Source organism: Tateyamaria omphalii, assembly GCF_001969365.1.
GTDB classification, from domain to species: Bacteria; Pseudomonadota; Alphaproteobacteria; order Rhodobacterales; family Rhodobacteraceae; genus Tateyamaria; species Tateyamaria omphalii_A.
In genome coordinates this window covers 1,188,569-1,246,239 of sequence record NZ_CP019312.1, presented here as the reverse complement: position 1 = coordinate 1,246,239, position 57,671 = coordinate 1,188,569, and the positions used below count along the sequence as shown (strand labels likewise).

Genomic DNA, 57,671 nt, shown 5'->3' with positions numbered 1-57,671 from the left:
GGCGCCCGCGTCCCGTTCGGCCTGTGCCGGGGAAAACACGCGGCGTTCCTGGCTTTGCACGGTCGCAGAAAGCGCCTCATCATCAACCCGGCGGTTCCCCTCGAAAGAAATGCGGTTGATCGTCGGGAACTCAGTGACCGTGATCAGCAATGTGCTGCCCTGAGCCGCGACGGACACGGTTTCGAACAATCCGCTGTTTTCGAGGTTCTGCCGTGCGGCGTTGACCTGGCCGGCGGTCAGGGTTTGTCCCGGTGCGATTCCTGCACGTGCAAGGACCGCGGCGTCGCCGACCCGCTGGTTTCCGTCCACGACAATGCGCGAAAACTGAAAGCTCTGCGCTTGTGCCGGGATCATGGTTCCGACCCAAGACATTGACACCAGTGCGAAAATTGCTGCTCTAAAAAACGCCTTGCGCCCGCACGTCCGTGCTTGCGCGATTACGCCCCTCAACCCCAGTCCCATGGTTTTGCCCCACGTGTTCAGACATACAATATCAACGTGAGTAACGGCATTGCGAGGGCTTGTCAAAAGCGCAAAACCCCGTGGATCAACACGAGGCGGGTAGCACATCTTGTGGATAAATACCGGAGCCTAGAGACTGCCCACCCAGGCACCAGCAGCCAGCGCACCGGCCAAAGTCGCGCAATAAAGCGCGCGATCCCAGTTCAGCATCATCAACAGGCTCAAGCCCCTGTATCCGCTTTGAAGTGTCTGCATCAATCCATCCTCTGACACGCGCGGAGATACAAAGCGATTGCGGCAGCAGATGGGACCGAATGTGGCCGAATTGGGGCAAAGGCCCCGAACGCGTTAAGGGCAGAACAGGTCGTTGCCGACCGCAAAGATCATCAAACTGAGCACCAGCGTCAGGCCGAACGCCATCAGGACACGCAGCGCACCATCGCTGGGTGGCTTGCCGGTCACAGCCTCGTAGGCATAAAACACGAGGTGCCCCCCATCGAGCGCGGGAATGGGAAAGAGGTTCAACAGGCCTACAGCCGTGGAGAGGACCGCAATGAACCATACGAAACTTTGCGCGCCTTGGCTGGCCATTGTGCCGGAGACCTGCGCGATGCCGATGGGCCCGGACAGGTTGCAGGTGCTGATCGCACCCGTGATCATGTGACCAAGGCCCGAGATAGAGCCCGTGATGATGCGCCAGGTCTGTTCGACGCCGCCGGTGACGGCGTCCACGACGCCCGGCGCTTCGCTTGCCGGGTCGAAAGCGTTGCCGCTCGCCACGCCGATCCGCCATTGCGTCGCAAAGCCGCCGCCGTCCTGCGGCTCGTCCACGCGCTTTGGGGCGAGGCTTTTTTCCAGCGTTTCCCCGCCCCGCCAGACGCCGAGTTCAAGCGTGGCGCCATCAGACCCTTCGACCGCACTCACCAGTTGGCGAAAGGCAAAGACGGGCTCGCCATTTATGGATGTGATGACATCGCCCTGCTCCAGGCCTGCGGCGAGCGCCGCACTGCGGGGTGTCACCGACCGCACCAAAGGCGGGCGCAGGTATGGGCCCTGCACCACCATGCGTTCGCCATCACGCTCAACCGTATACTCAAGCTGCGGCGCGATAGTCAGGTTGGCGATGAGATCCGCGTAGGCCGGGTCCGACAGGCTGGGCACCGGCGTGCCGTCGATTTCAAGCACGACATCGCCCGGTTGCAGGTCCTGCGCCCCTGTCGGCAGAGTGTAGAGTTCGCCAACCGTCAGCGGGTCACGCGGAACGCCGTTGCTGTAACCGACGATGGCAAAGACCATGATCGACAGCACGAAGTTGAAAGCAGGGCCAGCCGCCACCGTTGCAGCGCGCGCCCAGAGTGGCGCGCCGTGCATGGTGCGGCGCAAGGCGGCGGGGTCCGTGGACACGGCCTCCATCGCTGCTTCGTCCTTGCCCGATGCTGCATTGGCGTCGCCCGCGAACTTCACGTAGCCGCCAAAAGGCAGTGCCGCGATCTGCCATTTGGTGCCGCGCTTGTCCACGCGGCTGTAAATCACGGGGCCGAACCCGATCGAGAACACATCGGCATGGATGCCCGACCACCGGCCGACGATGTAGTGGCCATATTCGTGGATCGCGACAATCACGCTGAGCGCGACGATGAAAAAGAAGATGGTCCAGGCAAAGCCGCCAAAGGCGGGAATCAGGGCCGAAATGTCCAAGGGTTTTATCCTGCTCTCTGCTCGATCACGCTGCGTGCCGCTTGTCGTGCCATTTGGTCCGCAGCGTACACGTTATCAAGGGTCATTGGGGCATCAATATGGCCCGGGTCTGTGTCATTCAGCACCTGATCGACCACCTGTGCCATGGTCTGGAAGCCGATCCGGCCTGCGATAAACCCATCAAGCGCCGTTTCCTTGGCGGCGTTGAAGACGGCGCCCGAGAGGCCGCCCCGCTCCATCACGTCGCGTGAGAGGCGGAGGGCGGGCCAGCGTTTTTCGTCCGGGGGGCGGAAGGTCAGCGCGCCAATTTGCGCCAGATCGAGCCGTTCCACGGGCAAGGCGCGGCGGTCGGGCCAGTGCAAAGCGTAGCCGATGGCGTGGCGCATGTCGGCTGGACCCACATGCGCCATCAGCGCCCCGTCGGTGAAACCGACCATGGCGTGGATCATGGATTCGGGGTGCACCAGCACTTCGATCTGATCGGGGTGAACGCCGAAATATTCACGTGTTTCAATGAGTTCCAGCGCCTTGTTGAACATCGACGCGCTGTCGATTGTGATGCGTTGGCCCATGTCCCAGTTGGGATGCGATGAAGCCTCGGCCAAGGTTGCGGTGGCCAATTTTTCAAGCGGCCAGTCGCGGAAGGCGCCGCCGCTGGCGGTGATGATGATCCGTTCGACGGCGTCCATGTCTTCGCCCACGAGCGCCTGAAAGACAGCGGAATGTTCGCTGTCGACGGGCAAAAGGCGGGCGTTGTGTTTTTTGGCGGTGGAGAGGATGAGTTGGCCGGCGCAGACCAGCGATTCCTTGTTGGCCAGAGCCAGTGTCGCCCCCTGTTCAAGCGCGCAGAGACCGGGCGCAAGGCCCGCGGCACCGACGATGGCCGACATGACCCAGTCGGCGGGCCGGCATCCGGCTTCGGTCAGGGCTGTCTGTCCTGCCGCGGCTTCAACGCCGCTGCCCTGAAGAGCGGTGCGCAAATCCTCCAGCCGGGTGTCATCCGCGGTGATCGCGATGTCGGCGTGCAGGCGGATGGCGTCAGCGGCCAATTGGTCGATATTTGCAGCCCCGGTCAGGGCGACCACGTCATACGCCCCGGGATCGCGCGCGATCAGGTCGATGGTGTTCTGGCCGATAGAGCCCGTCGCGCCAAAGATCGACACCTTGCGCGTCACAGCACACCGCCCGGAAAGCCCGCAACCTGGCCCAGCATCAGAAGGAACACGGACGCGCCCAGCATGCCGTCGAAGCGGTCCAATACGCCGCCGTGGCCGGGGATGAGGGACGAGCTGTCCTTGACCCCCATGCGCCGTTTCATGGCGCTTTCGCCGATGTCGCCCATCTGGCTGGCCATCGACAGAGCCACGGACACGCCGATCAGTTGCAATGTGGCCTCGGTATTGATGGCAAAGACGGCGCCGACGGCCCCTGCCCCGATCCAGCCCGCAACCGTCCCGGACCATGTTTTCTTGGGGCTAACACGGGGCCAGAATTTAGGGCCGCCAAAGGCGCGGCCCGCGAAGTAGCCGACCACGTCTGTGACCACGACCACCATGACCAGCCAGGTCATCCAGCCAAAGCCAAGGTCATCGCGCACCTGCATGATGCCGAAACCGGCCATCAGCACGAGCACGGTAAAGATCATATACGTCGAACGGTTCTGCGCCAGTTGTCCCAGCCCGACCATGCAAGGGGCCAGCAGGATTGGCAGGGCAAAGCCTATTGGAAGGTAGATCGCCAGCAACACCGCAACGCCCGACACCGCGCCGAGCTGGAGCGCGAGGCTGGCTTGGGTCGGAGACACGATACGCACCAGTTCCCAGACCATCAGGCCGCAGACGAGAGCCACCAGGACATGAAATACGTCTCCACCCATCCAGATACCCCAGATGCCGACCAGCACCATGAGCAGGCCCGAGCCCATGCGGGCGGCAAGGTCGGACCACTTCTCGGTCATTTTTTAACACCGCCGAACCGGCGATCACGCATCCCGTAAGAGGCGCAGAGGCGGGTGAACTCCTCGCGACTGAAATCGGGCCAGAGCGTGTCGATAAATTCGTATTCGGAATAGGCCGACTGCCAGAGCAGGAAGTTCGAAATCCGCGCCTCGCCACTGGTGCGGATCACCAGATCGGGATCGGGCAGCACGTAGGTGTCGAGGTATTTGGGCAGCGTTTCCTCGTCCACGGTGTCGGGGTGGAGTTTGCCGTCGGCCACGTCGCGCGCAAGGCGCTGCGTGGCGCGCGCCACCTCGTCGCGGCCGCCGTAGTTCAGGGCGATGGTCAGGTTGACGCTGGTGTTGCCCGCCGTCAGCGTCTCAAGCTCATCCATCAGGGCAATCAGCTTTGCATCGAGCCGCACGCGGTCTCCGATGAACCGCACGCGGGCGCCGAATTGGTTCAGTGACCGCGCTTCTTTCGAGATATAGCGCCGAAACAGGCTCATCAGCCCGGCCACCTCGACCTGAGTGCGTTTCCAGTTTTCGGTCGAGAAAGCAAAGATCGTCAGGTATTCGACGCCGATGTCGGGGCAGGTTTCCACCACCTCGCGCACACGGCGGGCGCCTGCGTGGTGGCCGAACAGCCGCGGACGGCCCCTTTGGGTGGCCCAGCGTCCATTGCCGTCCATGATGATGGCGACGTGGCGGGGGCCGGTATGAGAGGCATCTGCGATGGTGTTTTCCTTGGAATATCGGCGCAATGTCCGTGAACTGGGGGCCGCCCTGTTGGTGTCTTGGGCTCCACCCTTTGATGTCCCGGGCTCTGCCCTTTGACAACCCAAACGCTCCCCCGGAGCGTTTACCGGGCCAAAGGCCCGGTGCGGTTGTCAAACCTGCATGATCTCCGCTTGCTTGGTTTCAAGCGCTGCATCAATGGACTTGATGTACTTGTCCGTCATCTCCTGCACTTCGTCCTGCCAAAGCTTTTCATCGTCCTCAGACATGCCGTCAGCCTTGGCTTTCTTGATCTGGTCCATGCCGTCGCGGCGCAGGTTGCGGATGCTGACGCGGGCGTTTTCGGCGTAGCTGCCCGCGACCTTGCCCAACTCGCGGCGGCGTTCCTCGTTCAGTTCGGGGATGGGCAACATGATGATCGTGCCGTTGAGCTGTGGGTTGATGCCGAGCCCGCTCTCGCGAATGGCTTTCTCGACCTTGCCCACAAGCCCCTTGTCCCAAACGTTGACGGTCACCATCCGCGGCTCGGGCACATTCACGGTACCGACCTGGTTGATGGGCGTCATCGACCCGTAAGCGTCGACCATCACCGGCTCCAGCATCGAGGCCGAGGCGCGGCCCGTGCGCAGTGATGCAAATTCAGTCCTGAGGTTTGCCATGGCGCCGTCCATCCGGCGCTCAAGGTCGTCTGTGTCCAGCATGAAATCGTCAGACATGGTATTCCCCGTATTTCTTTTGTTCGCCTAAAAGGGCGTTTCATACGCATATAAATCAAGCCGCGCGCATATGACCAGCGTCAGTTGTGCCGCTAGCCCTGTACGCGCGTGAATGTGCCCTTGCCTTCGAGGATTTCCTTGAACCCGCCGGGTGTATCCAGCGGAAAGACGATCAGCGGCAGGTTGTTGTCACGGGCCAGCGCAATGGCCGAGGCATCCATGACGCCCAGACGTTTTTGCAGGACCTCGTCATAGGTGACGACATCGTAGCGTTTGGCGTCGTCGTGTTTCTTCGGGTCCTTGTCATAGACACCATCGACGCCGTTCTTGCCCATGAAGATGGCCTCGCACGACATTTCGTTCGCGCGCAGGGTGGCTGCGGTATCGGTGGTGAAATACGGGTTGCCCGTTCCAGCGGCAAAGATGCAGACCCGCTTTTTCTCAAGGTGGCGCACGGCGCGGCGGCGGATATAAGGCTCTGCCACCTCGTTCATTGTGATCGCAGAGATGACACGGGTGAACACCCCCGCCCCTCAAGGGCCGATTGCATGGCGAGCGCGTTCATCACTGTGGCGAGCATCCCCATGTAGTCAGCGGTTGTTCGTTCCATCCCCTGGGCGGACCCTTGCAAGCCACGGAACACGTTGCCGCCGCCGATGACCATGCAGATCTCGACGCCCATGTCGTGAACGGCCTTCACTTCGCCTGCGATCCGTTCGACGGTTGGCGGGTGCAACCCAAAGCCCTGATCGCCCATCAGCGCCTCGCCCGAGATCTTCAGCATGACCCGTTTGAAAGCTGCCTGTGTTTCGGTGTCGGTCATGGTGCGCCCCCGCTCTTTGAATTTGCGCGCAACCTGTCCTAAATGCGGGCAGGTTTCAATGGACGACACGACATGATCCGCGACCTGATCGCCAAATTACCCAAGGACCTGCCGGTTCTGATCGCGGGGCCCACTGCGTCGGGCAAGTCGGCGCTGGCGTTGGCCATTGCTAAGGCGCAGGGCGGGGTCATCGTGAATGCCGATGCGAGCCAGGTCTATGACTGTTGGCGGGTGCTGACGGCGCGCCCTTCGGCCGAGGAGGAAGCGCGCGCACCGCACCGTCTTTATGGTCATTTGCCCTATGACGCGCCCTACTCAACCGGGCATTGGCTGCGTGAGGTCACGCCGCTTTTGGACGGGGCACGACCGATCATTGTAGGGGGCACCGGACTTTACTTCAGCGCGCTGACCGAGGGGCTGGCCGATATTCCGGACACGCCGCCCGAGGTTCGTGCGCATGCCGATACGCTGGATCTGAACCAGATGCTGGCCGCTCTGGACCCCGAAACCACAGGACGGATCGACACAGAAAACCGCGCCCGCGTACAGCGCGCGTGGGAAGTTCAGCGCGCCACCGGGCAGCCCCTCGCCCATTGGCAGGATCAGACGCGCGACCCTGTTCTGGGCGCGGGTGCCTTTTCCGGTGTCGTCATGGATAGTCCCAAAGAGTGGTTGACCCCGCGTATCGCGGCACGGTTCAACCAGATGCTGAACGGCGGCGCGCTTGAAGAAGCCCGAGCGATGCTGGGCAGATACGATCCCTCCCTGCCCTCGTGCCGTGCTATTGGTGTGGCAGAGACCATGGAAGTGGTGCGGGGCGAGTTGGATCACACGGCGGCAATCGAGCGGGCAACGATTGCAACCCGCCAATATGCCAAGCGGCAGCGCACATGGTTTCGCGGCCGGATGGCGGAATGGCACTGGATTTCCGCACCCGCCCTGGTTGAGCCTTGACATAATTAAAGCGGGAGCGGCCAATGCGGCAAAGAATCGCCCGATTTACTTGTCCAAAACGGACCATCGCCCATGTCTCTGCCCCCGGTCGAGATCAAACCGCTTAGCCAGCTGACGCTCGGTCAGGACTGGCGCATTGCACTGGCTCATGACCGCCCGGAACACCTTGTCATATGGATCACCCGCGGTCAGGGGCGGCTGTTGCTGAACGGCACGAGACGCGGCGTTGGCACGCACAATGCGCTGACCATTCCGCCCCGCACGCTTTTTTCGCTGGAGCTTGGACGGCAGGGGATCGCCATGGTGGCCCTGATCCCCGATGGCACCGATGTCCGCCTGCCGGTCGGGCCGCGGCAGTTGCGGGTGCGAGAGGTTGATGCCATCGGGGAGTTGACCGGTATATTCGAGGCGGCGCACCGCGAAATGACCCAGGGCCGTGCGCTGGCCCAGGATGCGATTGATGCGCAGATGGCGCTGATGTCGGTGTGGCTGCGGCGCCAGATTGCGCTGCCCGAGCACCTGCCCGTCGCCATGAATGCCGCCGCACGGTTGAGCGCACGGTTTTGCGAGCGGGTGGCCCGCGACCACGCCGATGGGCTGTCGATGGCAGAGCATGCGGCGGAACTGGGCGTCACCGCCACCCACCTGACACGCGCCTGCAAGGCCGCGACCGGGCGCACCGCCGCCGATTTGCTGACCGAGCGGATATTGTATGCGTCGCGCATGGCGCTGATAGAAACCACCGTTCCGATCCAGGACATTGCCCGGCATCTGGGCTTTGGATCAGCGGCCTATTTCACCCGATTCATGCAGCAGCACACCGGACAGACGCCCACGGCGCTGCGTAAAGCGGCGCGGTAACCCTTTGGGTCGAATTTTGCATGCGGGATCGGCGATGTCGCAAACAGGATATGCAAATGTCGCAAATGTGTTCCGATTTTTGCAACCTCCCCGTTGACCTGTGTGCATATCTGTTGCCTCATACGGCCAGGGAACAACAAAGACCGCAGATGTGCACGAATTTGTCCGGGCCAAACCGGATGATCGCACGTAGAGCCACCACATCGGCTCACTTCGGTCACTGGGGGCGTCAGTGTAGGCATATTCAACACCCACTCCATTATTTGGCTCACATGAGCCATGCCAGAGACGTCGCATAAAGAACGTCCGGCAGACAAAACGCGGCGGACCCTACCCGCCCGAAGCCACCCAACAGGGGCGATATATGGGACTTTTTATACTCAGACGACTGGGCGTGATGCTGCTGACGGCGCTGTGCCTGACGTTCATCGTGTTCTTTCTGACCAATCTCTATCCAAATCTGGAAAAGCTGGCCAAGACCCAGGGCAACTTCCGCATGACGGACGAGGCCGTGGCAAGCTGGCTGGATGATCGCGGATATCTCGACAACACTTTTGTGAAATATGGCCGCTGGCTTGGCGTCGCGCCCGGCTGGGTGACGGAAAAGGACGACGGCACCGTCACCGGCCAGTGTTTCCGCGAAAACGCGCCGGTCGAGGAACGGTCCACTTTCTGCGGGGTGTTGCAGGGCGATTGGGGCTTTTCACTGGTGTTCAAGGATGAGGTCAGCAGCATCGTCGCCACCAGGTTGGGTGCAACGGGCAAGCTGATGGGATTTGTCCTTCTGGTTATGGTGCCCATGTCGCTGATCGTGGGTGTTTTGGCAGGCATGCGTGAGGGGTCGGGACTGGACCGATCACTCTCGACGTTCTCCATCGCGACGACGGCGACGCCGGAATATGTGTCTGGTGTGATCTTTATCGCGGTTTTTGCCTCGTCTGCATTTGGGCTCAAATGGTTCAAGGGATCGGCCACGCAGGCCATTGAAAACGCCACCTTCGAAAACTTCACCCTGCCGGTCCTGACCATCGCGCTGTATGGCATGGGCTATATCGCGCGGATGACGCGGGCCAGCATGACCGAGGTGATGACGGCGCAGTATATCCGAACGGCGCGATTGAAAGGCGTGAGTTTCGGCAACATCGTTCTGAAGCACGCTCTTCGCAATGCGCTCATCGCGCCCTTCACGGTGATCATGCTGCAGATTCCGTGGCTCTTGAACGGTGTGGTGATTGTCGAGACGCTGTTCAACTACAAGGGCTTTGGCTGGCTCTTGGTGCAGGCGGCAGGCAACAACGACATCGAACTGCTCTTGGCCGTGTCGGTCGTATCCGTTGTCGTGGTGCTGATCACGCAGCTGATTTCGGACATCGGCTACGTATTCCTCAACCCGCGCATTCGCATTTCCTAAGGAGGCTTACCCATGGACCCTTTGACATGGACCGGCCCGCTTGGGCAATTTTTGGACCCGGTGTTTTATGCGCTGGCTGCCGTCTTTCTGATCGCCGTGGTGATCCAGATCGTGATGAGCATCGCCGCGGGCGGCACGCGCGTCGTCACGAACCCGGACGGCACGCTGAGCACGGCGGGCGGCGCCTATGACCTGTCGGCCAGCGCGACCCGCTGGTCCGGATTGGCGCTGTTGCTTGTCGTTCTTGCGTATATCGTGCTGGGCGTTTTTGGCGGACCGGGGGCAACAGGTATCGTCGGCGGGATGAGCCAGCAATTGATCCCGGTCTGGATCGCGCTGATCGCCACCTTTGCCCTGTCGATCACCTTCAAGCGCAAGCTGGGCCTTTATGGCAAGCTGTTCGACTCGACCGTCGGCATGATCGGCTTCGCGCTTGTGATGTTCTGGGTCTATGCGGGCGCCATGGCGGGCCTCTTCGACTGGATTACCACCCACGAGAGCCTCAGCCAAGTGTCCGGCATGAAGAACAAGGTGCCCGGTACACCGATGCGCGGTGCTGAAGAAGGCGAATATGCCTGGTATCTGCTGGGCGGCGACAACCTGGCGCGCGATGTGTTCAGCCGTCTTTTCAAAGGGGCCTGGGTGGTGGTGCAAATTGCACCGCTTGCGACGCTCTTTGCCTTTATGGTGGGCATCACGCTGGGCCTGCCCGCGGGCTATTATGGCGGGCGTCTGGACACGTTCCTGTCGTTTCTGGCCAACCTGATCCTCGCCTTCCCGGTGATCTTGCTGTTCTATCTGCTGGTGACGCCGGAAATCGTGGCAACGGGCATTCCGAACTACATGGCGACGGTCCTGTTCGTCTTTCCGCTGATTTTTGTCGGTGTCCTGCTGAACTCGCGTTACTACACACAGCCGAGTTTTCGCACGCCCTTGCTGATCGTGGTGCTGGGCCTGATGGGCTGGATCTATCTGTCGCTGATTTCGGACGGCGGATCGAAAGTGGCGGTCCTGCCCGAATTCCTCGACCTGTTCGACATCGACCCCGGCATCCTCGTGGTGTTCGTGTCGGTCGTCTTCGTCAACGCCCCCACCGTGTTCCGGATCGTCCGGGGCCTCGCGCTCGACATCAAGACGCGGGACTATGTGGCAGCGGCGCAAACGCGCGGCGAAGGGCCCTGGTACATCATGCTGTGGGAGATCCTGCCGAACGCACGCGGGCCGCTGATCGTCGATTTCTGCCTGCGCATCGGCTACACCACGATCCTTCTGGGCACACTTGGTTTCTTTGGTCTGGGTCTGGAAAGCGAGAGCCCGGATTGGGGCACCACCATCAACGCCGGTCGGCGGTTGTTGTCGGTGTACCCGCATGCAGCCATTGCGCCTGCGGTCTCATTGCTGACGCTGGTTCTGGGGTTGAACTTGTTGGCCGACGGGCTTCGTGAAGAGAGCCTCAAGGACTGATTGAAGGGTGGGACGGGGGCCAGCCCCCGGACCCCCGTGGTATTTTTAGTCAGAAGAAACGCGAAAAAGCGGCTGATCTGACGGGGAGACACTGAATGACGAAACTGGACTATGATGGCCCGATCCTTGAGATCGACAAACTGAGCATTTCCTTCTTCACGCGGCTGCGGGAAATCCCAGCCGTGATGGATTTCTCGGTGACCGTGCAACCCGGCGAGGCCGTTGGCCTCGTGGGCGAATCCGGATGCGGCAAGTCCACCGTGGCCCTGGGCGTCATGCAGGACCTGGGCAAGAACGGGCGCGTTGTCGGCGGGTCGATCAAGTTCAAGGGCCGTGATCTGGGCGAGATGAGCACGGAAGAGTTGCGCGACATCCGCGGGTCCGAGATTGCCATGATCTATCAGGAGCCGATGGCATCGCTGAACCCGGCCATGAAGATCGGCAAGCAGTTGATGGAAGTGCCGATGATCCATCAGGGCATGAACGAAAAAGGCGCATATGAGCGCGCGCTCCAGGTGGTCACGGATGTGAAACTGCCCGACCCCAAACGCATCCTGAACAGCTTTCCCCACCAATTGTCGGGCGGCCAACAACAGCGCATCGTGATCGCCATGGCGCTGATGTCGGAGCCGTCCCTGCTGATCCTGGACGAGCCGACCACAGCGCTGGACGTCACGGTCGAGGCGGCCGTGGTCGAACTGGTCAAGGATCTGGGCAAGAAATACGGCACCTCAATGCTGTTTATCTCGCACAATCTCGGGCTGGTGCTGGAGACTTGCGACCGGATCTGCGTGATGTATTCGGGTGAAGCGGTGGAGCGCGGCAGCATCAAGCAGGTCTTCGACGAGATGCAGCACCCCTATACGCAGGCGCTGTTCCGCTCGATCCCCTTGCCCGGTGCGGACAAGAACGCGCGGCCTCTTGTGGCCATCCCCGGCAACTTCCCCCTGCCTCATGAGCGCCCGCCCGGCTGCAATTTCGGCCCGCGCTGCGACTATTTCGAGGAAGGTTTGTGCAACGAAAACAAATCCATCCCGATGTTTCCGACCAACGACGACGCCAGTCACGAGACGCGCTGCCTCCGGTTCAAGGAGATCGACTGGAACGCTCCGCTGACGTTGGGCGAACAAAAGGAAAAGGGCGAGGTCGGCGATGTTGTTCTGAAGATGGACAAGCTCAAGAAGTATTACGAGGTGGCCGCCTCTGCCCTGTTCTCGTCCGGAGAAAGGAAGGTGGTCAAGGCGAACGAGACCCTGAGCTTTGAGGCGCGAGAATCCGAAACTCTGGCCATCGTGGGCGAATCCGGTTGCGGCAAGTCGACCTTTGCCAAGGTGCTCATGGGGCTGGAGACCGCGACCGAGGGCACCATCACCCTTGGCAACAAGGCCATTCAGGACATCCCCATCGAAGAGCGCGACACGCAGACGGTGGCGGACGTGCAGATGGTGTTCCAAAACCCGTTTGACACGTTGAACCCTTCGATGACTGTGGGCCGGCAGATCGTGCGGGCGCTCGAGATCTTCAAGATCGGTAGGAACGAAGCCGAGCGCTGGCAGCGCATGCTGGAACTTCTGGACCTCGTGAAGCTGCCCCGCGCCTTTGCCGACCGGATGCCGCGGCAATTGTCTGGCGGGCAGAAGCAGCGCGTGGGTATCGCCCGCGCCTTTGCCGGGGACGCGCGGATCGTGGTGGCGGATGAACCTGTCTCTGCCCTTGATGTGTCGGTGCAGGCCGCTGTCACCGACCTGTTGATGGAGATCCAGCGGGAACACAAGACGACGCTTCTGTTCATCAGCCACGATCTGTCGATCGTACGCTATCTCAGCGACCGTGTGATGGTGATGTATCTGGGACATGTGGTGGAGCTTGGGTCAACGGAACAGGTCTTTGCCCCGCCGTATCACCCCTATACCGAGGCGCTGTTGTCCGCTGTTCCCATCGCTGACACATCTGTGGAAAAGCGAAACATCGTACTTGAAGGCGACATCCCCTCGGCCATGAACCCGCCCCCGGGGTGTCCGTTCCAGACGCGGTGCCGCTGGAAATCTGAAGTCCCCGGTGGCCTGTGCGAGACGGAGGTGCCGCCTGTTCGCCATCTGGCCGAGGGGCATCAGGTGAAGTGCCACCTGGCCGATGGGATCCTTGAGCGGATGGAGCCGGTGATCAAAATTGCGGCGGAATGATCACAGCGCGTCGGCTGCTGCGACATAGTTCTCCATGAACTGCCAGAACGCCGGGATCGCCGTCGCATCAGCCCAATAACGCAGATCGGTGGCGTTCGTGGCCACGGCGCCGGTGCAATAGGTCGTCCAGAACTGCCAAGCCCTCTTGGCCGTGCGTGACAGAATGAGTGTCCAGAGAAAGCCGAGTGGTCCGATCAGTACCGCCGCCATGTAGGCTGCCAGCACGGCGTCAGCCACGATCAGCCCGTAAAGGGTGACGTAGTCGACGCTGATCAGAAACAGGAATCCGATATTCGACGCAAACAGTGTGCCGGCGATGGCCCCCGCAATCCCGCCCGCCGCAAGCATGTCCAGATGGAAACGACGCGCGGACGGGCTTTGGTGGATCATCTTTGGCCTGGACACGACGACATCCGCTGCGTTCAGCGTCCGCCCCTTGTTGATCCGTGCCAACCGTTCGTCGAAAGTGGATTGTCCCGGTTTCATGCCCGCCCCCGCCTTGTTTCTCGTCAAACGGGTTAGGCAACCGAGATGGCAGGTTTATGGCAAAACTGGTGCCAAGGCGCGGCAGCGGTCAGCTGCCCCAGATCACCTTGACGTAGTTGCGTGTCTCGCGGAAAGGCGGCACGCCATTGTATTTCTTCACTGCGCCCGGACCGGCATTGTAAGCTGCAAGCGCCAAGCGCCAGCTGCCGAATGTGCGGTACTGTTCCTTGAGATAGCGCGCGCCGCCATCCAGGTTCTCTGCGGGGTCTTCGCGGTCCACACCGAGGCTGCGCGCTGTGGCGGGCATCAGCTGAGCCAGGCCGAAGGCGCCCTTATGGGACCTTGCGCTGGGGTTCCAGCCGCTTTCCTGTTGCACAAGCCGCAGGAACAGGTCCTCCGGCACGCCGTGGCGTCGTGCGGCATCGCGAGCCATGTTCAGGTAAGGTCCCCGGTACTTGCCGTTGAACTTGCGCGTTTCGGTATCCCATTTCGTCGGCGTGACAACCTTGCGCGGCTGCAAGCGGACCGAATTCGAATACTGTTTGGCCGCGCGCGTATCCAACACCTTGGTCTGAGATTTGAACAGGTTGTTGCGGCTTTTCGACGACAGGCTTTGCGCCATGCCCGCATCCGCGACGAAGGCGGCGACAATCGCCCCAACCCAGAGTGCCCGCATCTTGACCGTCCCCCAGTTCGTACACTGCCACCGTTTCTTGAGGCGCAATATACGGCTTTTTCGCGCTCGCGCTACCCTTCCGCGGTTTTACCCTGCATTAACCATGTGTAGTCTAACCAGAAGGCAAGGCCGAGGCGTGGAATCAGCCCGGCACGGGACAAAAAGGGGAATTACATGGCAGGGTCCGTCAACAAGGTCATTCTGATCGGCAATCTGGGGCGCGACCCCGAAGTGCGGACGTTCCAGAACGGCGGCAAGGTATGCAACCTGCGTATCGCGACGTCTGAAACATGGAAAGACCGTAACACGGGCGAGCGCAAGGAACGCACCGAATGGCACTCGGTCGCGATCTTTTCGGAACCGCTGGCGCGCGTGGCGGAACAGTATTTGCGCAAGGGGTCCAAGGTGTACCTGGAAGGTCAGCTTGAGACCCGTAAATGGCAGGATCAGTCCGGCCAAGACCGCTATTCGACCGAGGTTGTGCTGCGCCCCTACACCTCGACCCTGACGATGCTGGATGGCCGCGGCGAAGGCGGCGGTGGCGGCAACTTTGGCGGCGGCGGTGGCGGTGGCCAGATGGGGTATGATGACCAGAGCGGCGGCTATGGTGGCGGAAGCAGCCAGCCAAGCCCGGCGCCCAGCCGCGATCTGGACGACGAAATTCCGTTCTAGGGAATGCCGGAAGAATGCAGAAAGCCCGCCAGTTCGGCGGGCTTTTTTTGTCAGTAAAGCGTGCTGCGATAGAGATGGTCCACCGCGTCCTGATCCGTGCGATCCTGCGGGATCGCCGTGTGATCGCGCAACATCTCAAGCAGCGTCGCGACAGGGCGCTGTGACGGCCAGCTTTCGGGCTTCCACAGACCACCGCGCATAGGTGCCTTGCCGCAATGGGTATAGATTTCGTCCGCAGTGATCCGCAGCACCGTCTTGGGACGACGGCCGTTAACCTGGAATTGAGCGCGCAGCGCGGGGTCTTCGCTGATCTCGGCCGTGCCGTTCACACGCAGGGTTTCGTCCACTGTCGGGATCAGGAACAGCAGCGCCACATTGGGGTGGGCCAAGATGTTCGTCAGGCTGTCGATCCGGTTGTTGCCGGGCCGATCCGGCAACAGGAGTGTCGTGTCCGACTCTACCGTCACAAATCCCGCCGGATCGCCCTTGGGCGAGATATCGAGCGTGTCGCCATCTGACGTGGCAAGGATCAGGAAAGAGGAATGTTCAATGAATTGCCGGCAATGCGCATCGAAAGCGTGGATCACCTTGGCCGCCGCTCTTTCATGCACGTCGCCGTAGATCTCTCGCAGTCTTTCTGGCGTCATCTATCCGTCTCCAAATCTGTTCGTCAGCGCGCAGCCAAAGCATCCCCCAGCACCGCAATCACGGTGTCCGGCGGCACATCCGGGGTCACGAAGGCCTGCCCGATCCCGCGCGCGAGGATGAAATTCAGCGTTCCTGCGACGACCTTCTTGTCTTGGCCCATCAGGTCCATGAGGCCCGTCGCATCCGGCAGATCGCCGGGGATATCTGCCAGATCTGTCTTCAACCCCATCGCTTTGAGATGTGCCCGCACCCGGCTCGGATCTTCCTGACTGCACAGGCCCAGCCGGGCGGAGAGCTCAAAGGCAAGGCCGCAGCCGATAGCCACGCCTTCGCCATGCAGCAACCGTTCTGAATACCCGGTCGCGGCCTCTAGCGCGTGGCAGAACGTATGGCCCAGGTTCAACAGAGCCCGATCCCCTTGCTCCGTCTCGTCGCGGGTCACGATGTCGGCCTTCATCTCGACTGATCGCTTCACCGCCGCGACACGCAACCCAACATCGCCTGCCGCCATGGCGGGCGCGTTGTCTTCGAGCCAGCCAAAGAATGCGGCATCCCCCAGCAGGCCGTATTTCATCACCTCGCCGTAGCCCGCCAGAAAGTCGCGCGGAGCGAGCGAAGCCAGCACATCCGTATCGGCAAGCACGAGGCTCGGCTGGTGAAAGGCGCCGGCCAGGTTTTTGCCCTGCGCAGTGTTGATCCCGGTCTTCCCCCCCACGGAACTGTCGACCTGCGCCAGAAGCGACGTGGGCACCTGAACGAACCGCACGCCGCGGCGCAGCACGGCGCAGGCAAAGCCGACCAGATCGCCAATGACGCCACCGCCAAGGGCCACGACCACGTCGCGGCGCTCGATCTTCTGATCAAGCAGCCATTCCGTCACCTGCGCCAGATACGCCCAGCTCTTGGTGCTCTCGCCCGGCGGCAATTCCAGCGCGACACAGTCGATGCCGGCGGCAGACAGACCCTCCTCTAGGGCACCCAGGTGCAAGGCAGCCACACGGCTTTCGGTTACCACCGCGACGCGCGGGCGGGACAGCATGGGTGCGATAAAGGTACCTGCCTCGGCCATCAGGCCCGGCCCGATCACCACGTCATAAGCCCGCGCGCCCAGCGGCACATGCACGGTTTCACGCATCACTCGTCTCCAACACATCGGGGCGTTCCGCCAAAAGGGTCGCGACGACCCTGTCGACCATTTGCTCGATGCTCATATCGGCTTCGGACAGGACCGAGACGTCGGCCAGCGCATAAAGCGGCACACGCTGGGCATAGATCTCGGCTAGCGTGGCGCGGGGATCGGGCGTGCGCAGCAAAGGGCGCGTGTCCTTGTGCCGCACGCGCTGCCACAGCAGATCAAGGCCCGCATTCAGCCAAACCGAGACACCGCGCGCCGTGATGTTTGCGCGGTTTTCCTCGGCCAGAAAGGCGCCGCCCCCCGTTGACAGGATGCCGCGTTCTTCATCCAGCAGGCGCGAGATGACCTGCGTTTCCTTGCGGCGAAAGAACGGCTCGCCGTCGCGCTCGAAGATTTCGGGAACAGTCATGTTTGCTGCCGTCTCGATCTCTGCATCGCTGTCCAGAAACGGGACGTCCAGGCGCAAGGCCAGGGCGCGCCCCACAGCGGTCTTGCCCGCCCCCATCATGCCCACCATCACAACCGTTTTCTTCAGTCGGTAGGTTGCCCCGATCACACTGTCCTGCTGAATTTCGCTCATATCGCTGTCAATGACGTGATTTTGCAAAAAAGGCCATATATGCTTTGGGCAAAACAAAGAAGCACAACCAAGAATTCTGGGGCAGGCAAACACATGATCCGTCTATTCAAGCTGTTGATCTTTCTCGCGATCATCGGATTTGTCGGACTTGTGGGCTATGCCTATGTCGGAGAGTATTTCGGCGCCAACTTTTCGCCGCCCCAGGATGAAGTTCGCACGCCCGTGACCTTGGATGCGGAATAGTCTTGCCCCCCTGCTTGCCGCGCTAATCTGCGCTGGCACAGCCCTTGGCGCACAAGGCGAGGCGACGGCACCGCTGAGCGTGATCGACTGGCTGGACACCCAAGGGGCCATAGATGCGGCCCTGCCCGCTGCGCCCGAACCTGATGTTACCGCCAGTGGCGCGGTGCCTCGGGTTACGGTACAACCCCTTCAAACGGACGCTGCCCAACGGGTCGGGCTCGCCCCGTCGAACGTGACGGGACTGCCCGACACGCTGTGGCAATCGACCGATGCCACCGCCCTGACGCACGCCATCAATGCGTTGCCGGACGCCCCCCTGCCGGCGCTGCAAAATCTGATCCTGACGCTGCTGCTGGCCGAGGCGAACCCGCCAAAGGGCGACGCACACCGCTTTGATCTGGCGCGCGTGGATGCGCTGACAAAATTCGGCGCGCTCGACCCTGCACTCGCCCTTCTCGAACAAACCGCCATCGACAAGCGGGCAGCGCATCTTGCGCGCTACATGGACCTGTCGCTGGTGTCCGGGGATCCCAGTACGGCCTGCGGGCTGATCCTCGCCCATCCGAAACTGTCACCGGGCAAGGCGCACGAGGTGTTCTGCAATGCGCGTGCCGGAAACTGGGAGGATGCCGTCCTTATCCTGGGCACGGCACGCGTTCTGGACCTTGTGCCCGAAGATCAGGCCGCGGCGCTTGAGCGGTTCCTCGACCCGGACCTCTTTGAGAGTGAGCCGTCGCTGCCTGTCCCTGCGACGCCGGATCCCCTGGCCTTCCGCCTGTTCGAAGCGATCGGCACGCCGATCCCGACACGCACATGGCCGCTGGTATATGCAAATGCGGACCTGTCGGCCAATGCGGGATGGAAGGCACAGCTTGAAGCCGCCGAACGGCTGGCGCAACGCGGCGCGCTTGGCGACAATCGCCTCCTTGGCCTTTACACGCAACGCCAGCCCGCGGCGTCGGGCGGCGTCTGGGACCGGGTGGCTGCCGTCCAGCGCTTTGAAACGGCATTGCGCACGGGCAGCCCGGCGGCGGTGTCAAAGACTTTGCCCGCAGCCTGGCGCGCCATGGGCGACATCGACCTACAAACCGTCTTTGCCAACATGTTTGCCGAGGATCTGACCAAGTTGGTGCTGAGTGGGCCAACCGCAGATATCGCATTCGATGTCGTGCTGCTGTCACCGGCCTACGAGACCGCTCTGAAGCAGTTCCCGTCGCGCGCCCTGAAACGCCCGTTGCCCGTGGCCGTCGCCACGGGTGAGGTGCCAGCGGACCTGACTTCCGACGGGGTCGAGGGCGCGGTTCTGGCCGCATTCCGCGATGCGCCTCCTGACGCGGGTATTGTTGCAGCCGCACAGGCCGGTGATCTCGGCCTCGCGCTGGCAAACACGATCACCCTGACCCACGGCGGCGCGGGCGGCGACGTGGCGCGGCTGACAACCGGGCTTGCGACCTTGCGGGCGCTCGGGCTCGAGGATGTGGCGCGGCGCACCGCCCTGCAAGTCCTGCTGCTGCGAGGCGCAGGATGAGCCACCGTTGGATCTCTACCTTTCTAGACGCGCAAGCCGCCGAGCTGGGCGCCGCGCGCAACACGCTGCTGGCCTATGGCCGAGACTTGAAAGATGCGGACGCGTGGCTTGCCGGTCAGAACGCGGATTTTGAGACGGCAGATAAGGCCAAAATAGAAGCCTACCTGATCCATTGCGATGCGCAGGGGTTGGCCAAATCAACCCGCGCGCGCCGCCTGTCCGCCATCAAGCAACTCTACCGTTTTGCGTTCGAGGAAGGCTGGCGCAGCGACAACCCCGCCATCCAGATCGCGAGCCCCGGGCAGGACAAACGCCTGCCAAAGACGCTGGACGAGGAGGAGGTCGACCGGCTGCTCCTTTCCGCCCGCACGTTCGGGCGCGGCGACCACGACCGGTTGCGCGACACCTGCCTGATGGAACTGCTCTACGCCACCGGAATGCGGGTGAGCGAATTGGTCAGCCTGCCTGTGTCCTCCGCGCGCGGCGATCCGCAAATGCTGCTGATCCTTGGCAAGGGGGGAAAGGAACGGATGGTCCCCCTCTCCCCGTCCGCGCGTGCAGCACTTGCCGCCTGGCTCAAATGTCGTGATGCAAGGTGCGATGCGGTCGAAGCCGAAGGTGCCACGCCTTCCCGCTTTCTGTTTCCGTCGCGCGGCGCCTCGGGCTTTTTGACCCGCCACTGGTTCTATGCACGCATCAAGTCCCTCGCCGTTCATGGCGGAGTTGATCCCTCCAAGGTGACGCCCCACACACTGCGCCACGCCTTTGCGACCCACCTACTGGCCGGCGGCGCAGATCTGCGGGCCATCCAGACGATGCTCGGCCACGCCGATGTCGCCACGACCGAGATCTACACCCATGTGGTGGATGAGCGCCTGACGCAGCTTGTGCTGGATCATCACCCGCTGGCGAAGGACAAGCGCAAATCCGGCGGCAGCACGTCCTCGGACGGCCAATAGCCACTGCGCAGGGCAATGTGATAGCCGTGGGTCAGCCCGGCGGCTTCCATATCGGCAACGGCCCCATCCATGTCGTAGTTCAGTCGGTGCAACTTTGCACGACCCTCTTCAAGAACCATGAAAGCGGTCTGCTGCAATCCGTCATGCGGCGGCATTCCGATCACGCCCGCATTGATCCACCTGCCCTTGCCGACGTCCTGCTGAAACGGAATGCCCGAGTGACCCGCAACGATATGATCCACCGGGCCGATCTGCGCCTCGAGCGCCATCCATTCAGAGCGGAACACCGACATCGGAGAGGTTGACCAGACGAAGCGTGCCACATCCGACACCCCGCCATGGATCACCGCATAGCGCGCGCCAGACTGCGCAAACACGACCACATCCGGCAACTCTGCCATCCAAGCGCGTGCATCCGCGCCGACCCGGGATTGAGCAAAGCCGTACCATCCGACCGACAGAAGATCGCAGACACTCCCTTCTTGGAACCCGCAACCGCAATCGTCGGCTCCTTCCGCCAACTGCACCTCGCAATTGCCCGCCACAACCGGACAACCCGCCGCGCGAATGGCCGCGACCGTCTCGGCCGGGCGCGCGCAGTATGCGACGACATCGCCGGTGCACACGGGCTTTGCCCCGCGATGGCGGGCCTGTTCCAAAACGGCCTGCGTCGCCTGCAGATTGGAATACGGCCCGCCGAACAAGAGCACAGGTTCGTCCACCACACCCAGATCCTGCACGCGCATCCCGCCGCATCCCTTGATTGCATCGCCCGGCACCCCCATAACCCATGCACCATCAAAGGATAAATCACGAATGGACGACCCCACCTCGACGCTGGATGCGGCCTTCTGGATCACCAGCGCGGTGATCCTCGGCCTGCTGATCATGTCCGGCTTCTTCTCCGGCTCGGAAACGGCACTGACGGCGGCGTCGCGCGGCAAGCTGCGGGCGCAGGCCGACAAGGGGTCGCGCGGGGCCGAACGCGCGCTTGAAATCACCGAAGACAACGAGCGGCTGATCGGCTCGGTCCTGCTGGGCAACAACCTCGTGAACATCCTGGCCACATCGCTGGCCACAGCCCTCTTCACACGGGCCTTCGGCGAATCCGGTGTGGCGCTGGCCACGCTGGTGATGACTGTCCTCGTTCTCGTCTTTGCCGAGGTGCTGCCGAAAACCTATGCGATCACCAACTCGGAAAAGGCCGCCTCGCTCGTGTCGCGCCCCATTTCGCTGGTGGTGCTGGTGTTCTCGCCCATCGTGGCGGCGGTGCGCCTGCTGGTGCGGGGTGTGTTGCGCATATTTGGCGTCCGGATCGACCCCGACAGCCACATCATGGCTGTCCGAGAGGAAATCGCGGGCGCGCTGCAACTTGGCCACTCCGAAGGGGTCGTCGAAAAGGAAGACCGTGACCGCATCCTGGGCGCGCTCGATCTGGGTGATCGCACGGTCGAGGAAATCATGCTGCACCGCTCCGGCATCGAGATGATCGACGCAGATGACGATCCGCAGGCCATCCTTGAACAATGTCTGAAGTCGAACCACACCCGCCTGCCCGTCTACCGGGGCGAGCAGGAAAACATCATCGGTGTGATCCACGCCAAGGACCTGCTGCGCGCGATGTACCAGGTGATTGGCGGCCCCGACGGCGAGGCCGCAGCCCTCAAGAATTTCGACATCCGCGAAGTGGCCATGCCGCCCTATTTCGTGCCCGAAACGACGACGCTCGACGATCAGATGCGCCAGTTCCTGCGGATGCGCACCCATTTCGCCCTTGTCGTGGACGAGTACGGCTCGCTCCAGGGTCTCATCACGCTCGAAGACATCCTCGAGGAGATCGTGGGCGAGATCACGGACGAGTTTGACCCCGACGGCGACGACGTCGTGCAGCGCGGCGATGACGGGCATTACTATATCGACGGCGCCATGACGATCCGGGACCTCAACCGCGCGACCGAGTGGAACCTGCCCGATGACGAGGCGAACACCGTCGCAGGGCTCGTCATTCACGAGGCGCAAATGATCCCGACCGTGGGCCAGGTCTTCAGCTTTCACGGCTTCCGATTCGAGGTGACCGCGCGCGACGGCAACCGGATCACGGCGCTGCGTATCCGCGGCGTGGACTAAGCGGTCTCACGCCACCTTTTGCTCATCCGTATGTGTGTCAAGCCACACCCGCACATCCTCCAGCCGCCCCCGCGCGACCGGGATCTTGTTCCCGTCAAGAAGCGTCAGCTTCGATCCGGACAATGCCCTCGCCGTCTCGCGCGCCACCCAATGCGACCGATGGGTCTGGATGCCGTCCTCGGGCGACACCTGTTCCAGAAATGTCGCCAGACGTTCACGTAAAATCTCGACACCGTCAGGTGTGTGAATCTCGAGGTAGTGTTCAGCGGCCTTGACCCGCACAATCCGGTCCAGCGACATCTTGCGCCCCGACAGCGTGATGTCGCGCGCCTCGGTCTCATTCTCCTTGCGCGCGCGCTGTGCCGGCAACAGCCACATGAGGCCAGCCGTCTCGAAAACATGCGCAACCAGCACATTTCGGACATTCATTTGCCATGACATGCTCGAAAACGGCGGTTTTGACGGCTCGAACAGAACAGTGAGCCCGGCTGACGTGACATACGTTGCCACCAGAACAAGTGGCGTCGACAAGATAAGCAATGGTATCGGCACGGCAAACACCGAGCGCCACGCTTTGTATGCAACCGGAGTATAGACCAGCAACAGCAGCAAGTAGACAAAAAGCGCAACGAACCAGAACGACAACCGAAGTCCAAAACTGTCAAATTGCGGCAACGTTACCGGGTGACCCGTCGCCATGATCAAGAAACCAACCATGACCAAAACCCACAACTGCCAGGACCCGTACAGTTCGTACACTTCACGTATCGTGAAATGCGCAGGGCTGCCATTCGAGACATAAACCTGCACTTCGTGATCGAATGCCGTCCGAAACATGGAATGAATCTAACATGTGACGCTAATTAGAGTAAACGACCTGACAGGCCTTTTTGGGGCGCGGACAGGTCTTCATGATGGTGTCAGTACAGGCCTGTATGGATCAGTAAATGCGTCTGTCCGTGCCCCCGCCGTTCCCCAAATTGGATCACGCCCGCAGTCGCGCACCCGTCGGGTCAAATGGCGCAGCCCCAAGTATCGTTGCCTTGTGCGAGCGTCCCAGGACCCGGACATCGACCTGATCACCTGGGTTTGCATCGCGGACAAATCCCAACGCCAGGCTCATCCCAACGCTGTACCCATACGCCCCGGACGTGATGCGACCAATCCCCACACCGGCCCAAAAAATCGGTTCGCCTCCGGACGCGTCAGCGCATGACGCGTCAGTATCAGATGCATCCACGTGGAGAAGCACCAGTGATTCGCGCGGCGCGTGTGCCATCGCATCCACTGCGGCCCGCTTGTTCAGAAAATCCTTGTCCAGCTTGATCAGGCGATCAAGCCCGACCTCGTGCGGCCAGTACTCCGGGCTGTATTCCCGACTCCACGACCCATACCCCTTTTCCACCCGCAAGCTCATCAAGGCGCGGCTGCCGACGGGACCAATACCCATCTCGCGCCCGGCATCAATCAACGCCGCGTAAAGCTGCCCTTGATCCTCGGTCCGGCAATGCAGTTCCCAGCCAAGATCGCCCGTGAATGACACACGCAACGCCACCACCTCGACCCCGGCAAGAGTGATCCGCTGCGACCGCATGAACGGGAAGTCCGCCGTCTCAAGCGACGCATTGGTCAGCCGCTGCAACAGCGCCCGGCTGTCCGGTCCGGCGACGTTAAAGCCGCAAAAAGCCTCCGTTTGGCTGACAAAGCTGGTCCCGTCAGGCAGCGGCACCTCTTTGAAAAACCGCTGGTGGTAGCGTTCTGCCATCCCCGACCCGATGATCCAGAACTCCTCTTCGCTCAGCCGCGTCACCGTGAAATCGCCCGCGATCCCGCCACGCTTGCCAATCAATGGCGTCAGGCAGGACCGACCGACAGCACCCGGCATCCGGTTGGCAAAAACGGCGTTCAGCCAATCCTCCGCCCCTGGTCCACGGCAGACGTACTTGGCGAAGTTCGAGATATCGATGATGCCGGCCCGGTCACGCAGCATGCGGGCCTCGGCGCCCACCACATCGAACCACGGCTGCCGGGTAAAGCCCGACGTATCCTCGACATCGCCGAAATACAGCGGGTGCTCCCACCCGTAATTCAGGCCCATCTTCGCGCCCAGACCCACCTGCCTGTCATGCACCGGACGGGTGCGCATGGGGCGTCCTGCGGTCCGTTCCTCGCCCGGGAAATGGATCTTGAAACGGTGCGCATACTGATCTCCCACCCGCTCTTTTGTAAACGCCTTGTCTGCCCACGCGCCAAAGCGGGCCATGTCCCACGCAAACATATCGTATTGCGTCTCGCCCTCGATGATCCACTGGGCCGCCAGCAGCCCCATGCCGCCCGACTGGGAAAAGCCCGGAATGATCCCGTTGCAGCAGAAATAGCCCTGCAATTCCGGCACCGGGCCGAACAGCACGTTGGAATCGGGAGACCAGATCATAGGCCCGTTGATCACCCGCTTGATCCCCGCCGTGCCCACCACCGGCACCCGGTCGATGGCGCGCATCATGTTGTCTTCGATACGCTCCAGATCGTCGGCAAACAGCTCGTGGCCAAAGCCCTGCGGCGTGCCCTCCTCGGCCCAGAACCGCACGTCCTTTTCATAGGCCCCGACCAGCAGCCCCTGCCCCTCCTGGCGCAGATAATACTCGCCATCCCGGTCCGCGACAGAAGGCAAGCGGCGGTCCATTGCCACCACTTCGGCAATGGTTTCGGTGACGAAATACTGGTGCTCGGTCGGCTGAAGCGGCAGCTCGACGCCCGCGAGCGCCGCCACCTCACGGCCCCAAAGCCCGGCAGCGTTGACCACCCACGGGGTCGCGATGTCGCCCTTTTCACTCCGCACGATCCAAGTGCCATCCGGTTGCTGCTCGGTCCCGATGACGGGACAGAACCGCACAATCTCCGCCCCGTTCTGCCGCGCGCCAGCGGCATAGGCATTGGTCACCCCCGACGGGTCCACATTGCCGCCCTCCGGTTCCCACATGATGCAGCGAATGCCGTCATAATCGACAAGCGGATGCAGTCTCTCCGCCTCAGCCCGGTCCACCTCGTGAAAGTTCATGCCGTACAGCTTGGCCTTCGCCGCCTGCAAACGCAGCTGATGTTCGCGCGCCTCCGTTTGCGCCAGATACAGAGAACCGGGCTGAAACACGCCGCAGCCCTGCCCTGTCTCTTGCTCCAGCTCCCGATACAGGCCCATCGTATAGTGCTGGATGCGGCTGATATTGGTGCTGTCATGCAGGCCATGGATGCTCGCCGCCGCGTGCCAGGTCGAGCCGGAGGTCAACTCGTCGCGTTCGAGGAGGACCACGTCGGTCCAGCCCAGCTTGGTCAGGTGGTAGAGAATCGAACAGCCGATGACGCCGCCGCCGATCACGACGGCCTGTGCGTGGGTGCGCATGGACATGCCTTTGCAAAGTTTCGCTGCCCCGCACCCTGCGCCCGCGCATCCCCACCCGGTTGCCCAGGCGCGACACAACGCGTCGCTGGGGGGAAAGGGCGGTGAATTTAGCCACGCACCCGCTCGGCCGCCTTGGCCACCAGCCGGTCGCGGTCCGGGGCCCAGGTAATCGCCTCGCGCGCGCGTTCCAGAAACTCGGCACCCAATGCGGCAGCCGCCTCGCTCAAGCCTTCGTCCGGGTGCTGCATCAATCCCGCCATGACCCGTTGCAAACGCTGCTGTACCTCGACCTCACCCGCGCCGTCGCGCGCAATGCCGGCGAACGCATCGATGATCATATCATGGGGATGCAATGGACGGACATGCAGGCGGTCATGTTGCGGCGCGCCGTCGCTGGCCGTTTCGTCCTTGTAGAGCGAGAGAATGCGCGCCGACCGGTTCAATACATCAATGGCCGTGCCGGGATCATTCACACCGGGGGACAAGGCCTTGGACCCAATCTCGGACATCACCAGCAGACCGAAACGGGGATCCTGATCATAGGTGCGCACATCTCCGATCACGGCCAGGCGCTTGATCTCTTCGACAAGTGCATCGCGCTCGTTCGCGTCGCCAGCAACCCACACCATCGGTTCATTGACGAAGACAAAGCTGCCGATGCCGCATGGCAGATACAGTGTCACATCGTGCTCGCAGGCGGCTTGTTGCAGCGCTTCGGCGTAGAGGTATTGCAGGTAACCGCTGTCACCCGACGGCACGGGCCACGCATCTTGTGGCACCTCGCCGGTCCACGGCGTGGCACCCAGACAGGGCGTATCCAACCGCTCTTCGAACTGGGCTCGCGTGATGTGTTCCACCTGCCGGGTCGTATCGATGAGCGATCCCAGGGTCTGCAAATGCAGCGTCCAGCGGATCAGCGACCAGACGACAAAGGCCAGAACCAGCACCGTCAGCCAGAACAGCACCAGAGCACGGTCATCGACATAGATTCCGATCTCGCGCAGCACGATGGCCACCAACGCATAGACATAGGCGCCGATGAACGCGGCCAGCGTGTTCTGGGTCACGGCGTCCTGCATGATCAGTTGATGCACCCGCGGGGTCCACTGGGTGGACGACGATTGGTACACACTCACCATCACCGTCAGCGAAAAGGTCGTGACCGCCAACATCGCATTCGCAATCAGATTAAGCAGCCGATCCGCCGCCGATCCCGGCAGCGCCGTGGCCATATCGTCGGGCACAAGCGGCTCGATCAGCTGGCTCAGCCCCAGCGCGACGAACGCAAACAGCCCCATCGCAGCAACCCGCACCCATAGCTTGCGACCGTAGTGCCGGACCAAGGCCAGGGCCGTCTCCGGCAAATGCTTTACAAATTCCATGCCCCGCCAACTCCGTGATGCGCACCACCGTTCCCATTACCGACAGAACATGTCGCATATGACCAGCCTGTGCCTTCATCTTGCCAAATAAACTCTCCCCAAAGGGCCGGTCGGCCACCCAACACGAAGGTCCGCATCATGCAAACCACAAGCCGCGTCGCGGTGATCGGCGGCGGCGTCGTCGGCGCATCCGTCCTTTACCACCTGACAAAACTCGGCTGGTCCAACGTGATGCTGCTGGAACGCTCGGAACTGACATCCGGCTCCACCTGGCACGCGGCGGGCGGGTTTCACACGCTAAACGGCGACACCAACATGGCCGCACTGCAGGGCTACACCATCAAGCTGTACAAGGAGTTGGAAGAGATCACCGGCATGTCCTGCGGCCTGCACCATGTGGGCGGCGTAACGCTGGCCGACAATCAGGACCGGTTCGACATGCTGCTGGCCGAACGGGCCAAGCACCGCTTCATGGGGTTGGAGACCGAAATCGTCGGCCCTGAAGAGATCGCCAAGATCGCCCCCATCACCAACACCGAGGGCATCCTCGGCGCGCTCTACGACCCGCTCGACGGCCACCTCGACCCATCGGGCACCACACACGCCTATGCCAAAGCTGCGCGGATGGGCGGCGCCACCATCCACACGCACACCATGGTGCAGGAAACAAACCAGCGCCCCGATGGCACGTGGGACGTTATCACGGACAGGGGCACTATTCACGCCGAACATGTCGTCAATGCGGGCGGCCTCTGGGCCCGCGAAGTCGGCGCGATGGCCGGCGTCTACCTCCCCCTCCATCCAATGGAGCATCAGTACATCGTCACCGACGACATACCCGACATCTACAATCGCGACGCCGAACACCCCCACGTCATGGACCCCGCAGGCGAAAGCTATCTCCGGCAAGAAGGGCGTGGCCTTTGCATTGGCTTTTATGAACAACCCTGTCGCCCGTGGGCGGTGGACGGCACCCCGTGGACCTTCGGCCACGAGCTTCTGCCCGACGATTTTGACAAGATCGAGGAGTCCATCGCCTTCGCCTATAACCGCTTCCCCGTGCTCGAAACCGCAGGGATAAAATCGGTCATCCACGGCCCTTTCACCTTCGCCCCCGACGGCAACCCGCTGGTCGGCCCCGTGCCAGGCCTGCGCAACTATTGGTCCGCCTGCGGCGTGATGGCAGGGTTCAGCCAGGGCGGCGGCGTCGGCCTCATGCTCGCCCAATGGATGATCGACGGCGAATGCGAACGCGACGTGACCGCCATGGACGTCGCGCGCTTTGGCACATGGATCAGCCCCGGCTACACCCGCCCAAAGGTCATCGAAAACTACCAAAAGCGGTTCAGCGTCGCCTACCCCAACGAAGAGCTGCCCGCAGCACGTCCGAACTGCACCACGCCAATGTACGATATCTTTACTGACATGGGCGCTGTTTGGGGCCAGCAATACGGGCTGGAGGTCGCCAACTACTTTGCCCAAGAGGGTGAGCCAACCTATGAAACCCCGTCCTTCCGCCGCTCCGACGCGTTCCAGGCCACCGCACGAGAGGTCAAAGCCGTCCGCGCAAGCGTCGGCATCAACGAGGTGCACAATTTCGGCAAGTACCGCGTCACGGGCCCAAACGCCCGCGCCTGGCTCGACCGCATCATGGCAGGCCGCGTGCCCCAGCCGGGCCGCATCGCGCTTACCCCGATGCTCAGCGCCAAGGGGCGGCTGATCGGCGACTTCACCATGTCCTGCCTCAGCGAGACGGAATTCCAACTTACCGCCAGCTACGGTGCGCAAGCGGTGCACATGCGTCACTTCGAACAACATGAAGAAACCGGCATAACTGTCGAGAATATCAGCGACAAACGCAACGGCTTCCAACTGGCGGGCCCCTGCGCCCGCGACGTGCTGCAAGCCTGCACACGCGCCGATATCTCGGACATGAAGTTCCTAGACGTGCGACCGCTCACCGTCGGCATGACCGACTGCATCGTCCAACGGGTCAGCTATACCGGCGACCTTGGGTTCGAGATTTATTGCGACCCCATGGCCCAACGCCAGCTGTGGTGGACCCTTTGGGACGCCGGGCAGCCCATGGGCATCACTCCCTTCGGCATGCGCGCGATGATGTCGCTGCGCCTCGACAAGTTCTTCGGCTCCTGGCTGTCGGAGTTTTCCCCCGACTACACCGCCGCCGAAACCGGCCTCGACCGCTTCATCTCATGGAAAAAGAACACCGACTTCATCGGACGCACAGCCGCCGAATCCGAACGCGCAAACGGCCCCGCCCGCAAGCTTTGCGCCTTTACGGTCGATGCTGACAACGCTGACGTGCAGGGCTATGAACCTATTTGGCTGGATGACAAAGTCGTCGGGTTCTGCACCTCGGGCGGCTATTCACATCACGCAGACACCTCCGTCGCACTCGGCTTCCTGCCGACTGACAAAATCGTGGATGGCCTGACGGTCCAAATCGAAATCCTCGGTCAGATGCGCGACGCCACGCTGACCACGACCGCACTCTTCGACCCGGACGGCAGCAGAATGCGGGGGACCTGAGCCCGCACTTATCAAGAGCGGCCGGGGCGGCGCAGCCCGGGAGCAAAGCCCCCCTCATAACATCGTCGCGCCCCACGCGTCCGTGTTGCGGCGCCCCGACCAGACACCTACACTTCCTGCCATGATACCAATCTTGATCCTTGCCGCCGGTGCATCGTCGCGTATGCGCGGCACGGACAAGCTGCTCGAGGATGTGGACGGCCAACCGTTGCTCACCCGTCAAATCAGAATGGCAGAGGCCGTCAGTACAGACATACGCGTCGCCCTACCACCAGTGCCGCATCCGCGATATGCCTGCCTGAACAACACAAACGCACGGCCCATCCCTGTTCCAGACGCCGCCGAAGGCATGGGTGCCAGCATCCGCACCCTCTTCGCGACGCTGGAAAACACGAACCACGCAATGCTGCTGCTTGGTGACCTACCAGAGATCACAGCCGATGATCTCCGCGCCATTCAGGATGCCGTACAAAACCACGCGGACGCGTTGATCTGGCGCGGCGCCACTGAAGATGGACGCGGCGGGCATCCGATCGTCTTCGCACACGCGCTCTTTTCAGACTTGCAAAACCTGATCGGCGACGATGGCGGTCGCAGCGTCGTGGCCTCTGCCGGAAACAGGGTGCATCTCGTGCCGCTGCCCGGCAAACGGGCGCGCCGCGATCTCGACACGCCCGAAGATTGGGCTGCCTGGCGGGCGGCCCGTCACATCACCTGAGGCGATCCACCAGGATCTTGGCCTCGTGCCGTTTCAGCGACACACGCGCTGCGCCGTAGCTGTCCAGACCGGCCAGCGTGTCGAGTTCCGGGAACAGTTCCAGCACTTCATCGCGCTGGTCCGCTCCAATGCCGCGCAGCGAATGGTCACCCGGCTGGAAGCTTTCCGACCACGCCCCATCGGCCAGCACAACCTCGTGCTGATCAAACATCAGGTGCAGATAGCTGACAGCGCCGGTGGTCACCTGATCCACGCCGTCCAGACCTGTCAGGTGCTTGGCCGCAATCAGAACCTCGCGCTCTTCAAACATCACTTCGGCCAAGTCGGAATTCACCAGCATCCGGTGCTGCGGCGACACAAGCATGTCACGCTCAGGCAACCCCTTACCCAGCGCGCCTTGCCGGATCAGAACCGGCTGGAAGCTGTCATTGCCGCGCATCTCATCCGGGCCAAGGTCACGTCGACCCACCCAGCGCAGGGTCTGCGCACCATTGTCACGGGTAAAGACGCGGTCGCCCGCCTGCAGCTTCTCAACCGGAACCTCGCCCTTGGGCGTGGCAATGCGCGTGCCGGGGGTGAAACAGATGATGATCTGCTCGATCTCGGAATAGGTGACGCGGCGTGCCACGTTGCCATTTTCGTCTAGCAGTTCGACCGTACCGGATTCCGAGTTCGGCCCATCGGGCAGCACGTTCGCGCGCACACCCGTCAGGTCCAGAATATCAATGTCCGTCCCGTCGGCATCTTCGCCGCCGATGATGTTGTGATTGCCCAGGCCGTCAAAGGTGAAACGATCCGACCCTGTTCCACCTTCGGCGCGGTCGTTGTCGGGGCCGAGGGTGATCAGGTCTTCGCCCGCGCCGCCCAGCAGCGTGTCGTCGCCGGTGCCGCCGACAAGCGTGTCGTTGCCCGCTCCGCCGATCAACTCGTCCTGACCCTGACCGCCGTCCAGCACGTCATTGCCTTCGCCGCCATCAATGTCGTCGTCACCCTGACCACCTGACAGGCTGTCATCGCCGCCCTGGCCAAAAATCACGTCCTGGCCGCTGCCGCCATCGATCGTGTCATCGCCTGCTTCGATGGGCGTGACGACAGCGTCGTCGATCAGGTCGCCGGAGAAGGAAAACCCCGAGTTGCTCGACCGCGTCTCCAACGTGAATTCGATAAATGTCCGGTTTTCGAACGAAGCGGAAAACCATGCTTCCTGGTCGTCGGGATCATTGTCGCCACGTCCCTCTGCCGTGACCTGACCGCCGTTTTCGACGATGTTCACGAGCGAATCGCTGGATGTCGCGAATGCGGTAAAGCTACTGGAATCGATGGTGACTGCTTCCTGATCGCCCTGGCTATTGCGATCGAGGTCGTTGATAGTCGCGGTGGAGTTCAGGGCAACCGGGGTGCCTGTCGTCGCATTCGGTGACGACGGGATGAAGAACTCCATGCGGAATTCAGCCGTGTCGCCACTGCCGCGACCATTCATCAGGATCTCGAACCCGTCACCGCCGTTCAGATCAACCGTCATGCGCGAGTCCGATTTCGACACGAGCACCAGACGGGCGGACACCTGCGTGCCATCCTCCAGCTGCGCCACGTTCCTGTACACAGCCGAAGCGCCTGGGTTCACATTGCCGGTGTTCGGGGTCACCAGATTGTTAATGTCGATAACAAGCGGCGTGGCGTCGTTGCCTGGGGCCGTACCTTCGCCCACATCACCGAACAAGGTGTCGTTGCCACCCCCGCCCAGAATACTATCGTCGCCGCCCTCACCCGATACAAGATCCTGACCATTGAAGCCCCGGATCGTGTCATCTTCATTTGTCCCCTGAAGGGTATCGTTGCTGGACGTCCCGTTGATGTTAGCCATGGCAGCTGCCCTTTACGCGTAAACGAATTACTGGGGCGAAAACCTGCCCCCACAGATCCAACACCCAGGAAAGTGGTTTAATTCAAATCGCGCAGAAATTCAGGGGGAAAAAGGCAGAAATAGTAAACCTGAACACCTTTGTGACGTAACGATGCCGCATTGCAGCGCCATACGGGCGCGTCAGGGAAACAATCCGCCCGAAACAGCGCCATTGAACACAGAAAACGGGCACAGCCCCCGCTGACCCGTTTCCTGCGCCCCCGCGCAAGACCGCGGAGGAGCTGCATGATTCGAGTCCGTCGACCCGCGGCTTTTACTGCGTAAGCAGCTTTGCCTCGTGCTTTTTCAGGCTCCGGCGGGCGGAGGCGTAGCTTGCAATGCCGTCTACCGTCTCCAGTTCGGGGAACAGCTCCAGGATCTCGGCCCGCTGCGCGTCGCCCATCGCACCCAGGGTCATGTCGCCGGGCTGGAAGCTTTCGGTCCATGCGCCGTCGGACAGGATCACCTCGTGCTGGTCGAACATCACGTGGATATAGGTCGTCTCCGACACCTCCACGACATCAATGCCCTCCATGTCGGTCAGGTGCTTGGCCGCGACCAGAACCTCGCTCTCGTCGAAATACAGGGCCGTCTTGTTGTCAGCGACAAGCACACGGTGCTGCGGTGACACAAGCATGTCGCGCTCGGGCAGTCCCTTGCCCAGGGCCCCCTGCCGGATCAGAACCGGACGCAGATGCGCAGCGTCGGCCAGTTCTTCGCCGGACATCTGACGATGACCGACCCAGCGGATTTCCTGAATGCCGTTGTCGCGGGTGATGACCCGGTCGCCAGGTTTCAGGTCTTCCACGCGGCGCTCACCGGTCGGCGTTGCGATCAGGGTGCCGGGCGTAAAGCAGGGGATCACATCCTCAATATTGGTAAAGGTCAGTTGCCCAACCGCATCACCATTCTGATCGAAGTAGTTGACCACACCGTCAAAGCCGTTGCCGTCGGAGTCGGGGTTGTCAAACACCACCTCAAGCGAGCCGTTCGCAGGCGCCGACCCGCGCAGGTCCAGAGTGTCGAAGTCGTCGCCTTCGCTGCCGCCGTCAACCACTTCTCCCGCGTCCACGTTCACGAACAGATCACGGTCTGCACCACCGGACATGATATCCGCGCCGCCATTGCCACCGTCGATTGTGTCGTTGCCGTCGCCACCGTCAATCACGTCATCGCCGGTAGACCCCAGGATCAGGTCGTTGCCGCCGTCACCGTTCAGCGTGTCGTCACCGGTGCCACCGTCGATAAAGTCATCACCGTCACCACCCGACAGCACGTCGGCACCGTTTTCGCCCAATATCGTGTCGTTGCCATCGCCACCATCCACAGTATCCGCGTTGCGACCGGCATTGATAAAGTCATTGCCGTCACCGCCCTCGATGGTGTCGTTGCCCGTGCCACCCAGCAGGCTGTCGTCGCCGACACCGCCGTCAATCAAGTCGTCGTCGATCCCGCCGTCGATGGTGTCGTTGCCTTCGTCGCCATAGAGCTCGTCATCGTCGTCCGCGCCAAAGATCAGGTCGTTGCCTTCGCCGCCGAACACCGTGTCCATGCCGTTGTCTGGCCGCGGATCTGCCGGGAAGAACGGGTTTGACCCATCGTCCTCGATGTTCAGCTGATCCAAGCCCAGATCGGGGTCGTTGCCCGCATAGATCGTGTCGTCGCCGTCACCGCCTTTGATCAGGTCGTTGCCTTCACCACCAACAATCCGGTCCGTGCCCTCATCGCCCGAAATCTCGTCATCGTCGATGCCGCCATCAATCACGTCATTGCCGGTGCCGCCGATGATCGTGTCAGCGTCATCACCGGTGCTGATCGTGTCGTCACCTGCCCCACCATCGACAAAGTCGAGGTCATTGTCAGGATCGTCATCCGCGGGGAAGCCAAAGGGGAAGCCCGGCACTGGCGTGCCATCATCATTGGGGAAGCCGAGATCGGGCTTCAGATCGCCGTTGCCGGTGTCGATCAGGTCATCGCCGTCACCACCGTCGACCACGTCATCACCCTGACCGACAATGATCGTGTCGTTGCCGCCACCCGCTTCGATGATGTCGTCGTCTTCATCTGCGGGATCATCGGAAAAGATGTTATCGCCACTGTCGACCTTGTCGCCTTCCGGGTCGCCATCATACTCCTCGTCGATCAACTCGCCCTCGTCGGTGCCTTCGACGATACCGTCCAGCGGGTTTGGCTCGACCGTTACGATGACTTGGGCACTGTCAAAGCCGCCCTGATCGTCCGTGATCGTATAGTTGATCACCGCATCCCCTTCGAACCCGTCCGTTGGCGTGAACGTCAGTGAGCCGTCAGCGTTGATGCCGACGCTGCCATCTGCCGAGGTCGCCTCTGTCACGCGCAGCGTGTCGCCATCCACATCGGTGTCGTTGGCAAGGACATTGATGGTCACACCAGTGTTGAACGGTGTGGTGCCTGCATCGTCAGTGGCTTCGGGTGCATCGTTGACCGGCGTGACCGTGACAGCCACTTCGCCCACATCCGTGCCACCGTTCCCGTCCGAAATCGTGTAGGTGATGGTCACATCGCCGTTGAAGTTCTCGGCGGGCGTGAAGACCACCTTGTTGTCCACGATGTCCACATTGCCCTGCGCGGGCGGAACCACAGCCGAGATGACGGTCAGATCATCGCCATCCGCGTCAGTGTCATTGGCCACCACGTCGATGGTGACAGGCGTGTCTTCATCGGTCGTCGCCGCGTCATCCTCGGCCACAGGACCGTCATTCACAGCCCCCACCGACACGATGGCTTCGCCCGTGTCCTCACCACCATTGCCGTCGATGACGGTGTACGTGATCGTGGCCGGACCGTGGAAGTTCAGCGCCGGGGTAAAGGTGACCGTGCCGTCGCCATTGTCCACAACCGACCCTTCTGCCGGATCAACGGAAACAGACCCAAGGCTCAGTGTATCGCCATCCACATCCGTGTCGTTGCCCAGCAGGTCAACGACAACGGCGACGTCTTCGTCCGTGGTCTCGATATCGTCCACGGCCACCGGGTCATCGTTCACCGGGTTCACAGTGACCGCAACATCGGCAGAGCTTGTACCGCCATGCCCGTCGCTGATCGAGTAGCTGATCGTCACATCACCGTTGAAGTTGGGCGCCGGGGTGTAAAGCAGCTTGTTGTCGACAATCTCGACGCTGCCCTGATCGGCAGGGACGGTGGCGCCCGTGATGGTCAGCGCGTCACCATCAAGATCGGTGTCATTTGCCAGAACGTCGATTGTGACAGGCGTGTCCTCGTCCGTGCTCGCCGTGTCATCCACCGCCACGGGCCCGTCATTGACCGCACCCACATTGACGATGGCTTGACCGTCATCCGTGCCGCCTTGGCCGTCGGACACGGTGTAGTCGATGGTCGCTGTGCCGTTGAAATTCGGCGCGGGGGTAAAGGTGACCGTGCCGTCGCCGTTGTCGACCACGCTGCCTTGCTCGGCCGGAACAGAGACGGAGGCAAGGCTGAGCGTGTCGCCATCCACGTCCGTGTCATTGCCGATCAGGTCGATGACAACCGCTTCGTCTTCCATCGTGTCGGCCAGATCATCAACCGCCACCGGATCATCATTGACGGGGTTGACCGTCACATTGACCTCAGCCGTATCCGTTCCGCCATTCCCGTCCGAGATCGAATAGGAGATCGTCGCATCGCCATTGAAGTTCGGCGCAGGCGTGTAGACCAGCTTGTTGTCCACAACGCTCACGGTGCCCTGATCGGCAGGAACAGAGGCGCCCGTGATGGTCAGCGCATCGCCGTCCACATCCGTGTCATTGGCCAGCGCGTCGATGGTGACTGGCGTGTCCTCATCCGTCGTGGCCGTATCATTGACAGCATCAGGCGCGTCATTGACCGGGTTCACCGTGACATTGACGGTCGCCGTGTCCTCGCCCCCATTCCCGTCAGAAATGGCGTAGGTGATCGTCGTCGGGCCGTTGAAGTTCTCGTTCGGCGCAAAGGTCAGCGTGCCGTCGGCATTGATCGTCACATCCCCATCGGGCGAGGACGCGTCGGTCACACTCAGCACATCGCCGATATCGGGATCGCTGTCATTGGCCAGCACGTTGATATCAACGCTGCCGTCCTCGTCCACGGTGGCGGTGTCATCCACAGCATCGGGGCCGCGGTTGATCTCTTCTCCGATCACCTCTTCGATCTCGGTAAAGGTCAGCGTCAGCCCGTTGGGGTTACCGTCGCCGTCCACAAAAACAACCGTACCGTTGATGCCGTTGCCATTGCTGTCCGGCGTCACGTTGTCGAGGAAGAACGGCCCCTGCCCGGTCAGGTCCAGCACATCGCTGTCCGTGTTCAGAAGTGGGTCGCTATTGAAGCCACCCGAACCGCCGTCCACAGTGTCACCCGCGCCGCCAAAGATGGTGTCGGCATCCGCGCCACCATCGAGCAAGTCGTCGCCGTCTCCACCAATGATGACGTCATCGCCATCCTCGCCAAAGACCATGTCGTCATCGGCACCGCCGTCCAGCGTGTCATTGCCGGTCTGGCCGTGGATCCAGTCCTTGCCCGAACCGCCCTCGGCCTGATCGTTGCCGGAGCCCATCCAGATCTCGTCATTGCCGTCGCCACCAAAGCCGGTGTCGTCGCCAGCGCCACCCAGCAGGATGTCGCGGCCATCGCCCCCCTCCAGCACGTCGTTGCCCTTGCCGCCTTCCAGACGGTCATTGCCGCCACCGCCGACAAGGCTGTCATTGTCATCTTCGCCCTTCAGTGTGTCGTCACCGTCCTCGCCAAAGATCGTGTCGTCGCCTGCACCGCCCTGCAGCACGTCGTTGCCCGCGTCGCCATCATCCACGATGGGCGCATCGAAATAGACGTCGGTGATGTTGATGCCCGAGTTGTTGTTGCCGTCCTGATCATGCTCGATCACGATGCGGGCCACTGGGCCCGGAATGCTGATCAGCACCGAATACTCGTCGGACGTGTCGTTTAGATATCCGCCGTTGCTGTCGGCGGTATCATTGCCAGCCACACCGTCTGTGTCCTTCAGGGTCAACTCACTGCCGCCCTCAAGGTTGACAAAAATCTGCTGCCCGGCGGCATTGTATGCCTTGACGCGCACGACACCGTCGCCGTCGATGTCATTGATGCGGAACGACACATCCTCGACAGGGTTCGAGAAGGACAGCTCATACTCAGCCGAATTCCCATTGCCGTTCAGCACGTTATCAAGCGAGCTGTTGTCGTCAATCCGAGCGCCGTCGCCATCAATGTTCGATACGTTCTGATCGTCATCGGACTGGATGGTGCGCGAGGCGTGAGACTGGCCAAGAACCTTGAATGACACGTCAACATTGCCCGTGTCCTGGGTGAAGTTGCCCAGGTGATTGCCATCGCCGAACGGAGATTTCTCCCATTCGAACACTTCACGCGTCGACACACCCTCGCCCGGTCCAGCATAGTTGCTGTCGCCATAGATCACGTCGTCACCGTCACCGCCCAACACGCTGTCATTGCCCGACCCGGCATAGACCTCGTCATCGGCATCGCCCGACTTGATCGTGTCGTCCCCACCCAGCGCGTCCACGATGTCGTCGTCAGGCCCTTCGCCAAGCAGCAGCGCATCGCCCGCGTCGATCATGTCGCCATCAGGATCGCCCGTGTATCCAGCATCAATCAGATTGCCGTCATTGTCGCCCTCGACCACGCCGTCGCCCGTGGTGTCGAACACCAGATTGTCGATCGCGCCAGACCCGTGCAGCTCGACCTCCATGCGCGTCACACCATCCACGTCAAAATCCACGATGGACTGCCCGTTGTCGTCAGTGTCATGGATGCTGACCGATGTGATCAGATGACCATCGGCGTCAAAGAACCTGACCCGCGCGCCTTCCTCAATGTCGAGGAATGTCAGGCGGTTGACCGAAGCCGGATCGTCAAAGACGAAGCTGATCTTGCCGCCACCCGCATTGTCGTCCGGGTCATGACTGTCACCGTCCTCGGAAATAATCAGCGCCTTACCCAGATTGGTCGTGCGAAGGTCGCTATCGCCGCCGGTCGGATGCGCGGTGTTGAAGATCATCGCCTTGTTTGACCCACCAACGGCAGAGATGGTCACGCCGTCCGCAGAAAATGCGTTGTTCACAACGGTGCCGGTCGCCAGTGAATTGAAGTCAATAAATTTAGTCATGGGTCAAGCCTCCTGGGCTGGGTTGCGCGCAGCACGCAACGCGACCGAAAACAATGCAAAGTGAACAGTGGACACGGGCGCTCCTCGCCCCTTGGCAAACGGTCGCGCGGCTAAGGCTTGCGGCGCCGCAATGTGCGTTGATCGGCACATGGATACGTCTCCATCATTCACTCACTCTTCACCCGAGATGAGGCGACGCAGTCGGCGACTGGGCGATCCGCACGCACACCTGACCAAAAAATGAGGGAAATGACGGCACGAACCGAAACGCGGCGGGCATCACCCCGACACACGCATGTGTCAGCGGTTGCTTCCGCAACGCAGCGAACACACATTTCCCGCACGTTTTGCAGTGCGTCTTGTGCGGTCGCCCCCATGACCTACAGACATCGCCCCCCAGTTGGGCAAGAATGTTCTTACGGTCACGTTTGAGCCAAAAAAAGGGAAAAATGTCCGAAAAAAGTCAGTATCGCCGCAATCTGAATAGTCAAACGCGGTGACAACAGAACAATGTCACTACCCTTAGTTGAAGTCTTTAACCCTACATACTTCTACGTATGCGCGTATTATTGCCTAAACATCTGTACCCAAACGGTTTCGGCGCTTTTTCGCGCACCATCGTATTCAACGTCGGGTTTCGTAAGCCGAAACAATTAACCCTACGTCAAACTGCCCGGATTTCGCCGCATTCTGAATAACATACGTTCACGAACTGATGCTAATGTTGAAAGAATTCAAGGAATGATGCTCAGCACGGGACAAGGCCGCGGGCTCGGACGAATCGATGCAGGCGACATATTTCACATAACGCCGCACTTGATATGACTGCGGCATTTGCACGCCACATACTCAAACTAAATCCAATGATGAGGCTGGTACCCAAGGCCGGACTCGAACCGGCACGCCCGCAAAGGCGGGGGATTTTGAATCCCCTGCGTCTACCATTCCGCCACTTGGGCCTCAGAATGTTCGGATACCGAACTGCCGATGCGGGGGCAAGGGCAAAGCGACTTGACCTTGTGCCGCACGCGTGGTCTGCCGCCGCGCATGATACGCGGACTGTATGACTGGACAATGGGCTGGGCCAACCACCCTCGGGCGCTGTGGGTTCTGGCCTTTGTGGCCTTCATCGAAAGCTCGGTCTTTCCGATCCCACCGGACGTGCTGATGATCCCCATGATCCTCGCCGCGCCCCGCCGGGCCTGGCTGATCGCGGGCGTTGCGCTTATCGCCTCTGTCCTCGGCGGACTTCTGGGCTATGCCATCGGCGCCTTCGCGTTCGAGACCATTGGCCAACCGATCCTCGCCAGCCTAGGCAAGGCCGATGCGATGGAAGCGTTCAACACCCGCTTTAACGATTTCGGATTCTGGGCGGTGCTGACCGCCGGGGTCACGCCGTTTCCCTATAAGGTCATCACGATCATGTCGGGCTGGACCGGGATGCCGCTGGCCACCTTCGTGGCCACCTCGATCCTCGCCCGCGCGCTGCGCTTTTTCATCGTCGCGGGCCTTCTGTGGAAATTCGGCGCACCCATTCGTGATTTCATCGAACGGCGTCTGGGCTTGATGTTCACTCTGTTCGTCGTGATCCTTATCGGCGGATTTCTGGCCGTGGGGGCTCTATGACACGACAAAACTACGTCATTCTGGCCGCGGGTGGGTCTGCCGCGCTGCTCGTGGGGGCGTATGCGTTTCAACACCTGGGCGGGCTGGCCCCGTGCCAGATGTGCATCTGGCAGCGCTACCCGCATGTAGCCGCCGTCCTGCTGGGCGCGCTGGCGGTCTTTCTCCCTCTGCCGGTTCTCATCGCCCTCGGCGCCGCCGCCGCCCTGATCACCGCCGGGATCGGCGGCTACCACGTGGGCGTCGAGCAAGCATGGTGGCAAGGGCCGACAAGCTGCTCCGCAGGCGCCGTCGGCAACCTCGATCCCAACGCCCTCTTCGACCAGATCATGGCCGCCCCCCTGATCCGCTGTGACGAGATCGCGTGGCAATTCGCGGGCCTCAGCATGGCGGGCTGGAACATGGTCCTGTCTCTCCTGATCGCGGGTCTCTGGATCGCCGCCCTCCGGGTCAGGCCGACTTCCGCGTAGACAGCAGCAGCGACGTCTCACTCGCCACCACCCCATCCAGACGCCGGATGCGGAAAAGTACGTCATCGAACTGCTCCAGCGTCTCGGTCCCGATCTCGACAATCACGTCCCAGCGCCCATTGGTCGAATGGATCTCGCGCAGCTCGACCATGCCGTTCAACTGGCGAATGATCCGTTCGGTCCCCCGCCCCTCGATCCCGATCATCATCAGTCCACGCACCGGGTCGCGCGCCACATCCGCCTTCAGCACCACGGTAAAGCCCACGATGTCGCCCCGCGCCTGCAACTTCTCTATCCGCGTCCGCACAGTGGTGCGCGACAGGCCCAACCGAACCGACAGGTCCGACAAAGACGCACGCGCGTCATGGCGCAAGGCCGCAATCAACCGGTTGTCAATATCGTCCATTTCACCCTTCGATCTGATCAATCAGGTTCCGATACGTCCACTTTGACCGCTTGTCTATGCCACCAATTGAACGGACATCTCGACCAAGCACCACGAGGACAGACATGAAACCCAAGACAATCGACCTGATCGGCGTCCCGATGGACAGCGGCAAGCGGCGCCAAGGCTGCCTGATGGGCCCCGACGCCCTGCGCACCGCTGGCCTGTATGCGGCCCTGTCGGACCTCGGCCACAGCGTCACAGACAGCGGCAATGTCACACCGGCGACCTTTACCGAAACCACGGGCAGCCACCTGCACGCGCTGCAAGAAACCATCGCCTGGACCAAAGCGCTCTCGGATCGCACCGACGAGGTCAGCCTAAACACAATCCCCATCTTCATGGGCGGCGACCACGCCCTCGCCCTCGGCACTGTGCGCGGCATGGCAAACGCCGCAGCACAGGCCAACCGCCCGCTCTTCGTCCTCTGGCTCGACGCCCATACCGACTACCACACACCTGCAACTACGGCCTCCGGCAACCTGCATGGCACGCCCGTGGGCTATGTCACAGGCCGCGACGGGTTCGACAGCTTCCCGCCCATCGACCACCCGGTCCCCCACGACCAAATCGCCATGCTCGGTCTGCGGTCGGTCGACGCCGAAGAGCGCGCCGCCATCGAAGGCACCGACGTCACCTATGTCGACATGCGCCATATCGACGAACACGGCATCGCCAAACCGCTCGCGGCCTTCCTCGCCCGGGTCGCGCAGGCAAACGGCCTTCTCCACGTCTCGCTCGATGTCGACTTCCTTGACCCGTCGGTCGCGCCCGCCGTCGGCACCACCGTCCCTGGCGGCGCCACAATCCGCGAAGCACATCTGGTGATGGAGATGATCTGCGACAGTGACCTCCTGTCCTCGCTCGACATTGTCGAACTCAACCCTTTCCTCGACGAACGCGGGCGCACAGCCCAGCTGATGGTGGACCTCGCGGCCTCCGCCTTTGGCCGCCGCGTCTTCGACCGCCCCACACGCGCCTATTAGGGAGACAGAGAATGCAAGAACCTTCCGACAAGGCCCTCGTGCCCTTCGTCTCCGTCGATCACATGATGCAACTGATCCACCATATCGGGGTGGCAAACATGCTGCGCGGGCTGGCCGACTACATCGAAGCTGACTTCAAACGGTGGGAGCGTTTCGACAAGACGCCCCGCGTCGCCTCCCACTCGGCCGAGGGGGTGATCGAACTGATGCCCACGTCAGACGGCGAAACCTACGGGTTCAAATACGTCAACGGTCACCCTAAGAACACCGCCGATGGCCTGCAAACGGTCACGGCCTTTGGCCTTCTTGCAGATGTCGAGACGGGCTACCCCGTGTTGCTGACGGAAATGACGATGCTCACCGCCCTGCGCACGGCGGCCACATCGGCCATGGTCGCACGCGCGCTGGCACCCAAAGGGGCCGCGACAATGGCCATGATCGGCAATGGCGCGCAATCCGAGTTCCAGTCGCTGGCCATGCAGTCCATCGCAGGCATCACCCATGTGCGGCTCTACGACACCGACCCCGCCGCCACCGCAAAATGCGCCGCCAACCTTGCAGGAACTGGCCTGGCCGTGACCCGCTGCACGACGGCGGAAGAGGCCATCGTAGGCGCCCAGATCCTCACCACCTGCACGGCGGACAAGGCGCTTGCCACGATCCTGACCGACAACATGGTCGGCAGTGGCGTGCACATCAACGCCATCGGCGGCGACTGCCCTGGTAAGACCGAAACCGCCCCTGAAATACTCAAACGCGGCGACATCTTCGTCGAATACCCGCCGCAAACACGGATCGAGGGCGACATCCAGCAACTGGCCGACGACCACCCGGTCACCGAAGTCTGGCAAGTGCTCGCCGGCCAGGCGCCGGGTCGCACATCCGACAAACAAATCACCATCTTCGACAGTGTCGGCTTTGCGATCGAAGATTTTTCCGCCCTCCGATACGTCCGAGACCGGATCACCGGCACACCCTTCTTCCACCCGCTCGACCTACTGGCCGACCCCGACGACCCACGCGACCTATTCGGGATGCTGACACGGGCCAACGGGTAGTCCACCCTTGAGACACGGGCGGGCGGGCGAGCCATAGGGCACACCCGCTGTCCGCGCTGTTACGAACTGACATAATAAATGAGCCTTATGCACGGGGCTTCGACCCGTCTTTCGGCTGGCAGATCAATCCCAGCGTGTGTACATAGGCGGATATCGGCCACCTGAAGACCCACCCTTAATCAGGCCGCTGTCGTCCACACCGATCTCTCTGTTCCAGGCGCTTTTGTGATGAACAAGACCTACGCTCAGACAGCTGTGCATGCGGAACCCGTATCACTGAAGCGGACAAAATCTGCGCTGCGCTACGCGGTGCTCGTGCTGGCCGCGCTCATCTGCGGGTCCGGGATTGAGGGCCACGCACAGGCTGACGCAGCAAAGACTGAACAGCTGATGTTCCAGCTTCAGATCGCCCGCATGAACCGGCTTATCCGCCATCAGCCGGACCTGAGCCCATTTTTGTCGGGCGCAGGCTCCGGCGCGTTGAATGCTGACATAAAGGACGACAAGGGCACACTGACCTTTTCCAGCGGCGTGGATCGGCGGCTATGGGCCCGCGCGAACGGGCGATGGGACGAGGACGGTCTGCGCATGGACAAATACGGTTTCGGCGCGATGGGCGTCCATGTCTATGTCGCGCCGACCCTGATCGTCGGCGGCATGATCGAGGCGGACTATCTGGCACAAGCAGGCGCAACGTCCGACCGAAAAGGCATGGGCGCAATGGCCGGTTCCTACTTCCTGGCCCGCAATGCCAACCATCCGCTGTTTTTCGACGGGCGGCTCCTCGTCGGCAAAGCGTCGGACGGCATCCGCCTGTCCGGGCAAGGCACCGGGCAACCTGACACTCGGCGTGGCTTGGCACAGCTGCGGCTGTCGGGCCAGCTTCGCTACGACGTCACGACACTGACCCCGAACATTCTGGTGTCACACGCCGTGGACGACGTCTCGTCCACCCAACGCGGTGCTCGAATTGGCCAGAGCCTGAGCATGCAGCACATCAGGGTGGGTTTGGATTTTCGCCAGACGATGCGACATATGAATGGCGCACGTTTCATAATCAAGGGCGGCGGCGCGGTGTCCGACACCTCGACCCGCCGCTACGGATACAGCGCATTCCTCATGCCAGTTGAGCGCAAGCGCAACGGCCGCGTCAACCTCGGCTTCAGCTATGTGACCGACGCGGGCGGCACGCTCGAGATCGACAGCTTCGTCGATGGCCTGGGCGGACGCGCACGCCAGAACTACGGCCTGAAGGCAGGCTTTGACATCCGGTTCTGAGCGTTCGGGCGTGAGGTTCGGCGCTTTAGTCGAGATACGGGTTCTGCACCGCTCTGTTCCGCGAACGCGCGGGTAAAATCTTTGGCGCCAGACCACCGAAATCCGCCTGTTCGGGGCAGAACCTTACCCAAGCCTGACCGCCCGTAATAGATGTTTAACGACAGGAAAATAGTTGCCCAACCCCTAAGCGGTGCCGGGGATCAAAATACGCAGCTTCACCGCCAAAACGTACGGTCCGCGGACAACACCCTCAAAACAGGTGATCTAACAGCGCTTAAAACACGCCGTTTCCGGACTAAAATCGCAGTTTGGGGCAAACACCGCCCTAATAACCCGCCGAAAGCTGCGTTACGCCTAGTCGTCGCGATGCACTTTTTCGCGCCGCTCGTGACGCTCCTGCGCCTCCAGGCTCATGGTCGCGATGGGACGTGCATCCAGACGTTTCAGCGAAATCGGCTCGCCCGTCACGATGCAATATCCATACTCGCCCTCGTCGATCCGGCGCAGCGCCGCGTCGATCTTGGATACGAGTTTGCGCTGCCGGTCGCGGGTGCGCAGTTCCAGAGCGCGGTCGGTTTCTTCCGACGCGCGATCCGCCACGTCCGGGATATTGCGCGTGCCGTCCTGCAGCCCTTCGATCGTGTCGCGGCTGCCCGCGACCAATTCCGATTTCCAGTTCAGCAACTTGCGACGAAAATACTCAACCTGCCGGTCATTCATGAACGGCTCGTCTTCTGCGGGACGATAGTCATCCGGCAGGAACACTTCCTGTTTCATTTCATTCCCCTCAATACGACTGACGTTGGCCATGACGGCTCCCCAGTTGGTCCTGTGCTTGCCCCGACCAGCTCCCTGCCGCAGCGTCTATCCGAGGGACATGGGATTGTCACTACCCATTCCCGCCCCAGATTGGCTAAAAGCTGCGTGATGAACAGATTGCCGCAACAGGATGAAGACACATGAAATTCCAGGGCACCGACGCCTATGTCGCAACCGACGACCTGACCATCGCCGTGAACGCGGCCGTCACACTTGAACGGCCTCTGCTGGTCAAGGGCGAGCCCGGCACCGGCAAGACGGAACTCGCCAAACAGGTCGCCCGCGGCCTTGGCCTGCGCCTGATCGAGTGGAACATCAAGTCCACCACGCGCGCGCAGCAAGGCCTGTATGAATATGATGCCGTCAGCCGCCTGCGCGACAGCCAGCTGGGCGAGGACAAGGTCCACGATGTCGGCAACTACATCAAAAAGGGCAAGCTCTGGGAGGCGTTCGAAGCGGACGAAAAAGTGGTCCTGCTGATCGACGAGATCGACAAGGCCGACATCGAATTTCCCAACGACCTGCTGCAGGAACTCGATAAGATGGAGTTCTTTGTTTATGAAACAGGCGCCACGATCCAAGCCCGTCAGCGCCCCGTCGTGATCATCACCTCCAATAACGAAAAAGAACTCCCCGACGCCTTCCTGCGCCGCTGTTTCTTCCACTACATCCGCTTTCCTGACATGGACACGATGAAGCAAATCGTGGCCGTGCATCACCCCGGCATCAAGGAAAGCCTACTGGCCACAGCCCTCACCCAGTTTTTCGAAATCCGCGATCAACAGGGGCTCAAGAAAAAGCCCTCGACCTCCGAAGTGCTCGACTGGCTCAAGCTGCTTCTGGCCGAGGATATGAGCGCCGAAGACCTGAAATCCGACGGCGTCTCCGCCCTGCCCAAGCTGCACGGCGCGCTTTTGAAAAACGAGCAGGACGTGCACCTGTTCGAGCGGCTGGCCTTCATGGCACGCGGCCAGCGCTGACGTCACAGCGACTTGCGTAAGCCCCCGACCCAAAAGGCGAGTCTTTTGGGTCACAATCCGCGCACGCCCCGGGAACCCATCGAATTTAAAGACAAAAAGTCTTTCTTTTGCCTGAATTGCTCCATACCTTGACCGAGATGAGAGGCGAAAACGCCCGCATCCAAAATGCTAAAAGGCAGGCAGGCAGTAAAAATGACAGGTTCAGACGCACTTATTGTGCGCCCTCTTATCTCGTCGGATCGGTCCGCGTGGCATGAACTGTGGGCGGCGTATCTCGCCTTTTACGAGACATCGCGTCCAAAAGAAGTCTTTGACACCTATTTCGATCGCTTGTTGGGCAACGATCCCCAAGATTTCAATGCATTGATTGCCGAGATAGACGGCAGACCTGTCGGCCTCGCCCATTACCTGTTTCACCGCCATGGCTGGAACGTCGAAAACGTCTGCTACCTGCAAGACCTCTATGCAGACCCGGCCGTGCGCGGCCGCGGCATCGGACGCGCGCTGATCGAGGGCGTCTATGCCGCCGCTGACGCGGTCGGAGCCCCGTCGGTCTATTGGCTGACCCAGGATTTCAACACGCAGGCCCGCAAGCTGTATGACCGCGTGGGCAAGCTGTCTCCCTTCATCAAGTACGAACGGGGATGACACGGATGCGTCGCTTTGCTTTGCCCCTCGTTCTGTTGCTCAATGCCTGTGCGCCCGTCACACCCGGCGACACCCCGACACGCGCCCTGCCCGCCAGCAGTGACCTGCCGCCGATGAAGACATTCGGTGCACCGCGCCCCGTGCAGCCAGTCCGGTCGAACAACGACTTGGCGTTGGATTTCATCGAACTGAGCTTCCAATTGGAATCAGGCCGCGCCCTGCCTGTCTTCACCCGGTTCGAAGGACCTATTTCGGTCCGCGTGACCGGCAAACCGCCCGCCTCGCTTGGCACCGACCTGCGCCGCCTGATGCACCGCTTGCGGACCGAAGCACATATCGACATTTACGAAGCAGCGCCCGGCAACGCGGCAAACATCACCATCGAAGCGGTGTCGCGCAGCGATATCCGCAAGGCGCTGCCCCACGCCGCCTGTTTCGTGGTGCCCAACATTACGACGATCTCGGAATACAAGCCCAACCGCCGCACGCCCCGCACCAGTTGGTCAAACCTGCGCACCCGTGAACGGCTGGCGATCTTCCTGCCCAATGACGCAAGCCCGCAAGAGGTCCGCGACTGCCTGCACGAGGAACTGGCGCAGGCCATCGGTCCGCTCAACGACCTCTACCGCCTGCCCGACAGCGTGTTCAATGATGACAACGTGCACACGGTTCTGACCGGCTTCGACATGCTGATGCTCAAGGCGTATTATTCCCCCGAACTGCGCTCCGGCATGACGCGCGGCCAGGTGGCGCAGCGCTTGCCCCAGATCCTTGCCCGCATCAATCCCGGTGGTGAAAACCTGCCCGCAAACTATGCCACCCGCACGCCTCGCGCCTGGAGCGAGGCGGTGCAAACAGCGCTGGGTCCGGGGGCTACGACCGGACAGCGCCGGGACGCCGCCGAACGCGCGCTGGACATCGCACAGGCCATGGGCTGGCGCGATCACCGCCGCGCCTTTGCCCATTACGCCAATGGCCGCCTGCTGCTCGCAAGTGACCCGAAAGCCGCGCAGTCCCATTTCCGCGCCGCCGACCAATTCTATGCCGCGACCCCCGGTGCCGATCTGCACCGCGCCTATGTCGCCACCCAATTGGCCGCCTATGCCATCAGTCGGGGCGACGGCGACACCGCCATGGTCACGCTCGCCCCCCATATCGACCGGGCCGCCCGCAACGAAAACGCGGCGCTTCTGTCGACCCTTCTGCTGCTGCGCGCCGAAGCGCTGGACCTGCAAGGCCGCGCCGCCGAGGCACGCACCGTCAGGCTGGACAGCCTGGGGTGGGCGCGCTACGGATTCGGCTCTGATTGGGCGGTGCGGGCCAAGCTGCGGGAAATATCTTCCCTGAGCCCGCTCAAAGGCTGAACTTGCCGCCCCAAAGTATTGAGAGGCAAGGCAAATGATCGTAATCGTGGCGGCCCTATCGGGCGCTTTGATCGGCGGCTACACGGCAAGCAAGCGCAAGGGAAACAGGCTCGACATCCTGCAATACGCGGCGGGCTACGCGCTGGCCTTTGTCATTGTGGGCATGGTCGCCACCGTTCTGATCGACCGCGCGATGCGAGGCTGACATGTTCCTGCCCTTCTTCGAAAGCCTGCGAAAGAACGGCGTGCCGGTCAGCTTGCGCGAGTTCCTTGTCTTTCTCGAGGGGATGAAAGCGGGTCTAGCGACCTATGATGTTGAGGCGTTCTACTACCTCGCCCGCGTCGCGATGGTGAAGGACGAGCGCAACATCGACAAGTTCGACCGCGCCTTCGCGGCCGCCTTTGAAGGGTTGGAGCAGATCAGCATCGACCAGGTTCTGGAGGCCGTGGACATCCCACAGGACTGGCTGGAAAAGCTGGCCGAAAGGCATCTGAGCGAGGAAGAACGCGCAGAGATCGAAGCCTTAGGAGGCTTCGATAAACTCATGGAAACACTCAAGAAACGGCTTGAGGAGCAGAAAGGCCGCCATCAGGGCGGCAACAAGTGGGTCGGCACCGCGGGCACTTCGCCCTTCGGCGCCTATGGCTACAACCCCGAAGGCGTGCGTATCGGCCAAGAGGAAAGCCGTCATCAGCGAGCTGTGAAAGTCTGGGACAAGCGTGAATTCAAGAACTTGGACGACACAGTTGAACTCGGCACGCGCAACATCAAGGTCGCGCTCAAACGCCTGCGCCGCTGGGCGCGCGATGGTGCAACCGAAGAGCTGGACCTGAACGGCACCATTCGGGCCACGGCTGAACATGGCTATCTCGATGTCAAAACCCGCCCCGAGCGGCGCAATGCTGTCAAAGTGCTGCTGTTCCTTGATGTCGGCGGATCAATGGACCCCCACGTGAAAATCGTGGAAGAGTTGTTCTCGGCCGCGAAATCCGAGTTCAAGCATTTCGAATATTTCTACTTCCACAACTGCCTTTATGAAGGTGTCTGGCGCGACAACCGCCGCCGTTGGGACGCGCAGACACCCACACACGAGGTGCTGCGCACCTACGGCCCCGACTACAAGTGCATCTTTGTCGGTGACGCCAGCATGTCCCCATACGAGATCGCCTATCCCGGTGGCGCCAACGAACACTGGAACAAGGAAGCGGGCCAGGTCTGGCTCTCCCGTGCGCGCGATCAGTGGGCGTCGAACCTGTGGATCAACCCGGTGCCCGAAAAATACTGGGGCTACACCCACTCAATCGCCATGATCCAGGAGATCTTTGGGAAGGATGCCATGGTCCCGATGACGCTCGAAGGTCTCAGCCGCGGCATGCGCGCACTCACGCGATAAGCCTTTTTGGTTACAAACGGCGCGTGTAGCGTCACCATATGTCATCCGCACCCACCGTCCACATCGACCCGGCCGCCTTTCACGCCGACCCCTACCCGACCCTTGCGGCCATGCGTCAAAACGCACCCGTATGTTATGTGCCGGAAATGGGCGCCACGCTGTTCACCCGTCGCGACGACGTTTTTCGCGAGGAAAAGCGCGTCGATCTGTTTTCGAGCCACCAACCGAACGGCCTCTTGACCAAGGTCATGGGCAGCAACCTGATGCGCAAAGACGGCGAAGCGCATATGCGCGAGCGCAAGGCGCTCTTTCCCGCGCTCAGCCCCCGCACAGTGCGCGACGTGCTTGGACCCAAGTTCCGCGAGATAGTACAAGGACATATCGACGGGCTGCAGCCCTTGGGCGCGTGCGATCTGGTCACGGACTACGCGATGCCCGTCTCCGCCGACGCGCTGCGCCTGATAACGGGCCTGACCAATATGGAAGCGGCAGAGATGGACGCCGCAAGCCAGGCCATGCTCGACGCCGCCGCCAACTACCAGCGCGACCCGGAGGTTGACCGGCTGGGCTACGGCTATGCCGACCACGTGCTGGACTTGATCAAGGAACGTCTGCCGCAACTGCGCGCCGCCCCCGACATGTCCATCATCTCCGTCCTCGATCAGGCGGGGCTAACGCTGGACGAGATTGCCGGCAATGTCCGCGTTATCATCGGCGGCGGACAGAACGAACCGCGTGACGCGATTGCGGGCACTGCCTGGGCGCTCCTGACCCACCCCGACCAATACGCTATGATGGCGAACGGCACGGCAGACTGGAACGCCGCCTTCGACGAATATGTGCGGCTCGTGGCGCCCATCGGCATGTCACCGCGCCGGGTCGCACGGCCCGACCGCGCCTGCGATGTCGAATTCAACGCCGATGAGTTGATTTTCTTCATGTTCGGCTCCGCCTGCCGGGATGCGGACCACTTTACCGATCCCAACGCCTATGACCTGACGCGCAACACCGGCCCCGCGATCCCCTTCGGCGCGGGCCCGCACTTTTGCGCAGGGGCCGCCGCCTCCCGCGCCCTCATCGCGGGACACGCTTTGCCCATGCTGTTTGACCAATTGCCGAACCTGCGCCTGACCGACGATGTGACCTTTGCCGGATGGGCCTTTCGCGGGCCACTGTCCGTTCCTGTCGCGTGGGACATTTGAGCGGCTTGCCCTACCCCCGTTTCAGCCCCATATCCCACTCATGATCAAATTTGCACCGATCCTCCTGGCTCTCGTCTACGGGCTGGCCATGTACCGCTTTTCCGTCTGGCGCACCTCGCGCGAGCTTGATGAGAAATCGACCGAGCTGGCTGACCCGATGCTGCGCCAGATGTGCGACCAGATGGCCGCCGCCCTCGATCTGGACCGGATCCGCGTGCACATTTACGAGATTGACCCGGTGAATGGCCTCGCAGCCCCCGATGGGCGTATCTTCATCACGCGCGGGTTCTACAACAAGTTCCGGCAGGGGGCCGTGTCTGCGGCAGAAATGGCCAGCGTGATCGCACATGAGTTGGGCCACGTCGCCTTGGGGCACAGTCGTAGGCGAATGATCGACTTTTCGGGGCAGAACGCCCTGCGCACCGCACTCGCGATGGTTCTGTCGCGCTTTATCCCTGGTATCGGCGTGCTGATTGCCAACGCGCTCACCACATTGCTGGCCGCACGTCTGTCGCGCAGTGATGAATACGAGGCCGACGCCTATGCCGCCGCCCTGCTGACCAAGGCCGGGATCGGGATCGCACCGCAAATCTCGCTGTTTGAGAAGCTGGAGCAACTGACCAAGTCAAACTCCGGTGCGGTGCCTGCGTGGTTGATGAGCCACCCCAAGACCAAGGAACGGATCAAGGCACTGGAAGAGCTTGAAGCGAAGTGGACGCAAGTTCCCGCCCCCTAACCGTGCCGCTCCAGCGCTTTGCCCAACCGCGGCAGGCGCGCCTTCTTCATCAGGCCGCGCATCGTCCAGTCGTCCGCCGACAGGCGGCGCGCCTCGGCCAGAACACTGCCGGCGGCAGCGTGGACTGGTCCGGGTTGCGCCTCAAAACACCCCAGCAGAAACCCATCGGGATCCGCGCGCGAAAGACCCTCTTCAGCAAGGATCTGGCGCGGGAAGTCCTTGGCATTCGACGTCAGGATGATGTCGGACGACCCTGCGATGGCAGCAGCCAGAACATGCACATCGGCAGGGTCAGGCAACCACAGCCGCTGTTCCAACTCGGATGGGTAACGCACGTTGGCGCGGTACCATGTGGCCGACAGCAAGGCAATTTCACCCCGTGCTTGCGCCTCACCCTCGGGGCCAAGTCGGGCGGCGGCGCGGGCCCATTCCTCAAGGATGCGATCCGACCATTGCGGCTGGAACAGACCTGCCGCAGCCACGCCCAACACCACCTCGCGCATCACCGTCGGATACAGCACATTTGCGTCGATCAGCACCTTCATAGCCGGAAGAACAGCGCCTTGAGGTAGCCGCTTTCGGCCAGTTGCGGCAGTTGCGGATGGTCAGGCCCGGCAAAGCCGGTATGCAGCAGCGCAGGCGCGCGCCCGGCCCGCCCGATCCCGCGAACCGACGCAGTGCGGAACTTCGACAAATCGGCAGCATGCGAACAGCTGCACAGCCCCAGAATGCCACCCTCCGCGACCAGCGGCGCAGCCAGCCGTGCGATGCGTTCATAGGCGCGCAGCCCGGCATCCAGCGCCTGTTTCGATGGCGCAAAGGCTGGCGGATCGCAGACCACCACATCGAACTGCGCCTCCTCCTCCTGCAACGCGCTCAGCACGTCAAAGGCGTCACCCTGGCGCGCGGCAAACCTGTCGCTGACGCCCATGGCCACTGCCCCCTGCCCGGCCAGATCAAGCGCGGCTGCCGACCCGTCAACGCAGGTCGCATGACCCGCACCGCCCGCCAACGCCGCAAGGCCGAACCCGCCCACATGGGAAAACACGTCCAGAACCCGCGCACCCTGCGCCACCGATTGCGCAAAGGCGTGGTTGGGCCGCTGGTCAAAGAACAGGCCGGTCTTCTGTCCGCCGGCCACATCGGCCATGTAGGTGGCCCCGTTCATCGGCACCGGGATCGGCGCCTGCGGCATCTGTCCCGCCAGAACCTCGGTCTGATCATCCAGCCCTTCGAGTGCGCGCGTCCGACCGCTCGCGTTCTTGATCAGATGGCTCACGCCGACGACCTCCAGCAGCACCGACGCCAGCAGGTCCAGATGCGCCTCCGCCCAAGCCGCGTTCGGCTGGATAACGGCGAGGTCACCAAAGCGGTCGATGATGACGCCAGGCAGGCCATCGGCCTCTGCGTGGATCAGCCGGTAAAATGGCGCATCGAAAAGACGCTCTCTCAAGGCCAGCGCACGCGAAACCCGTGCCGCGACCCAATCCCGGTTCACCTGCATCGCAGGGTCGCGGTCCAGGACCCGCCCGACAATCTTCGACAGCGGATTGATCGCCACAAGGCCCAGGGGGCTGCGGTTGGCATCTTCTAGAACGGCCAGCGTTCCAGGCGCCAGCGCCTTGGTCCGGCGGTCAAGAACCACCTCGTTGGCGTAGACCCAGGGAAATCCGTGGCGAATGCGGCGCGCATCCGTCTTGGGGCGCATGCGCAAAACGGGGCGATCGGATGTGGGGGAGGATGCAGTCATGGCGCCACCCTCTAATCACAATGGCGCGTCTGCGAAAGGTCGGAATCCCTGCGACTGGGCCACCGCGCGCGACAGACTAAGCATCGCGCGCACGACTGCGCCATCCGCCACGGCGGCGCGGCTGGCCGATCCGTTCCAACCCTTCCGTCAGCGTCTGGGTCATCGGGTGATCCGGAAAGTCGACCGCATATTGCCGCAGCAGGGCCGCGATCAGGTCGGCAGGCACATGGGTGCCCGGCACACTCAACGCCCAGTCAAGGAAAATGGTCCGGCATTCGGGGGCCGAGATACCGTCGATCCGGTACGCCTCAAAGATCAGGCCCTTGGGGTCCAACTCATCACCTTTTTGCATCACTCTGCCGTCCCTACCGCATTCCCAATGATGTGCGCCGCCCGGTCTGTCGCGCGCGTCAACCTGCCTTCGGCCGCGTCACGCCTGTCACAGCCGACCGCACGCAGCAGCACGTCCCGCCCCCCTGCTCCCAACGCGTCAAGGTCAACGGCCTCCGTGCTGAGCAGGCGCGAGGCGATCTGCACGGCCCAGAGTAGCGCATGGGTCTGCGCCAGATGTTGCGCATCTGCGTCGTTCAGAACGCCCGCCGCGACACAGGCGTTCAACCCCGCACGCACACCAGAACGCACCTCATCCGTGAGCACGGCACCGGTTTGCGCCAAGAGTTCTATATCCTGCAAGCGGCCCGGCCCGATCTTGGCGTCCCAGATCGACGCAGGTTGCCGCGCTGACGCGATCCGCGCCCGCATGTCGGCCAATTCCGCAAGGACCTCGGCCCTGTCGCGCGGCTGGCGCAGGATGTCCTGGCGAAACCGGCCGATGTCCTTGGCCAGCGCGTCCGGCCCCGCCACCACCGTCGCCCGCACCAGCGCCAGATGCTCCCACAACCACGCATCTTCGCGCTGGTAGCGTTGGAAGGCGGGCCAGCTTGTTGCCACCGGCCCTTGGTTGCCCGATGGACGCAAGCGCATATCGGCCTCGTACAACCGGCCCTGCGATGTCTGCGTGGTGATCGCGGTGATCATGGCCTGCGTCAGGCGGGCATAGTAGCTGCCCGGGAGCAACGGTCGTTTCCCGTCCGATTGCTCAGCATCCAGCGGGTCATAGACGACAATCAGGTCCAGATCGGATTGCGGCGTCAGATGCCCGGCCCCCAGACTGCCCATGCCAAGGATAACGCCACCGCGCCCGGGCGGCGGGCCGTGACGCTGGGCGAACTGGGCCTGCACCTCCGGCCACAAAGCCGCAATGCTGGCGCGGGCCAGATCGCTGTACTGCTTGCCCGCCTCGATGGCCGAAGTCAGCTGCCGCAAATGATGCACGCCCACGCGAAAGTGCCACTCCTTGGCCCAGGCACGAATGGCATCCAGCTTGGCCTCGTAATCCGCTTCTGCCGCGAGGCGGGCAACGGCCATCTCGGTCAATGCAGCCTGCCCCGGCCACGGGTCAAAGAAACTACCCCCAATGACGGCATCCAGAACAGGCGCATTGCGCGACAGATACTGCGCCAGCGCAGGCGACGTGCCAACAATATCGACCAGCAGATCGACAAGCTGCGGGTTCGCTTCGAACAGCGAAAACAGCTGCACACCCGCTGGCAGACCGGCGAGGAACCCGTCAAAGGCGGCCAGCGCCTCCTGCGGCTTGGTGGCGGCCCCCAAGCGCTCCACCAACATGGGCTCGATCCGGTCAAACAGCGCCGCACCGCGGGCACTGCGCAGCGCGGGGTAGTTGCGCCAGCGCGATTGCATGGCGGCATCCAGCGCCACCACCGGCGTGGGTTCCGACGCATCAGGGGCAAAGAACCCTTCGGTTTCTGTATGTACGGCGGACAGGCGGTCGCGCAATTCGGTCTCAAGTGTCGCACGGTCCGTACCCATCATCGCCGCCAACCGCTCAAACCCCTCATCGCTGCTCGGTAACTTGTGGGTCTGCGCGTCACGCTGCATCTGCACCCTGTGTTCCACCGTGCGGGCAAAGCGGTAGTGGTCGATCAGCATGTCGCGCGTGCCTGCCGTCACCCATTCCTTCTCGGCCAGCCGCTGCAAGCCGGTGACGGTGTCGCGCACGCGCAGATCAACATCGCGCCCGCCCGCAATCAACTGGCGGGTCTGGGTGAAAAACTCGATCTCGCGAATGCCACCGCGCCCCAGCTTCATGTCATGACCGGGCAAGGTGATCGGACCGCCCGTGCCCTTGTGGGCCCGAATGGCCAGACGCATGTCATGCGCATCCTGCACCGCGGCGAAATCAAGGTGGCGGCGCCAGACAAACGGGCGCAACTCCGTTAGAAAGGCCTCGCCCGCCGCGATGTCCCCGGCGCAGGGCCGCGCCTTGATGTAGGCCGCCCGCTCCCATGTCCGCCCCAGGCTTTCGTAATACCGCTCCGCCGCCCCGGCAGACAAAACGACCGGGTTCACCGACGCGTCGGGACGCAGCCGTAAATCGGTGCGAAAGACATAGCCATCCGATGTCAGATCACTCAGCAGCTTGCACATGTCCTGCACCGCCCGCACACAGGCCTTGCGCACGGCTGCATAGTCCGCGGGGTCATGGCGCGTCTCGTCAAACAGGCAGATCAGGTCAATGTCCGAGGAGTAGTTCAGCTCGCCCGCGCCCATCTTGCCCATGGCAAGAACAAACAGGCCGACGTCGGTATCCGGCAGCTTGCCCCGGCGGACCTGTTCCGCCAGCGCAGCGGTCAGGGCCACGTCGCATGCCATATCGGCCAGCTGCGTGAGCGCACCTGTCACCTCTTCCAGGGACCACGCCCCGGCCAGATCCGCCAATCCGGCCAACAGCGCCACCCGGCGCTTGGCCTGCCGCAAAACCGGCTTCAGTGCATTCAGATCCGGCTGGGGCGGCGACAACACCTGCGCCAAAGCCGCGCTTGCGTCATCCACGGCATCCGCCAGCCACGCGGCCTCCTTCTCGATCAGACCAGCCAGAAAAGGGCTGCACCCCGCCGCACCGACAAGCACGTCGCGCATCGCGCTCGTGACCTCTGGCACTGCGGCGGCCGCCGCCTGCCCCCGTTCAGCATCAAAGGGGCGCGGGACGCGGAGGATATGATCGGCCAGACGCATGCGCGCACCATCAAAGGCGCATCAAGGCGCGTCAATGCCCCTTGCACATGTCAGGCACTCGGGACAGGCTCGCGCCATGAGCAAAAGCCTGAAACGCGTCCGCGCCGCCCTTGAGGCCGCGAGCATCGACACCAAGATCATGGAAACACCGCTGGCCCGCACGGCGGCGGATGCCGCATCGGCTATTGGTTGCGAGATCGACCAGATCGCCAAATCCATCATTTTCCGGGGGCAAGACAGCGGAACGGCCATCCTGTTCATCACTGCGGGCGGCAACACGGTCGATGCCGCCAAGGCTGCCCTGATCGCGGGCGAAGAGTTGGGCAAAGCTGACGCAGCCCTGATCCGTGCGCAAACAGGGTTTGCCATCGGGGGCGTTGCCCCGGTTGGTCACATCAACCCAATCCGGGCGTTTTTCGACCCGAGGTTGCGCGATTTCGATGCCATTTGGGCTGCTGCTGGCACGCCGCATCATGTCTTTCGCGCCAATCCGCAGGATTTACTTCAGCTTTCCTGCGCACAAACATCTGATTTTACGACCTAAAATCACTTTATGTGAAAAAGGTTTACATCAGCCCTTGCAACGTCGGGCCATAACCCCAATCTTAGGGATGTGAAACGGCTTCACATACAGTCACACAACATCACCGGGGCGCCGACCCCGCCTTTGCGAAAGGTTTGAAAATGACGTCCATGTCCACCACTGCCCCCGCCCAACACAGCGCTGGCGGCTGGTTTTCCAAGACCGAACGCTGGCTCGACGAACGCGGCAAGGGTGCCTGGATCGCGGCCATGGTCCTCGGTTTCATCTTTTTCTGGCCCATCGGCCTCGCCCTGCTGGCCTACATGATCTGGAGCAAACGCATGTTCTCGAAATCCTGCACGCCGCGCCGCATGGGCGGTGCGATGACCACGATGCGCTCGACCGGTAACTCGGCCTTCGACGCCTACAAGGCCGACACGCTGCGCCGCCTGGAGGAAGAGCAGCACAACTTCGAGGCCTTCCTCGAGCGTCTGCGCGAAGCCAAGGACAAGGCCGAGTTCGACCAGTTCATGGACGAACGCGCCAACGCCGCCAAATCTGAAGACTGATTACAGCGTGAACATTGTGGCTCCGGAGCGATCCGGGGCCACATGTCTGTATTTCCGGAGCCCCCCATGCACCTGGCCGATCCGATCACCCAGCCGCAGTTTTACCGCGATGTCGCGGGCAAACGGTTCATGGCGTGGATCGTGGACACGATCATCATCGCCCTCTTCAGCCTGCTGATCGTCCCCTTCACCGCGTTTCTGGCGCTCTTTGTGTTCATGGGGCTCTACGCAGTGGTCAGCTTCATATACCGCACCATCACGCTCGCCACCGGTTCGGCAACATGGGGGATGCGCCTGATGGCCATTGAACTGCGCGACGC

General features: G+C 62.1%; 51 protein-coding genes, 1 tRNA gene and 1 pseudogene (2 of these 53 running past the window's edge). 27 read left to right on the top strand and 26 right to left on the bottom strand.

Annotated features, from left to right (window positions below; genetic code table 11):
* The 8 genes and pseudogenes from bamA to pyrH form a co-directional block, all read right to left on the bottom strand.
* A protein-coding gene (gene bamA / locus BWR18_RS06195; RefSeq protein ID WP_076627172.1) for an outer membrane protein assembly factor BamA crosses the window boundary here: on the bottom strand, positions 1-354 show its start. Its footprint begins 1,893 nt before the window's first position; only the first 354 of its 2,247 coding nucleotides appear in the window; its start codon is at positions 352-354; its stop codon lies beyond the left edge, outside the window.
* Positions 355-591: 237 nt separating this feature from the next.
* Complete coding sequence (locus BWR18_RS22255) at positions 592-717, bottom strand: hypothetical protein (RefSeq protein ID WP_255450628.1); 126 nt, start codon at positions 715-717, stop codon at positions 592-594.
* A gap of 93 nt (positions 718-810) precedes the next feature.
* Positions 811-2,160, bottom strand: a complete 1,350-nt coding sequence (gene rseP, locus BWR18_RS06190) for an RIP metalloprotease RseP (protein ID WP_076627171.1) — start codon at positions 2,158-2,160, stop codon at positions 811-813.
* Between the two features lie 5 nt (positions 2,161-2,165).
* Positions 2,166-3,335: a 1-deoxy-D-xylulose-5-phosphate reductoisomerase gene (gene dxr, locus BWR18_RS06185; RefSeq protein WP_076627170.1), complete on the bottom strand. Its 1,170-nt coding sequence runs from the start codon at positions 3,333-3,335 to the stop codon at positions 2,166-2,168.
* Positions 3,332-4,117 (bottom strand): phosphatidate cytidylyltransferase, encoded by a 786-nt coding sequence (locus tag BWR18_RS06180; protein WP_076627169.1) that lies wholly within the window; start codon positions 4,115-4,117, stop codon positions 3,332-3,334. Before BWR18_RS06180 ends, dxr begins: the two co-directional genes overlap by 4 nt.
* The gene (uppS, locus tag BWR18_RS06175) at positions 4,114-4,860 is read right to left on the bottom strand and encodes a polyprenyl diphosphate synthase (protein WP_076627168.1); all 747 of its coding nucleotides are present in this window, start codon (positions 4,858-4,860) and stop codon (positions 4,114-4,116) included. The genes BWR18_RS06180 and uppS overlap by 4 nt, the downstream gene beginning before the upstream one ends.
* Positions 4,861-4,986: 126 nt before the next feature.
* On the bottom strand, positions 4,987-5,550 hold the full coding sequence (gene frr, locus BWR18_RS06170) for a ribosome recycling factor (protein ID WP_076627167.1): 564 nt from the start codon (positions 5,548-5,550) through the stop codon (positions 4,987-4,989).
* Positions 5,551-5,642: 92 nt separating this feature from the next.
* Positions 5,643-6,373 (bottom strand): annotated as a pseudogene (pyrH, locus tag BWR18_RS06165) (UMP kinase).
* A gap of 72 nt (positions 6,374-6,445) precedes the next feature.
* On the opposite strand from pyrH, the gene miaA reads away from it, so the two are divergent.
* The 5 genes from miaA to BWR18_RS06140 all read left to right on the top strand — a co-directional run bounded on the left by miaA (position 6,446) and on the right by BWR18_RS06140 (position 13,246).
* Entirely contained in the window at positions 6,446-7,327 is an 882-nt protein-coding gene (gene miaA, locus BWR18_RS06160; protein ID WP_076627166.1) for a tRNA (adenosine(37)-N6)-dimethylallyltransferase MiaA, read from the top strand.
* Between the two features lie 72 nt (positions 7,328-7,399).
* Complete coding sequence (locus tag BWR18_RS06155) at positions 7,400-8,188, top strand: helix-turn-helix transcriptional regulator (protein ID WP_076627165.1); 789 nt, start codon at positions 7,400-7,402, stop codon at positions 8,186-8,188.
* Positions 8,189-8,552: 364 nt separating this feature from the next.
* Entirely contained in the window at positions 8,553-9,599 is a 1,047-nt protein-coding gene (locus tag BWR18_RS06150; protein WP_076627164.1) for an ABC transporter permease, read from the top strand.
* A gap of 12 nt (positions 9,600-9,611) precedes the next feature.
* Positions 9,612-11,063, top strand: coding sequence for an ABC transporter permease (locus BWR18_RS06145; RefSeq protein ID WP_076627163.1), 1,452 nt, complete (start codon positions 9,612-9,614; stop codon positions 11,061-11,063).
* Between the two features lie 95 nt (positions 11,064-11,158).
* Complete coding sequence (locus BWR18_RS06140) at positions 11,159-13,246, top strand: dipeptide ABC transporter ATP-binding protein (RefSeq protein ID WP_076627162.1); 2,088 nt, start codon at positions 11,159-11,161, stop codon at positions 13,244-13,246.
* Here the strand turns inward: BWR18_RS06140 and BWR18_RS06135 are convergent, their stop codons facing one another.
* A complete protein-coding gene (locus BWR18_RS06135) occupies positions 13,247-13,759 on the bottom strand; it encodes a hypothetical protein (RefSeq protein ID WP_172839364.1) in 513 nt (170 codons plus the stop codon). It lies immediately after the preceding gene.
* Between the two features lie 61 nt (positions 13,760-13,820).
* Positions 13,821-14,408, bottom strand: coding sequence for a lytic transglycosylase domain-containing protein (locus tag BWR18_RS06130; protein WP_076627160.1), 588 nt, complete (start codon positions 14,406-14,408; stop codon positions 13,821-13,823).
* A gap of 174 nt (positions 14,409-14,582) precedes the next feature.
* Between BWR18_RS06130 and ssb the strand changes: the two genes are divergently transcribed.
* Positions 14,583-15,080 (top strand): single-stranded DNA-binding protein, encoded by a 498-nt coding sequence (gene ssb / locus BWR18_RS06125; RefSeq protein ID WP_076627159.1) that lies wholly within the window; start codon positions 14,583-14,585, stop codon positions 15,078-15,080.
* 50 nt (positions 15,081-15,130) lie between these two features.
* Here the strand turns inward: ssb and BWR18_RS06120 are convergent, their stop codons facing one another.
* Genes BWR18_RS06120 through BWR18_RS06110 form a run of 3 tightly spaced genes read right to left on the bottom strand, consistent with a single transcriptional unit; the run spans position 15,131 to position 17,443 of the window.
* Entirely contained in the window at positions 15,131-15,727 is a 597-nt protein-coding gene (locus tag BWR18_RS06120; protein ID WP_076627158.1) for a pyridoxamine 5'-phosphate oxidase family protein, read from the bottom strand.
* A 23-nt stretch (positions 15,728-15,750) separates the two neighbouring features.
* Positions 15,751-16,863, bottom strand: a complete 1,113-nt coding sequence (gene aroB, locus BWR18_RS06115; RefSeq protein ID WP_076627157.1) for a 3-dehydroquinate synthase — start codon at positions 16,861-16,863, stop codon at positions 15,751-15,753.
* Positions 16,856-17,443: a shikimate kinase gene (locus tag BWR18_RS06110; protein WP_076627156.1), complete on the bottom strand. Its 588-nt coding sequence runs from the start codon at positions 17,441-17,443 to the stop codon at positions 16,856-16,858. Before BWR18_RS06110 ends, aroB begins: the two co-directional genes overlap by 8 nt.
* 93 nt (positions 17,444-17,536) lie before the next feature.
* Here BWR18_RS06110 and BWR18_RS21875 point away from each other — a divergent pair, with 93 nt between their 5' ends.
* The 3 genes from BWR18_RS21875 to BWR18_RS06095 are packed head-to-tail and all read left to right on the top strand — an operon-like array spanning position 17,537 to position 20,173.
* Complete coding sequence (locus tag BWR18_RS21875; RefSeq protein ID WP_172839363.1) at positions 17,537-17,686, top strand: hypothetical protein; 150 nt, start codon at positions 17,537-17,539, stop codon at positions 17,684-17,686.
* Positions 17,676-19,214, top strand: coding sequence for a hypothetical protein (locus BWR18_RS06100; protein ID WP_076627154.1), 1,539 nt, complete (start codon positions 17,676-17,678; stop codon positions 19,212-19,214). The genes BWR18_RS21875 and BWR18_RS06100 overlap by 11 nt, the downstream gene beginning before the upstream one ends.
* On the top strand, positions 19,211-20,173 hold the full coding sequence (locus BWR18_RS06095; protein WP_076627153.1) for a site-specific tyrosine recombinase XerD: 963 nt from the start codon (positions 19,211-19,213) through the stop codon (positions 20,171-20,173). Before BWR18_RS06100 ends, BWR18_RS06095 begins: the two co-directional genes overlap by 4 nt.
* Here BWR18_RS06095 and BWR18_RS06090 read toward each other — a convergent pair.
* Positions 20,113-21,033 (bottom strand): metallophosphoesterase, encoded by a 921-nt coding sequence (locus BWR18_RS06090; protein ID WP_368073642.1) that lies wholly within the window; start codon positions 21,031-21,033, stop codon positions 20,113-20,115. The two genes, BWR18_RS06095 and BWR18_RS06090, sit on opposite strands and share 61 nt — an antisense overlap.
* Here BWR18_RS06090 and BWR18_RS06085 point away from each other — a divergent pair.
* Positions 20,990-22,300 carry an HlyC/CorC family transporter gene (locus BWR18_RS06085; protein ID WP_076627152.1) on the top strand — a complete coding sequence of 437 codons (1,311 nt, stop codon included), beginning with the start codon at positions 20,990-20,992 and terminating at the stop codon, positions 22,298-22,300. The genes BWR18_RS06090 and BWR18_RS06085 overlap by 44 nt on opposite strands.
* Before the next feature lie 6 nt (positions 22,301-22,306).
* Here the strand turns inward: BWR18_RS06085 and BWR18_RS06080 are convergent, their stop codons facing one another.
* The 3 genes from BWR18_RS06080 to BWR18_RS06070 all read right to left on the bottom strand — a co-directional run bounded on the left by BWR18_RS06080 (position 22,307) and on the right by BWR18_RS06070 (position 27,079).
* Complete coding sequence (locus BWR18_RS06080; protein ID WP_076627151.1) at positions 22,307-23,137, bottom strand: LytTR family DNA-binding domain-containing protein; 831 nt, start codon at positions 23,135-23,137, stop codon at positions 22,307-22,309.
* A 148-nt stretch (positions 23,138-23,285) separates the two neighbouring features.
* A complete protein-coding gene (locus tag BWR18_RS06075) occupies positions 23,286-25,697 on the bottom strand; it encodes a GcvT family protein (protein ID WP_076630158.1) in 2,412 nt (803 codons plus the stop codon).
* Positions 25,698-25,804: 107 nt separating this feature from the next.
* On the bottom strand, positions 25,805-27,079 hold the full coding sequence (locus BWR18_RS06070) for a DUF2254 domain-containing protein (protein WP_076627150.1): 1,275 nt from the start codon (positions 27,077-27,079) through the stop codon (positions 25,805-25,807).
* Between the two features lie 138 nt (positions 27,080-27,217).
* Between BWR18_RS06070 and BWR18_RS06065 the strand changes: the two genes are divergently transcribed.
* Together BWR18_RS06065 and BWR18_RS06060 are read left to right on the top strand one after the other, a co-directional pair.
* On the top strand, positions 27,218-29,629 hold the full coding sequence (locus BWR18_RS06065) for a GcvT family protein (protein WP_076627149.1): 2,412 nt from the start codon (positions 27,218-27,220) through the stop codon (positions 29,627-29,629).
* Between the two features lie 121 nt (positions 29,630-29,750).
* Positions 29,751-30,347 carry a nucleotidyltransferase family protein gene (locus BWR18_RS06060; RefSeq protein WP_076627148.1) on the top strand — a complete coding sequence of 199 codons (597 nt, stop codon included), beginning with the start codon at positions 29,751-29,753 and terminating at the stop codon, positions 30,345-30,347.
* Here the strand turns inward: BWR18_RS06060 and BWR18_RS06055 are convergent.
* The 3 genes from BWR18_RS06055 to BWR18_RS05995 form a co-directional block, all read right to left on the bottom strand.
* A complete protein-coding gene (locus BWR18_RS06055) occupies positions 30,340-32,211 on the bottom strand; it encodes a Hint domain-containing protein (protein WP_076627147.1) in 1,872 nt (623 codons plus the stop codon). The genes BWR18_RS06060 and BWR18_RS06055 overlap by 8 nt on opposite strands.
* A gap of 313 nt (positions 32,212-32,524) precedes the next feature.
* Positions 32,525-38,407, bottom strand: a complete 5,883-nt coding sequence (locus tag BWR18_RS21380; RefSeq protein ID WP_083957650.1) for a cadherin-like domain-containing protein — start codon at positions 38,405-38,407, stop codon at positions 32,525-32,527.
* A gap of 873 nt (positions 38,408-39,280) precedes the next feature.
* Positions 39,281-39,366: transfer RNA gene (locus BWR18_RS05995), tRNA-Leu, on the bottom strand.
* A gap of 88 nt (positions 39,367-39,454) precedes the next feature.
* Here BWR18_RS05995 and BWR18_RS05990 point away from each other — a divergent pair.
* Entirely contained in the window at positions 39,455-40,033 is a 579-nt protein-coding gene (locus BWR18_RS05990) for a YqaA family protein (RefSeq protein WP_076630154.1), read from the top strand.
* Positions 40,030-40,500, top strand: a complete 471-nt coding sequence (locus BWR18_RS05985; RefSeq protein WP_076627146.1) for a disulfide bond formation protein B — start codon at positions 40,030-40,032, stop codon at positions 40,498-40,500. The genes BWR18_RS05990 and BWR18_RS05985 overlap by 4 nt, the downstream gene beginning before the upstream one ends.
* Here the strand turns inward: BWR18_RS05985 and BWR18_RS05980 are convergent.
* Positions 40,481-40,906 (bottom strand): Lrp/AsnC family transcriptional regulator, encoded by a 426-nt coding sequence (locus BWR18_RS05980; RefSeq protein ID WP_076627145.1) that lies wholly within the window; start codon positions 40,904-40,906, stop codon positions 40,481-40,483. The genes BWR18_RS05985 and BWR18_RS05980 overlap by 20 nt on opposite strands.
* A 104-nt stretch (positions 40,907-41,010) precedes the next feature.
* On the opposite strand from BWR18_RS05980, the gene rocF reads away from it, so the two are divergent.
* The 3 genes from rocF to BWR18_RS05965 all read left to right on the top strand — a co-directional run bounded on the left by rocF (position 41,011) and on the right by BWR18_RS05965 (position 44,267).
* The gene (gene rocF / locus BWR18_RS05975; RefSeq protein ID WP_076627144.1) at positions 41,011-41,931 is read left to right on the top strand and encodes an arginase; all 921 of its coding nucleotides are present in this window, start codon (positions 41,011-41,013) and stop codon (positions 41,929-41,931) included.
* An 11-nt stretch (positions 41,932-41,942) separates the two neighbouring features.
* Positions 41,943-42,989 carry an ornithine cyclodeaminase gene (locus BWR18_RS05970; RefSeq protein ID WP_076627143.1) on the top strand — a complete coding sequence of 349 codons (1,047 nt, stop codon included), beginning with the start codon at positions 41,943-41,945 and terminating at the stop codon, positions 42,987-42,989.
* 228 nt (positions 42,990-43,217) lie between these two features.
* Complete coding sequence (locus tag BWR18_RS05965; RefSeq protein ID WP_076627142.1) at positions 43,218-44,267, top strand: hypothetical protein; 1,050 nt, start codon at positions 43,218-43,220, stop codon at positions 44,265-44,267.
* Positions 44,268-44,621: 354 nt separating this feature from the next.
* Here BWR18_RS05965 and dksA read toward each other — a convergent pair whose 3' ends face one another.
* Entirely contained in the window at positions 44,622-45,077 is a 456-nt protein-coding gene (dksA, locus tag BWR18_RS05960; protein WP_076627141.1) for an RNA polymerase-binding protein DksA, read from the bottom strand.
* 149 nt (positions 45,078-45,226) lie between these two features.
* Here dksA and BWR18_RS05955 point away from each other — a divergent pair, with 149 nt between their 5' ends.
* The 7 genes from BWR18_RS05955 to BWR18_RS05925 all read left to right on the top strand — a co-directional run bounded on the left by BWR18_RS05955 (position 45,227) and on the right by BWR18_RS05925 (position 51,410).
* A complete protein-coding gene (locus BWR18_RS05955) occupies positions 45,227-46,066 on the top strand; it encodes an AAA family ATPase (RefSeq protein ID WP_076627140.1) in 840 nt (279 codons plus the stop codon).
* A gap of 192 nt (positions 46,067-46,258) precedes the next feature.
* Positions 46,259-46,714 carry a GNAT family N-acetyltransferase gene (locus BWR18_RS05950; RefSeq protein ID WP_076627139.1) on the top strand — a complete coding sequence of 152 codons (456 nt, stop codon included), beginning with the start codon at positions 46,259-46,261 and terminating at the stop codon, positions 46,712-46,714.
* A gap of 5 nt (positions 46,715-46,719) precedes the next feature.
* A complete protein-coding gene (locus BWR18_RS05945) occupies positions 46,720-48,078 on the top strand; it encodes a DUF2927 domain-containing protein (RefSeq protein WP_076630153.1) in 1,359 nt (452 codons plus the stop codon).
* Positions 48,079-48,112: 34 nt separating this feature from the next.
* Positions 48,113-48,283, top strand: a complete 171-nt coding sequence (locus BWR18_RS05940; protein WP_076627138.1) for an apolipoprotein acyltransferase — start codon at positions 48,113-48,115, stop codon at positions 48,281-48,283.
* 1 nt (position 48,284) lies between these two features.
* Positions 48,285-49,472 (top strand): vWA domain-containing protein, encoded by a 1,188-nt coding sequence (locus BWR18_RS05935; RefSeq protein ID WP_076627137.1) that lies wholly within the window; start codon positions 48,285-48,287, stop codon positions 49,470-49,472.
* 38 nt (positions 49,473-49,510) lie between these two features.
* Entirely contained in the window at positions 49,511-50,674 is a 1,164-nt protein-coding gene (locus tag BWR18_RS05930) for a cytochrome P450 (RefSeq protein ID WP_076627136.1), read from the top strand.
* Between the two features lie 40 nt (positions 50,675-50,714).
* Complete coding sequence (locus tag BWR18_RS05925; protein WP_076627135.1) at positions 50,715-51,410, top strand: M48 family metallopeptidase; 696 nt, start codon at positions 50,715-50,717, stop codon at positions 51,408-51,410.
* On the opposite strand, the gene BWR18_RS05920 is transcribed toward BWR18_RS05925, so the two are convergent.
* From BWR18_RS05920 to BWR18_RS05905, 4 genes are all read right to left on the bottom strand, one after another.
* Complete coding sequence (locus tag BWR18_RS05920) at positions 51,407-51,955, bottom strand: RSP_2648 family PIN domain-containing protein (protein WP_076627134.1); 549 nt, start codon at positions 51,953-51,955, stop codon at positions 51,407-51,409. The two genes, BWR18_RS05925 and BWR18_RS05920, sit on opposite strands and share 4 nt — an antisense overlap.
* Positions 51,952-53,160, bottom strand: a complete 1,209-nt coding sequence (locus BWR18_RS05915) for an RSP_2647 family RNA methyltransferase (RefSeq protein WP_076627133.1) — start codon at positions 53,158-53,160, stop codon at positions 51,952-51,954. The genes BWR18_RS05920 and BWR18_RS05915 overlap by 4 nt, the downstream gene beginning before the upstream one ends.
* A 76-nt stretch (positions 53,161-53,236) precedes the next feature.
* Positions 53,237-53,512: a hypothetical protein gene (locus BWR18_RS05910; protein ID WP_076627132.1), complete on the bottom strand. Its 276-nt coding sequence runs from the start codon at positions 53,510-53,512 to the stop codon at positions 53,237-53,239.
* The gene (locus tag BWR18_RS05905; protein WP_076627131.1) at positions 53,512-56,259 is read right to left on the bottom strand and encodes a glutamine-synthetase adenylyltransferase; all 2,748 of its coding nucleotides are present in this window, start codon (positions 56,257-56,259) and stop codon (positions 53,512-53,514) included. The genes BWR18_RS05910 and BWR18_RS05905 overlap by 1 nt, the downstream gene beginning before the upstream one ends.
* A 76-nt stretch (positions 56,260-56,335) precedes the next feature.
* On the opposite strand from BWR18_RS05905, the gene BWR18_RS05900 reads away from it, so the two are divergent.
* From BWR18_RS05900 to BWR18_RS05890, 3 genes are all read left to right on the top strand, one after another.
* Entirely contained in the window at positions 56,336-56,803 is a 468-nt protein-coding gene (locus tag BWR18_RS05900) for a YbaK/EbsC family protein (RefSeq protein WP_076627130.1), read from the top strand.
* A gap of 140 nt (positions 56,804-56,943) precedes the next feature.
* Positions 56,944-57,351, top strand: a complete 408-nt coding sequence (locus BWR18_RS05895) for a DUF2852 domain-containing protein (protein WP_076627129.1) — start codon at positions 56,944-56,946, stop codon at positions 57,349-57,351.
* Between the two features lie 66 nt (positions 57,352-57,417).
* Positions 57,418-57,671 carry the 5' portion of an RDD family protein gene (locus BWR18_RS05890; protein ID WP_254684938.1) on the top strand. The gene runs 181 nt beyond the window's last position, so only the first 254 of its 435 coding nucleotides appear in the window; its start codon is at positions 57,418-57,420; its stop codon lies beyond the right edge, outside the window.

Coding starts and splice junctions, on each gene's coding strand:
- BWR18_RS05940 (WP_076627138.1), top strand. CDS start 48,113: ATGATCGTAATCGTGGCGGCCCTATCGGGCGCTTTGATCGGCGGCTAC.
- BWR18_RS06130 (WP_076627160.1), bottom strand. CDS start 14,408: ATGCGGGCACTCTGGGTTGGGGCGATTGTCGCCGCCTTCGTCGCGGAT.
- BWR18_RS05945 (WP_076630153.1), top strand. CDS start 46,720: ATGCGTCGCTTTGCTTTGCCCCTCGTTCTGTTGCTCAATGCCTGTGCG.
- BWR18_RS21875 (WP_172839363.1), top strand. CDS start 17,537: ATGATCCGTCTATTCAAGCTGTTGATCTTTCTCGCGATCATCGGATTT.
- BWR18_RS05905 (WP_076627131.1), bottom strand. CDS start 56,259: ATGCGTCTGGCCGATCATATCCTCCGCGTCCCGCGCCCCTTTGATGCT.
- BWR18_RS06065 (WP_076627149.1), top strand. CDS start 27,218: ATGCAAACCACAAGCCGCGTCGCGGTGATCGGCGGCGGCGTCGTCGGC.
- BWR18_RS05935 (WP_076627137.1), top strand. CDS start 48,285: ATGTTCCTGCCCTTCTTCGAAAGCCTGCGAAAGAACGGCGTGCCGGTC.
- BWR18_RS05965 (WP_076627142.1), top strand. CDS start 43,218: ATGAACAAGACCTACGCTCAGACAGCTGTGCATGCGGAACCCGTATCA.
- BWR18_RS05950 (WP_076627139.1), top strand. CDS start 46,259: ATGACAGGTTCAGACGCACTTATTGTGCGCCCTCTTATCTCGTCGGAT.
- dksA (WP_076627141.1), bottom strand. CDS start 45,077: ATGGCCAACGTCAGTCGTATTGAGGGGAATGAAATGAAACAGGAAGTG.
- frr (WP_076627167.1), bottom strand. CDS start 5,550: ATGTCTGACGATTTCATGCTGGACACAGACGACCTTGAGCGCCGGATG.
- BWR18_RS05910 (WP_076627132.1), bottom strand. CDS start 53,512: ATGCAAAAAGGTGATGAGTTGGACCCCAAGGGCCTGATCTTTGAGGCG.
- BWR18_RS05930 (WP_076627136.1), top strand. CDS start 49,511: ATGTCATCCGCACCCACCGTCCACATCGACCCGGCCGCCTTTCACGCC.
- BWR18_RS05980 (WP_076627145.1), bottom strand. CDS start 40,906: ATGGACGATATTGACAACCGGTTGATTGCGGCCTTGCGCCATGACGCG.
- BWR18_RS05990 (WP_076630154.1), top strand. CDS start 39,455: ATGATACGCGGACTGTATGACTGGACAATGGGCTGGGCCAACCACCCT.
- BWR18_RS06150 (WP_076627164.1), top strand. CDS start 8,553: ATGGGACTTTTTATACTCAGACGACTGGGCGTGATGCTGCTGACGGCG.
- BWR18_RS05955 (WP_076627140.1), top strand. CDS start 45,227: ATGAAATTCCAGGGCACCGACGCCTATGTCGCAACCGACGACCTGACC.
- BWR18_RS06060 (WP_076627148.1), top strand. CDS start 29,751: ATGATACCAATCTTGATCCTTGCCGCCGGTGCATCGTCGCGTATGCGC.
- BWR18_RS06075 (WP_076630158.1), bottom strand. CDS start 25,697: ATGCGCACCCACGCACAGGCCGTCGTGATCGGCGGCGGCGTCATCGGC.
- BWR18_RS06110 (WP_076627156.1), bottom strand. CDS start 17,443: ATGAGCGAAATTCAGCAGGACAGTGTGATCGGGGCAACCTACCGACTG.
- BWR18_RS06180 (WP_076627169.1), bottom strand. CDS start 4,117: ATGACCGAGAAGTGGTCCGACCTTGCCGCCCGCATGGGCTCGGGCCTG.
- BWR18_RS05970 (WP_076627143.1), top strand. CDS start 41,943: ATGCAAGAACCTTCCGACAAGGCCCTCGTGCCCTTCGTCTCCGTCGAT.
- BWR18_RS06085 (WP_076627152.1), top strand. CDS start 20,990: ATGGACGACCCCACCTCGACGCTGGATGCGGCCTTCTGGATCACCAGC.
- ssb (WP_076627159.1), top strand. CDS start 14,583: ATGGCAGGGTCCGTCAACAAGGTCATTCTGATCGGCAATCTGGGGCGC.
- BWR18_RS06145 (WP_076627163.1), top strand. CDS start 9,612: ATGGACCCTTTGACATGGACCGGCCCGCTTGGGCAATTTTTGGACCCG.
- BWR18_RS06100 (WP_076627154.1), top strand. CDS start 17,676: ATGCGGAATAGTCTTGCCCCCCTGCTTGCCGCGCTAATCTGCGCTGGC.
- BWR18_RS06055 (WP_076627147.1), bottom strand. CDS start 32,211: ATGGCTAACATCAACGGGACGTCCAGCAACGATACCCTTCAGGGGACA.
- BWR18_RS06120 (WP_076627158.1), bottom strand. CDS start 15,727: ATGACGCCAGAAAGACTGCGAGAGATCTACGGCGACGTGCATGAAAGA.
- BWR18_RS22255 (WP_255450628.1), bottom strand. CDS start 717: ATGCAGACACTTCAAAGCGGATACAGGGGCTTGAGCCTGTTGATGATG.
- rocF (WP_076627144.1), top strand. CDS start 41,011: ATGAAACCCAAGACAATCGACCTGATCGGCGTCCCGATGGACAGCGGC.
- miaA (WP_076627166.1), top strand. CDS start 6,446: ATGATCCGCGACCTGATCGCCAAATTACCCAAGGACCTGCCGGTTCTG.
- BWR18_RS05920 (WP_076627134.1), bottom strand. CDS start 51,955: ATGAAGGTGCTGATCGACGCAAATGTGCTGTATCCGACGGTGATGCGC.
- BWR18_RS06095 (WP_076627153.1), top strand. CDS start 19,211: ATGAGCCACCGTTGGATCTCTACCTTTCTAGACGCGCAAGCCGCCGAG.
- BWR18_RS06070 (WP_076627150.1), bottom strand. CDS start 27,079: ATGGAATTTGTAAAGCATTTGCCGGAGACGGCCCTGGCCTTGGTCCGG.
- aroB (WP_076627157.1), bottom strand. CDS start 16,863: ATGCGTGAAACCGTGCATGTGCCGCTGGGCGCGCGGGCTTATGACGTG.
- BWR18_RS06080 (WP_076627151.1), bottom strand. CDS start 23,137: ATGTTTCGGACGGCATTCGATCACGAAGTGCAGGTTTATGTCTCGAAT.
- BWR18_RS05900 (WP_076627130.1), top strand. CDS start 56,336: ATGAGCAAAAGCCTGAAACGCGTCCGCGCCGCCCTTGAGGCCGCGAGC.
- BWR18_RS05895 (WP_076627129.1), top strand. CDS start 56,944: ATGACGTCCATGTCCACCACTGCCCCCGCCCAACACAGCGCTGGCGGC.
- BWR18_RS05985 (WP_076627146.1), top strand. CDS start 40,030: ATGACACGACAAAACTACGTCATTCTGGCCGCGGGTGGGTCTGCCGCG.
- BWR18_RS06140 (WP_076627162.1), top strand. CDS start 11,159: ATGACGAAACTGGACTATGATGGCCCGATCCTTGAGATCGACAAACTG.
- BWR18_RS05925 (WP_076627135.1), top strand. CDS start 50,715: ATGATCAAATTTGCACCGATCCTCCTGGCTCTCGTCTACGGGCTGGCC.
- BWR18_RS06155 (WP_076627165.1), top strand. CDS start 7,400: ATGTCTCTGCCCCCGGTCGAGATCAAACCGCTTAGCCAGCTGACGCTC.
- BWR18_RS05915 (WP_076627133.1), bottom strand. CDS start 53,160: ATGACTGCATCCTCCCCCACATCCGATCGCCCCGTTTTGCGCATGCGC.
- BWR18_RS21380 (WP_083957650.1), bottom strand. CDS start 38,407: ATGACTAAATTTATTGACTTCAATTCACTGGCGACCGGCACCGTTGTG.